The sequence below is a fragment of the Streptomyces sp. NPDC044704 genome (genome assembly GCF_056433525.1).
The window spans coordinates 1-56,937 of record NZ_JBWKGY010000010.1 but is presented as its reverse complement, the minus strand read 5'-3'; the positions used below and the strand labels follow the sequence as shown (position 1 = coordinate 56,937).

At 73.5% G+C, this 56,937-nt stretch carries 51 protein-coding genes and 2 tRNA genes (1 of these 53 only partly in view); 26 read left to right on the top strand and 27 right to left on the bottom strand.

What is annotated here, in order from left to right:
- Positions 1-814, bottom strand: the 5' portion of a protein-coding gene (locus AC07B0_RS23940; RefSeq protein ID WP_478863889.1) for an oxidoreductase. It extends 1,211 nt beyond the left edge of the window; only the first 814 of its 2,025 coding nucleotides appear in the window; it begins with the start codon at positions 812-814; the stop codon falls past the left edge of the window.
- Positions 815-984: 170 nt separating this feature from the next.
- Between AC07B0_RS23940 and AC07B0_RS23935 the strand changes: the two genes are divergently transcribed.
- Together AC07B0_RS23935 and AC07B0_RS23930 are read left to right on the top strand one after the other, a co-directional pair.
- Entirely contained in the window at positions 985-1,530 is a 546-nt protein-coding gene (locus tag AC07B0_RS23935) for an alpha/beta fold hydrolase (RefSeq protein WP_478898894.1), read from the top strand.
- Positions 1,527-2,054 (top strand): hypothetical protein, encoded by a 528-nt coding sequence (locus tag AC07B0_RS23930; RefSeq protein ID WP_478898893.1) that lies wholly within the window; start codon positions 1,527-1,529, stop codon positions 2,052-2,054. Before AC07B0_RS23935 ends, AC07B0_RS23930 begins: the two co-directional genes overlap by 4 nt.
- 24 nt (positions 2,055-2,078) lie before the next feature.
- Here the strand turns inward: AC07B0_RS23930 and AC07B0_RS23925 are convergent, their stop codons facing one another.
- The 4 genes from AC07B0_RS23925 to AC07B0_RS23910 form a co-directional block, all read right to left on the bottom strand.
- Positions 2,079-5,102, bottom strand: a complete 3,024-nt coding sequence (locus AC07B0_RS23925; RefSeq protein WP_478898892.1) for an alpha-mannosidase — start codon at positions 5,100-5,102, stop codon at positions 2,079-2,081.
- Positions 5,103-5,211: 109 nt separating this feature from the next.
- Positions 5,212-6,060 carry a carbohydrate ABC transporter permease gene (locus tag AC07B0_RS23920; protein ID WP_356879084.1) on the bottom strand — a complete coding sequence of 283 codons (849 nt, stop codon included), beginning with the start codon at positions 6,058-6,060 and terminating at the stop codon, positions 5,212-5,214.
- Positions 6,061-6,161: 101 nt separating this feature from the next.
- A complete protein-coding gene (locus tag AC07B0_RS23915) occupies positions 6,162-6,983 on the bottom strand; it encodes a carbohydrate ABC transporter permease (protein ID WP_356879140.1) in 822 nt (273 codons plus the stop codon).
- A 110-nt stretch (positions 6,984-7,093) separates the two neighbouring features.
- The gene (locus AC07B0_RS23910) at positions 7,094-8,437 is read right to left on the bottom strand and encodes an ABC transporter substrate-binding protein (protein ID WP_478898891.1); all 1,344 of its coding nucleotides are present in this window, start codon (positions 8,435-8,437) and stop codon (positions 7,094-7,096) included.
- A gap of 418 nt (positions 8,438-8,855) precedes the next feature.
- On the opposite strand from AC07B0_RS23910, the gene AC07B0_RS23905 reads away from it, so the two are divergent.
- The 8 genes from AC07B0_RS23905 (at position 8,856) to AC07B0_RS23870 (ending at position 19,462) form a co-directional block, all read left to right on the top strand.
- A tRNA-Pro gene (locus AC07B0_RS23905) sits at positions 8,856-8,930 on the top strand.
- Positions 8,930-11,254 carry a hypothetical protein gene (locus tag AC07B0_RS23900; RefSeq protein ID WP_478898890.1) on the top strand — a complete coding sequence of 775 codons (2,325 nt, stop codon included), beginning with the start codon at positions 8,930-8,932 and terminating at the stop codon, positions 11,252-11,254. The genes AC07B0_RS23905 and AC07B0_RS23900 overlap by 1 nt, the downstream gene beginning before the upstream one ends.
- 166 nt (positions 11,255-11,420) lie before the next feature.
- Positions 11,421-13,028, top strand: a complete 1,608-nt coding sequence (gene mdlC / locus AC07B0_RS23895; RefSeq protein ID WP_478898889.1) for a benzoylformate decarboxylase — start codon at positions 11,421-11,423, stop codon at positions 13,026-13,028.
- A 71-nt stretch (positions 13,029-13,099) separates the two neighbouring features.
- A complete protein-coding gene (locus AC07B0_RS23890; protein WP_478863883.1) occupies positions 13,100-14,509 on the top strand; it encodes an FAD-binding oxidoreductase in 1,410 nt (469 codons plus the stop codon).
- Positions 14,506-15,855 (top strand): cytochrome P450, encoded by a 1,350-nt coding sequence (locus AC07B0_RS23885; RefSeq protein WP_478898888.1) that lies wholly within the window; start codon positions 14,506-14,508, stop codon positions 15,853-15,855. The genes AC07B0_RS23890 and AC07B0_RS23885 overlap by 4 nt, the downstream gene beginning before the upstream one ends.
- Positions 15,856-15,944: 89 nt before the next feature.
- Positions 15,945-17,294, top strand: coding sequence for an alpha/beta fold hydrolase (locus AC07B0_RS23880; RefSeq protein WP_478898887.1), 1,350 nt, complete (start codon positions 15,945-15,947; stop codon positions 17,292-17,294).
- 9 nt (positions 17,295-17,303) lie between these two features.
- A complete protein-coding gene (locus tag AC07B0_RS23875) occupies positions 17,304-19,229 on the top strand; it encodes a peroxidase family protein (RefSeq protein ID WP_469382795.1) in 1,926 nt (641 codons plus the stop codon).
- Positions 19,226-19,462 carry a hypothetical protein gene (locus AC07B0_RS23870; RefSeq protein WP_356879068.1) on the top strand — a complete coding sequence of 79 codons (237 nt, stop codon included), beginning with the start codon at positions 19,226-19,228 and terminating at the stop codon, positions 19,460-19,462. The genes AC07B0_RS23875 and AC07B0_RS23870 overlap by 4 nt, the downstream gene beginning before the upstream one ends.
- 60 nt (positions 19,463-19,522) lie before the next feature.
- Here the strand turns inward: AC07B0_RS23870 and AC07B0_RS23865 are convergent, their stop codons facing one another.
- Entirely contained in the window at positions 19,523-19,882 is a 360-nt protein-coding gene (locus AC07B0_RS23865) for a hypothetical protein (protein ID WP_356879066.1), read from the bottom strand.
- Positions 19,883-20,157: 275 nt separating this feature from the next.
- Here AC07B0_RS23865 and AC07B0_RS23860 point away from each other — a divergent pair, with 275 nt between their 5' ends.
- Positions 20,158-20,601, top strand: a complete 444-nt coding sequence (locus AC07B0_RS23860; RefSeq protein WP_356879064.1) for a universal stress protein — start codon at positions 20,158-20,160, stop codon at positions 20,599-20,601.
- A 36-nt stretch (positions 20,602-20,637) separates the two neighbouring features.
- Here the strand turns inward: AC07B0_RS23860 and AC07B0_RS23855 are convergent, their stop codons facing one another.
- A complete protein-coding gene (locus AC07B0_RS23855; RefSeq protein WP_469382797.1) occupies positions 20,638-21,582 on the bottom strand; it encodes a serine/threonine dehydratase in 945 nt (314 codons plus the stop codon).
- A 55-nt stretch (positions 21,583-21,637) separates the two neighbouring features.
- Positions 21,638-22,279: a TetR/AcrR family transcriptional regulator gene (locus tag AC07B0_RS23850; protein WP_356879060.1), complete on the bottom strand. Its 642-nt coding sequence runs from the start codon at positions 22,277-22,279 to the stop codon at positions 21,638-21,640.
- Between the two features lie 181 nt (positions 22,280-22,460).
- Between AC07B0_RS23850 and AC07B0_RS23845 the strand changes: the two genes are divergently transcribed.
- The 5 genes from AC07B0_RS23845 (at position 22,461) to AC07B0_RS23825 (ending at position 27,760) form a co-directional block, all read left to right on the top strand.
- Positions 22,461-24,182: a ricin-type beta-trefoil lectin domain protein gene (locus tag AC07B0_RS23845; protein WP_478863877.1), complete on the top strand. Its 1,722-nt coding sequence runs from the start codon at positions 22,461-22,463 to the stop codon at positions 24,180-24,182.
- 285 nt (positions 24,183-24,467) lie between these two features.
- Entirely contained in the window at positions 24,468-24,698 is a 231-nt protein-coding gene (locus AC07B0_RS23840) for a hypothetical protein (protein ID WP_356879056.1), read from the top strand.
- A complete protein-coding gene (gene sigK, locus AC07B0_RS23835) occupies positions 24,667-25,266 on the top strand; it encodes an ECF RNA polymerase sigma factor SigK (protein WP_478898886.1) in 600 nt (199 codons plus the stop codon). Before AC07B0_RS23840 ends, sigK (AC07B0_RS23835) begins: the two co-directional genes overlap by 32 nt.
- A complete protein-coding gene (locus tag AC07B0_RS23830) occupies positions 25,263-26,033 on the top strand; it encodes an anti-sigma factor (protein ID WP_478898885.1) in 771 nt (256 codons plus the stop codon). The genes sigK (AC07B0_RS23835) and AC07B0_RS23830 overlap by 4 nt, the downstream gene beginning before the upstream one ends.
- A 95-nt stretch (positions 26,034-26,128) precedes the next feature.
- Positions 26,129-27,760, top strand: coding sequence for a molybdopterin-dependent oxidoreductase (locus tag AC07B0_RS23825; protein ID WP_478898884.1), 1,632 nt, complete (start codon positions 26,129-26,131; stop codon positions 27,758-27,760).
- Here AC07B0_RS23825 and AC07B0_RS23820 read toward each other — a convergent pair.
- Both AC07B0_RS23820 and AC07B0_RS23815 read right to left on the bottom strand, forming a co-directional pair.
- Positions 27,744-29,012 (bottom strand): cytochrome P450 family protein, encoded by a 1,269-nt coding sequence (locus AC07B0_RS23820; RefSeq protein ID WP_478898883.1) that lies wholly within the window; start codon positions 29,010-29,012, stop codon positions 27,744-27,746. The two genes, AC07B0_RS23825 and AC07B0_RS23820, sit on opposite strands and share 17 nt — an antisense overlap.
- 105 nt (positions 29,013-29,117) lie before the next feature.
- A complete protein-coding gene (locus AC07B0_RS23815; protein ID WP_356879046.1) occupies positions 29,118-29,885 on the bottom strand; it encodes a TetR/AcrR family transcriptional regulator in 768 nt (255 codons plus the stop codon).
- Between the two features lie 219 nt (positions 29,886-30,104).
- On the opposite strand from AC07B0_RS23815, the gene AC07B0_RS23810 reads away from it, so the two are divergent.
- Positions 30,105-32,339: an excinuclease ABC subunit UvrA gene (locus AC07B0_RS23810; RefSeq protein ID WP_356879138.1), complete on the top strand. Its 2,235-nt coding sequence runs from the start codon at positions 30,105-30,107 to the stop codon at positions 32,337-32,339.
- Between the two features lie 155 nt (positions 32,340-32,494).
- Here the strand turns inward: AC07B0_RS23810 and AC07B0_RS23805 are convergent, their stop codons facing one another.
- The 6 genes from AC07B0_RS23805 to AC07B0_RS23780 all read right to left on the bottom strand — a co-directional run bounded on the left by AC07B0_RS23805 (position 32,495) and on the right by AC07B0_RS23780 (position 37,135).
- Positions 32,495-33,568, bottom strand: coding sequence for an enoyl-CoA hydratase/isomerase family protein (locus tag AC07B0_RS23805; RefSeq protein WP_478898882.1), 1,074 nt, complete (start codon positions 33,566-33,568; stop codon positions 32,495-32,497).
- Between the two features lie 208 nt (positions 33,569-33,776).
- Positions 33,777-34,235 (bottom strand): ATP-binding protein, encoded by a 459-nt coding sequence (locus AC07B0_RS23800; RefSeq protein ID WP_478863870.1) that lies wholly within the window; start codon positions 34,233-34,235, stop codon positions 33,777-33,779.
- 89 nt (positions 34,236-34,324) lie between these two features.
- Positions 34,325-34,687: an STAS domain-containing protein gene (locus AC07B0_RS23795; protein WP_356879040.1), complete on the bottom strand. Its 363-nt coding sequence runs from the start codon at positions 34,685-34,687 to the stop codon at positions 34,325-34,327.
- Positions 34,688-34,894: 207 nt separating this feature from the next.
- Positions 34,895-35,335, bottom strand: a complete 441-nt coding sequence (locus tag AC07B0_RS23790) for a helix-turn-helix domain-containing protein (RefSeq protein WP_356879038.1) — start codon at positions 35,333-35,335, stop codon at positions 34,895-34,897.
- Between the two features lie 324 nt (positions 35,336-35,659).
- Positions 35,660-36,826: an MAB_1171c family putative transporter gene (locus AC07B0_RS23785; RefSeq protein ID WP_478898881.1), complete on the bottom strand. Its 1,167-nt coding sequence runs from the start codon at positions 36,824-36,826 to the stop codon at positions 35,660-35,662.
- A gap of 235 nt (positions 36,827-37,061) precedes the next feature.
- Positions 37,062-37,135: transfer RNA gene (locus AC07B0_RS23780), tRNA-Pro, on the bottom strand.
- 110 nt (positions 37,136-37,245) lie between these two features.
- Between AC07B0_RS23780 and AC07B0_RS23775 the strand changes: the two genes are divergently transcribed.
- Positions 37,246-37,725, top strand: coding sequence for a DUF309 domain-containing protein (locus AC07B0_RS23775; RefSeq protein ID WP_356879034.1), 480 nt, complete (start codon positions 37,246-37,248; stop codon positions 37,723-37,725).
- Here AC07B0_RS23775 and AC07B0_RS23770 read toward each other — a convergent pair.
- Genes AC07B0_RS23770 through AC07B0_RS23755 form a run of 4 tightly spaced genes read right to left on the bottom strand, consistent with a single transcriptional unit; the run spans position 37,702 to position 41,106 of the window.
- Positions 37,702-38,097, bottom strand: a complete 396-nt coding sequence (locus AC07B0_RS23770) for a VOC family protein (RefSeq protein WP_478898880.1) — start codon at positions 38,095-38,097, stop codon at positions 37,702-37,704. The genes AC07B0_RS23775 and AC07B0_RS23770 overlap by 24 nt on opposite strands.
- A 5-nt stretch (positions 38,098-38,102) precedes the next feature.
- On the bottom strand, positions 38,103-38,747 hold the full coding sequence (locus AC07B0_RS23765; protein WP_478898879.1) for a LutC/YkgG family protein: 645 nt from the start codon (positions 38,745-38,747) through the stop codon (positions 38,103-38,105).
- Positions 38,744-40,354, bottom strand: coding sequence for a lactate utilization protein B (locus AC07B0_RS23760; protein WP_478898878.1), 1,611 nt, complete (start codon positions 40,352-40,354; stop codon positions 38,744-38,746). The genes AC07B0_RS23765 and AC07B0_RS23760 overlap by 4 nt, the downstream gene beginning before the upstream one ends.
- The gene (locus tag AC07B0_RS23755) at positions 40,351-41,106 is read right to left on the bottom strand and encodes a (Fe-S)-binding protein (protein ID WP_356879026.1); all 756 of its coding nucleotides are present in this window, start codon (positions 41,104-41,106) and stop codon (positions 40,351-40,353) included. The genes AC07B0_RS23760 and AC07B0_RS23755 overlap by 4 nt, the downstream gene beginning before the upstream one ends.
- 18 nt (positions 41,107-41,124) lie before the next feature.
- Between AC07B0_RS23755 and cobF the strand changes: the two genes are divergently transcribed.
- The gene (gene cobF / locus AC07B0_RS23750; RefSeq protein WP_478898877.1) at positions 41,125-41,877 is read left to right on the top strand and encodes a precorrin-6A synthase (deacetylating); all 753 of its coding nucleotides are present in this window, start codon (positions 41,125-41,127) and stop codon (positions 41,875-41,877) included.
- Here cobF and AC07B0_RS23745 read toward each other — a convergent pair.
- Positions 41,864-43,012 (bottom strand): aminotransferase class V-fold PLP-dependent enzyme, encoded by a 1,149-nt coding sequence (locus tag AC07B0_RS23745; protein WP_469382808.1) that lies wholly within the window; start codon positions 43,010-43,012, stop codon positions 41,864-41,866. The two genes, cobF and AC07B0_RS23745, sit on opposite strands and share 14 nt — an antisense overlap.
- 240 nt (positions 43,013-43,252) lie before the next feature.
- On the opposite strand from AC07B0_RS23745, the gene AC07B0_RS23740 reads away from it, so the two are divergent.
- Both AC07B0_RS23740 and AC07B0_RS23735 read left to right on the top strand, forming a co-directional pair.
- Positions 43,253-44,155, top strand: coding sequence for a hypothetical protein (locus tag AC07B0_RS23740; RefSeq protein WP_478898876.1), 903 nt, complete (start codon positions 43,253-43,255; stop codon positions 44,153-44,155).
- Complete coding sequence (locus tag AC07B0_RS23735) at positions 44,146-44,334, top strand: hypothetical protein (protein ID WP_478898875.1); 189 nt, start codon at positions 44,146-44,148, stop codon at positions 44,332-44,334. Before AC07B0_RS23740 ends, AC07B0_RS23735 begins: the two co-directional genes overlap by 10 nt.
- Before the next feature lie 16 nt (positions 44,335-44,350).
- Here AC07B0_RS23735 and AC07B0_RS23730 read toward each other — a convergent pair whose 3' ends face one another.
- Positions 44,351-46,078: a glycoside hydrolase family 71 protein gene (locus AC07B0_RS23730; RefSeq protein ID WP_478898874.1), complete on the bottom strand. Its 1,728-nt coding sequence runs from the start codon at positions 46,076-46,078 to the stop codon at positions 44,351-44,353.
- Between the two features lie 496 nt (positions 46,079-46,574).
- Here AC07B0_RS23730 and AC07B0_RS23725 point away from each other — a divergent pair, with 496 nt between their 5' ends.
- The 3 genes from AC07B0_RS23725 to AC07B0_RS23715 all read left to right on the top strand — a co-directional run bounded on the left by AC07B0_RS23725 (position 46,575) and on the right by AC07B0_RS23715 (position 49,722).
- A complete protein-coding gene (locus AC07B0_RS23725; protein ID WP_478863860.1) occupies positions 46,575-47,108 on the top strand; it encodes a hypothetical protein in 534 nt (177 codons plus the stop codon).
- 215 nt (positions 47,109-47,323) lie between these two features.
- Positions 47,324-48,772, top strand: a complete 1,449-nt coding sequence (locus tag AC07B0_RS23720) for a sulfatase family protein (protein WP_478898873.1) — start codon at positions 47,324-47,326, stop codon at positions 48,770-48,772.
- Positions 48,773-48,855: 83 nt separating this feature from the next.
- Positions 48,856-49,722 (top strand): formylglycine-generating enzyme family protein, encoded by an 867-nt coding sequence (locus AC07B0_RS23715; protein WP_478898962.1) that lies wholly within the window; start codon positions 48,856-48,858, stop codon positions 49,720-49,722.
- 99 nt (positions 49,723-49,821) lie between these two features.
- Here AC07B0_RS23715 and AC07B0_RS23710 read toward each other — a convergent pair whose 3' ends face one another.
- The 3 genes from AC07B0_RS23710 to AC07B0_RS23700 form a co-directional block, all read right to left on the bottom strand.
- Entirely contained in the window at positions 49,822-52,041 is a 2,220-nt protein-coding gene (locus tag AC07B0_RS23710; RefSeq protein WP_478898872.1) for an NADP-dependent isocitrate dehydrogenase, read from the bottom strand.
- A 224-nt stretch (positions 52,042-52,265) separates the two neighbouring features.
- Positions 52,266-52,619 (bottom strand): DUF805 domain-containing protein, encoded by a 354-nt coding sequence (locus tag AC07B0_RS23705; RefSeq protein WP_356879008.1) that lies wholly within the window; start codon positions 52,617-52,619, stop codon positions 52,266-52,268.
- Positions 52,620-52,812: 193 nt separating this feature from the next.
- The gene (locus AC07B0_RS23700) at positions 52,813-53,628 is read right to left on the bottom strand and encodes a chitosanase (RefSeq protein WP_356879134.1); all 816 of its coding nucleotides are present in this window, start codon (positions 53,626-53,628) and stop codon (positions 52,813-52,815) included.
- A gap of 162 nt (positions 53,629-53,790) precedes the next feature.
- On the opposite strand from AC07B0_RS23700, the gene sigK (AC07B0_RS23695) reads away from it, so the two are divergent.
- Both sigK (AC07B0_RS23695) and AC07B0_RS23690 read left to right on the top strand, forming a co-directional pair.
- A complete protein-coding gene (gene sigK / locus AC07B0_RS23695) occupies positions 53,791-54,471 on the top strand; it encodes an ECF RNA polymerase sigma factor SigK (RefSeq protein ID WP_469382814.1) in 681 nt (226 codons plus the stop codon).
- Positions 54,468-55,187 carry an anti-sigma factor gene (locus AC07B0_RS23690; RefSeq protein ID WP_478898871.1) on the top strand — a complete coding sequence of 240 codons (720 nt, stop codon included), beginning with the start codon at positions 54,468-54,470 and terminating at the stop codon, positions 55,185-55,187. Before sigK (AC07B0_RS23695) ends, AC07B0_RS23690 begins: the two co-directional genes overlap by 4 nt.
- Before the next feature lie 52 nt (positions 55,188-55,239).
- Here the strand turns inward: AC07B0_RS23690 and corA are convergent, their stop codons facing one another.
- Both corA and AC07B0_RS23680 read right to left on the bottom strand, forming a co-directional pair.
- Positions 55,240-56,322 (bottom strand): magnesium/cobalt transporter CorA, encoded by a 1,083-nt coding sequence (gene corA / locus AC07B0_RS23685; RefSeq protein ID WP_356879004.1) that lies wholly within the window; start codon positions 56,320-56,322, stop codon positions 55,240-55,242.
- Positions 56,323-56,427: 105 nt separating this feature from the next.
- A complete protein-coding gene (locus AC07B0_RS23680; protein WP_356879002.1) occupies positions 56,428-56,820 on the bottom strand; it encodes a TOBE domain-containing protein in 393 nt (130 codons plus the stop codon).
- Positions 56,821-56,937: the final 117 nt, after the last annotated feature.

The following is a 56,937-nucleotide window of genomic DNA, read 5'->3' as shown; positions in this document are numbered from 1 at the left end:
CGCCGCGCGGTACGGAGGTGGCGATGGTGGGGATGCGGGCCTCGTGCCAGCCGATGCCGGTGTTGATGATGGTGGCGCCCGCGGCCTCGACCTCCTTCGCGAGGTGGACGACCTCGTCGAGGGTGGAGCCGCCGGGGATCAGGTCGAGCATGGACAGGCGGTAGACGAGGATGAAGTCCTCGCCGACGGCCTGGCGGGTGCGGCGGACGATCTCCAGCGGGAAGCGCACGCGGTTCTCGTACGCGCCGCCCCAGCGGTCGGTGCGCCGGTTGGTCGCGGCCGCGATGAACTCGTTGATCAGGTAGCCCTCGGAGCCCATGATCTCGACTCCGTCGTAGCCGGCGAGCTTGGCGAGGCGGGCGGCGCGCACGAAGTCCTCGACGGTCCGCTCGATCTCGATGTCGGAGAGCTCGTTCGGGACGAAGGGACTGATGGGGGCCTGGAGGGCGCTGGGGGCGACCAGGTCCTTGTGGTAGGCGTAGCGGCCGAAGTGGAGGATCTGCATGGCGATCTTCCCGCCCTCGGCGTGCACCGCCTCGGTGATCACCCGGTGCTCGGCGGCCTCTTCCTCGGTGGTCAGCCGGGAGCCGCCCTCGAAGGGGCGTCCGGCGTCGTTCGGGGCGATGCCGCCCGTGACGATCAGGCCGGCGCCGCCGCGGGCGCGCTCGGCGTAGAAGGCGGCGAGGCGCTCGAAGCCGCCCTGGTGCTCCTCCAGGCCGGTGTGCATCGAACCCATGATCACGCGGTTCGGCAGGGTGGTGAAACCGAGGTCCAGGGGGCTCAGCAGGTGCGGGTACCGGCTCTGGGAACTCATGGGGGGCGCCTCCTCGCGCGGGGGTGATGAACCTGTTCTAGCGAGGGGCAGCCGGTTTTGCAACTAGGTGCATAAACAGATGGGGGCGGTTCGGACACCGGAACCCGCCACCACGGGCCCGCCCCTCCCCCGCCTGTGGCGCAGTTCACGGCCCCGATAGCCTCGGGATCATGGAAGAGCGGCGCACGGTGACGGTGGACGGGGTGCGGCTGGCGTACGAGGCGGCCGGTCCCGCGGACGGCGACCCGGTGCTCCTGCTGCCCGCACTGGGCGAGACCGCCGCGCACTGGTCCCCCGTACGGGACGAACTCGCCCGGGAGCGCCGGGTCTACGCCCTGGACCTGCGCGGGCACGGCCGCAGCGCGCGGACGGAGCGGTACTCGCTGGAGCTGATGCGGGACGACGTGCTCGGGTTCCTCGACGCCCTGGGCCTGGACGCGGTGGACCTCGTGGGGCATTCCGCGGGCGGGGCCGTGGCCTGCCTCGTCGCGCAGGAACAGCCCTGGCGGGTCGTCCGGCTCGTACTGGAGGACGTACCGGACCTGCGCCCCCGCGAGCCCGTGGCCCCGGTGCGGCCCGAGGGCGACCTGGACTTCGACTGGGCGATGGTCCTCGCGGTACGGGCCCAGCTGGACCGGCCCGATCCCGCCTGGCGGGAGGGGCTCGGACGGATCACGGCCTCGGCCTCGCGGACCTCCTCGACGACTACTGGGTGACCGTGGAGATCGGCTTCGTCCTGCGGGAGGACCCGGACCCGGTGGCGGTCCGGGCCCTGTGGGAGGGCTACCGGAAGCGGCTGGAGGCGCCGGTGGTCGCCGGGGCGATCACCTACTCGCTCTGGGTCGAATGGTTCGAGGACCACACCACCTCGGAGACGGCCTTCGCCGAGGTACTCGGCAACGACCGCGACCGGCTGCTGCCCGGCGCACCGGAAGCCCTGCTGCGCCGGGCCCGCCGCGTACTGGAGTCCTCCGGACCGGTCCCCTGGCCCGCGAAGGCCGCCACCTACCGGGCCGCCGCCCGCGTACCCGCCCTGCACCACGCCCTCTTCCGGGCCGTCCTGCTCTGCTACCACGACGTGTACGGGGACCTCGACCCCGCCGAGGGCCTCGCGCTCCTCGACGGGCTGGACCTCCCCCCGGACACGGAGCACCTGGCCGCGCTGCGCACCGTACTCGCCGCCGGGCACCGGGGGCACCACCGGACGCCGGAGGCGTGGGACGCGGCCCTGGAGCGATGACGGTCCCGGGCCGCGTCCCCGGGGTCAGGCCCGGCGCAGCCGGACCGTGACGATCTGGAAGGGGCGCAGCGTGAGGGGGACGGCGCCGTCCGCGGCGGGGGCCGCGACGGCCGTGCCCGGCAGGGGGCGCTCCAGGAGGTCGCTCTCCACCGCGGCCGTGATCGCGAAGCCGGGGGTGAGGGTGGCGGTGGCCCGGCCGCCGCGGGACTCGTAGAGCCGTACGATCACGTCGCCGCCGCGGTCCTCGGCGAGTTTGACGGCCTCGACGACCACCGCCCCCTCGTCGACGGACAGCAGCGGTGCGACGGGTTCCGCACCGGTCAGGGTGCGTTCGGGCAGGTTCAGGGCGTGGCCCTCGCGCACCGCGTCCCCGATCGTGGCGCCGGGCGCGAGGGAGAAGCGCAGGGTGTGGCGGCCCTGGTCGGTCTCCGGGTCGGGATAGCGGGGCGCGCGCAGCAGGGAGAGCCGGACCGTGGTGGTCTGGCCGCCGTCGGGGCGCACGTCCCGGGTGACGTCGTGCCCGTACGTGGAGTCGTTGAGCAGGGCCGTGCCCCAGCCGGGCTCCTCCACGTGGATCCATCGGTGGGCGCAGATCTCGAACTTGGCCGCCTCCCAGGAGGTGTTGGTGTGGGTCGCGCGGTGGACGTGGCCGAACTGGGTCTCAGAGGCGGACCGTTCGGCCTTCACGTCGAGCGGGAAGGCGGCCTTGAGGAACTTCTCCGTCTCGTGCCACTCCACGTCGGCCCCGAGGTCGACGGTCCGGGCGCCGGCCCGCAGGGTGATCGTCTGCACCGCCCTGGAGGAGCCGAAGGAGCGGGTCACCGTGACGGTCGCCGCGTCCGGACCGCTGGCGGTGACCTCCATGGAGTCCAGGGCGACGAGATCGGTGACCTTGTTGCGGTAGAAGGCGTCGACGTCCCAGGCGTCCCACATGTTCGGGAAGTCGGGGTGGATCTGGAGCAGGTTCGCCGCGGTTCCCGGGGCGAGCGATTCGCGGCGCGCCTCCAGGTCGTAGGCGGAGACGATCAGTCCCCTGCCGTCGACCTCGACCAGCAGCCGGCCGTTCGCCAGGACGTGCCCGCCGCCGTGCCGCTCCTCGACCGTGACGGGCTGCGCGGGCGCCGCGGGGCGTCCGGCGCCGCCGGCCGGGATGCCGCGCCGGGTGTGCGGGGCACAGTTGAAGACGAGTTCCTCCTCGCCGGGCCCCGCCAGCGCGCTCTGCGCGGCCAGGGTGATCGCCTCCAGCTCCTCGCGGACCGCCGCGTAGGTGGCGCGGGCCTCGCGGTGCACCCAGGCGATGGAGGACCCGGGCAGGATGTCGTGGAACTGGTGGAGCAGCACGGTCTTCCAGAGCCGCTCCAGGTCCTCGTACGGGTAGCCGAAGCCGGGGACGCGCACGGCGGCGGTCGCGGCCCACAACTCGGCCTCCCGCAGCAGCGATTCGCTGCGCCGGTTGCCCTGCTTGGTCTTGGCCTGGGAGGTGTAAGTGCCGCGGTGGAGTTCCAGGTAGAGCTCTCCGGCCCAGACGGGCGCGTCCTCGTACTCGGCGTGGGCCTTCTCGAAGAAGGCGTCGGGCCGCTCCACCTCCACCCGCGGGGAGCCTTCGAGGTCGCGCTGGCGGCGGGCGCGGGCCAGGTGTTCGCGGGTGGGTCCGCCGCCGCCGTCGCCCCAGCCGAAGGGGGCCAGCGAGCGTGAACCACGCCCCTTTTCGCGGTAGTTGCGGGCCGCGTGGGCCAGCTGTGCCCCGCCGAGGTCGCTGTTGTAGGTGTCGACGGGCGGGAAGTGCGTGAAGACGCGGGTGCCGTCGATGCCCTCCCACCAGAAGGTGTGGTGGGGGAACGGGTTGACCTGGGACCAGGAGATCTTCTGCGTCAGGAACCAGCGGGAGCCGGAGAGCTTGACGATCTGCGGCATGGCCGCCGTGTAGCCGAAGGAGTCGGGCAGCCAGACGTTCTTCGTCTCGATGCCGAACTCGTCGAGGAAGAACTTCTTGCCGTAGAGGAACTGGCGGGCCATGGCCTCGCCGCCGACCATGTTGGTGTCGGACTCCACCCACATGCCGCCGACGGGCACGAACTGGCCGTCCGCGACCTTCTTCTTGATCCGTTCGAAGAGCTCGGGCCGGTACGTCTTGATCCAGTCGAGCTGCTGTGCCTGGGACATGGCGAAGACGAACTCGGGGTGCCGGTCCATCAGCGCGACCACGTTGGAGGTGGTCCGGGACACCTTGCGGACGGTCTCGCGCAGCGGCCACAGCCACGCGGAGTCGATGTGGGCGTGGCCGACGGCGCTGATGCGGTGCGCCGAGGCGTTGGCCGGGGCGGCGAGGACCGCGGTGAGGCGGTCCCGGGCGGCGGCGGCCGTGCCGGGTACGTCGGTGAGGTCGAGCTCGTCGAGCGCGGAGTCGACGGCGCGCAGGATCTCGTACCGGCGGGCGTCCGCCCCGTCGAGCTGGGTCATCAGGTCGCCCAGCACTTCGAGGTCCTGTACGAGTTCCCAGACCTGCGTCTCGAAGACGGTGAGGTCCATCCGGGCCAGCCGGTAGAGGGGCTGGTCCCCGCTGGTCTGCCGGTCGCCCTCGTAGGTGGCCGCGTGGTCGACCAGGACCGGGTTGGAGGCGGCCTCGACGTACCACTCGACGCTCTCGCCGCCCTCCGCGCGGTCGGTGACGGGCACCCAGTCGTTGTAGGGGTTGAGGGCCTTGACCTCGCTGCCGTCGGGGCGGTGGACCAGGCCCTCGCACTGGAAGCCGGGCATCATCCGGTCGAAGCCGAGGTCGAGCACGGCCTCGACCGTGCGCCCGGCCCAGTCGGCGGGCACGGAGCCGGTGACCTTGAACCAGGTGGTGCCCCAGGCGGGGCCCCAGGCGTCCCCGGCCGCGCAGGGCCCGTACGGGGCGGCCAGGCCCTCGGTGACGGGGACGGGTTCCCCGGGGGCGTCCCAGCGCTCGACGGTGAGCGGCACCGAGCGGGAGCGGACGGCGGGTTTGACGCGCTCCGTGAGGACGCGGCGCAGGCGGTGTTCGGTGATGCTGCGGTCGTCGTGCATGACGGCGGCTCCAGGCGGGAGGGTCGGGTGGGCGTCGGTCAGGCGGTGGACGGGCGATGGGCGGGCGGTGGGCGGGCGGACGGGGCGCTGTACGGGGCGGCCGGGGAGGTCAGATCTTGACGGCGCCTTCGCCCACGCCCTTGAAGAAGTAACGCTGGAGGGCGAAGAAGAGGAGCATCATCGGGATCAGGGCGGCCATGGCGCCGGCGGCGATGACCCGCTGGTCGCTGGTGGTGGTGGCGCCGGCCAGGGTCTTCAGGCCGAGCTGGAGGGTGTAGTGGTCGCTGTTGGTGAGGACGAGCAGGGGCCACAGGAAGTCGTCCCAGGCGCCCATGAAGCTGGTGATGCAGACGACGGCGAGGGCGCCCTTGGCGGCCGGCAGGAAGACCCGGGTGAAGCGGGTCCATTCGTTCGCCCCGTCGAGGACCGCGGCCTCCTCCAGTTCCCTCGGCACGGAGAGGAACGCCGCCCGCATGACCATGATGTTGAGGACGGAGACCGCGCCGGGCAGCCAGACCCCGATGAGGGTGTCGACGAGCCCCATCTCCCGCACCGTCAGGAACATCGAGATCATCACGGACTCGAAGGGGAACATCAGGGTCGCCACCAGGACGGTGAAGACGCTCTTGCGGCCCTTCCAGCCCGCCCGGGAGAGGGCGTAGCCGCCCATCGCGGCGAAGAGCATGTTGGAGGTGACGGCCAGGGCCGCCACTGTCAGCGTGTTGCCGACGTACTGGAGGAGCGGGAAGGACTCGGCGACCAGGACGTAGTTGTCGAGGGTGGGTCGGGAGGGCAGCACCCCGTCGTACACGTTCTCGGTGCGGCCGCGGACCGAGGTCAGGAACTGCCAGACGATCGGGCCGAGCATGACGGCCAGCATCAGCAGCAGCGTGGCGTACCGGGCGGCGAGGCCGAGCCGGCGGCGGCGCAGGCCGGCACGGACCGGAGGGGGTGGCACGGTGCTCGTGCTCGGCCCTGGCGCGGCGCCCGGTTCTCGCGCGGTACTCACTTCCCGTACGGGGCTCACTTCCCGCGCGGTGCCCCGCTCTCGCGCGGTGCTCAACTCTCGTCCCCTTTCGACAGGCGGCGGCCCAGCAGGCTGAAGACCAGCGTCAGCAGGAACAGCAGGAGGGAGATGGCCGAGGCGTAGCCGGTCTCGCCGGAGAAGCCGAGGCCCACCTGCCGGATCAGGAAGGGCAGGGTGCGGGCGCCACCGCCGGGACCGCCGCTCTCGCCGCCGAGGATGTAGATCTCGGTGAAGACGCGCAGCGCCGAGATGGCGGAGAGGGTCCCCACCAGCAGCATCATGGGCTTGACCTGCGGGATGGTGATGCTGAAGAAGCGGCGGACGGCTCCGGCGCCGTCGAGGGCGGCCGCCTCGTGGAGGGAGGCGGGGACGTTTCCGAGGGCCGCCAGGTAGAAGACCATGTAGTAGCCGAGGCCCTTCCACACGGTCACGATCATCGCGGAGACCAGCAGCATGGTGCTGTCCGTCAGGAACGGCACCGGCTCGGAGACGAAACCGAGGGCGCGGAACACGGTGTTGACGAGGCCGTCGCTGCGCAGGACCCATTGCCAGATGAGGCCGACGACGACGGCTGAGGCGATCACCGGCGTGTAGAAGGCCGAGCGGAAGAGCCCGATGCCGGGGACCTTCGTCTGGACGAGGACGGCGAGGGCCAGCGGCAGCAGGACCAGGCAGGGGACGACGACGGCCAGGTAGAGCACGCTGTTGCCGGTGGCGACCCAGAAGTCCGGGTCGCGAAGGGCGCGGGCGTAGTTGGCGAAGCCCACGAAGCCGCCGCCGCGCAGGATCTGGGCGTCGGTGAAGGACAGGACGACGGTGTTGACGAACGGCCAGATGCTGAACAGGGCCACCATGACCAGGCCGGGGGCGAGGAAGAGGTAGGGCGTCCACCAGGTCCGGTGCGGCAGTCCCGGATCGGCCTGGGGGCTCGCCCGGCGGCCTCGGACCGCCCCCGCCTTCGCGGTCACGGCCGGGCCGCGGCGGCGAGGAGCTTGTTGGCCTCCTCCTGGGCCTTGCGCACCGCGGTCTTCGCGTCCTGGTCCCCCTGGATGGCCTTCTGCATCTCGCGCACCACCGCGTCGCCGACCTGACTGGTCCACTCGACGGGGGTGTTGGCGTCGAGCGCGGCGCTCTTCAGCTGCTCGGCCCCGACGGCGCGGGCCACCGTCGCGGCGTCCTTGCCGTCGCCCCGGTCGGAGAAGTACGGGTCGGCGAGGCCCTTCGCGTTGGACGGGTAGATGGTGGCCTTCCGGGAGAACTCCACCTGGTTCGGCCCGTTGGTGACCCACTTGGCGAACTCGGCCGCGGCGTCGGGGTGTGCGGTGTCCTTCCTGATGCCGAGTGCCTGGGCGTAGATGCCGATGTGGCCGAGGCGGCCGGTGACGGCGCCGGCGACCTGGGTGCGCTCGTAGACCTGCGGGGCGTTCTGCCGGACGTCCTTGACGAAGCCCGGTGAGCCGGGGCCGAAGACGAGCTTGCCGGCGCCGTAGAGCTGGTTGATGTCGTCGGACTTGAGCAGGGATTCCCTGGGCATGGCGCCCTTGGAGTACAGGTCCTTCATCCGCCCGACCCATTCGACGGCCTTGTCCGTGTCGAAGGTGAAGCGGTCCCGCTTCTCGTTGAGGATCGGGACGCCCATCTTCTGCCAGTCCCCGGGGAGGCGGCCCTTGGGGTCGGCCATGAAGGCGGAGTACTGGCCGCCGGACCGGGCGGCGATCCGCTCGGCGTAGTCGAAGAACTGCTCCACGCTGGTGGGCGGCTGGGCGGGGTCGAGGCCGGCCTTCTCGAAGAGGTCCTTGTTGAAGGTGAGGATCTCCGGTGTCACGTACCAGGGGTAGGCGTACACCCCGTCTCCCTTGCCGGGGAGTCTGAACTGCTCCCAGGCGCCGGGCACGTAGTCCTTGGCGACGCCGCCGTCCAGCTTGGCGACGTCGGCGAGCATCCCGCGGTCCCCGAGCAGCTGGAAGGAGTCGGTGGAGAGGTTCACGACGTCGGGGAGGGCCCCGGCCTGCGCGTCGGCGACCAGCTTCTCGTTGTAGCCGTCGCCGGGGACGTCCTCCCACTTCACCGTGACGTCCGGGTGGCGCTGCTCGAAGGAGTCGATGACGCCCTGGACGTAGCCGGTGAACTTCGGCTTCAACTGGAGGGTGCGGAAGGTGATCTCACCGGACACGGTGCCGGTCCTCTCCGTGTCCTTCGTGTTCCCGCCGCCCTGGCCGCCGCCGTCCAGGCCGCACGCGGACAGGGAGAGGAGGGTGCCCGCGAGCAGGGTGGTGATGGCCGTACGCGTCGCCTGGGAACGAGTCATCTTCGCCGCCTTCGGGGGAAGTTCCGGCCTCGCTGCCGGAGAGCCGTGCCCACGCTGTCCGGAAACCCGGACCCCGTCAACGTGTCCGAAGTCCCGTTGGCCGACGGTACATACGTCCCGAATCCCGACAGGGGGGTCGACGGGCTCCCGAAGAGCCTCACCTGACCCCGCTCCCACCTGGACTGATGCGCTTTAGTTCAGACCCCTCCGGCGCATATATCGTTTCGATAACGAAGGTGATTTGCGGGGCCGGGTTTGACTTCTTGTCGACGGTCGGGAGCCGGCCGCACTAATGCGGTTTATCGAGTGCGCCGCCGAAGGGCCGCACGGCTGCCCGCCCACGTCCGAGGGGGCGGGCCGCCGTGAAATCCGCTGTACGTCCCGCGGGCCTCGCACTACGTTCGTGGCCGAGAAACGACGGCGTGTAGCTCAGCAGCAGAGCACCGGGCTCGGGACCCGGAGGGCGCAGGGGCGGAACCTGCCACGCCGGCCATGAACGCCAACGCTGACAAGCAGCTCCCCGACCCGTCACCCTCCGTCGACCCCTCCTACGCCGCGGACCGGCTCGCCCGGGCCCGGCGCACCGCCGCGGACCACCCGGACGCCGCCACGCGCGAGCGGGCCGCGACCCGGATCCGCCAGTGGCAGGACGTCCTGTCCGGCATGGCCCGGGGCGTGCTCTCCGTCGGCTCGCGCACCCCCGTCGCCGGGCTGCCCGCCTGGGTCACCCCGGACGTGGTCACCGGCGGCTTCGCCACCGGCGCCGCCTCCGCGGGCGGGCCGCTGCTGCCGTACGAGGAGGAGGCCGCACGGCGGGCCGCGGTACCGGCCACGCGCGCCGCCCTCTTCGCGCACTGCCTGACCGAGGACGGACTGCGCGGCCTGTGGGAGCTGCTGGACAGCGGCCGCTACGAGGTGCGCGTGCCGGAGGAGGCCGCGCTGGCGGCCGTCGCGTGGCTGGTGCGCGCCGGGGACTTCGACGCGGCGGCGGAACTCGTCGGGGTGCTGGAGCCGTTCGCGGACCGGCTGCGGTTCACCCCGCCGCCCGCGGACCGGCCCGCGCCCGGGGTGGACTCCGTGCACCGCCGGACCGTCGGCCAGGCCACCGCCGCACTCGCGCGGCGCGGACCGAACGCCTCCGTGGAGACCCAGCGCGAGGCCCTGGCCGTGTGGCGGCCCTTCGAGGACGAACTCCTCACCCATCGCCTGGAGGCGCGTACGGGTGCGCCCGGCCCGCACTGGCACGCCGACGGGGCGGCCCTGCTGGCGCGCTACGGGGCGCTCGCCGCCGAGCACACCCGCTGCACCAAGCACCTGGACCCGAAGTCGAACGCCGCCATCCTGCGGCGCGCGCTGGAGGAGCAGGTGGCGGGCCGCGCCCTCGCGCCCCGGCTCGCCGGGCTGCTGGAGGTGGCCGTCACCTCGATGGTCGCCAAGCGCGGCCTGCCCGGTTCCGCCGGACACGCCCGACTGCGGCGGATCCAGGCCCGGCAGGCAGGGTTGCCGGCGCACCACGCGCTGGCCGCCCTGGTACTGCGCCGCGTCTCCCGCCTCGACCAGGGCAGCGGAACGCCGGACGTGGCGTCCCCGGTGGCCCCGGTGAGCGCCGAGGAGGCCCGGGAGACCGGTCTGCCCGAGGGGGCGGTGGTCCCGCCCGCGGTCGCGGCCGCCGTCGCCGGCGCGCTCAGCGCCCCGCTGGAGGTGCTGGTGGAGCGGGGGGTGGTCCCCTCGGCCGAGGTGCTGGCCGAGCTCGTGCCGCAGCTCGTCGCCGCGGTGACCGCCGAGCGGTACGCCGACGGGCCGCTGCGTAACCTGATGGCGGCGACGTACCGCGCCTTCCGGAGCCGCCGCTCGCTGCTGCTGCTCGACCTCCGGCACCAGGTGCGGATCGAGGAACTCCCCTGGGTCCGGGCGGTGTCGGGGCACCGGAGCGCCGGCGAGGACGTCCGGGAGCCGGCCCACGAGGCGGTGCGCCGGCTCGGCGAACTGGCCGTACGGGCGTTTCCCGCGACGGTGCTGCCCAACCCCCTGGTGCGCGAACTGGCGCAGCTCGCGGGGCAGGCGGAACTGGGTGCGCCGTTCGTGGAGGAGCTGGCCGCCGACATCTTCACGGGCACCTTCACGCCCAAGTTCCTGGTGGCCGCGCGGGTCGCCGCCGAACTCCTCGACGGCAGCCTGTACGCGCGCTACTACGGCATCGACTACCGGGCGGTGCGCCGTATGGCGGTGGCCCGCGCGGCCGATCGGGCGACCGGCGTCAACCGGGCGCGCAGCGCACCGGACTTCGCACGCATGTGCGCGGACCGGGCGGGGACCGACGGGGCCTGGGGGGTGGCGGCGAACGGGACGGTGATCGAGCAGGCCCAGATCCTCACCACCCACAACCTCGCCACCCTGGTCGCGCGGGCCGGGATCGCGCCGCTGCCCGGGTGGGCGGGCCTGGCCCGTGACTGCTTCGACGCGGTCTGCCGGCTGGTGGCCCGGGTCGAGGGCAACCCGCGCCCGCTGCCCGCGGTCAAGGACGCGGCGTACGCCTGGCGGCAGATGCTCTTCCACCTCTCGCTGTGCGAGGAGACGGACCGGCGCGCCGTACTGGCCTGGATCGACGAGGAGGCCGCCCGGCGGCCGGCCCACGTCCGGGCCCGTCTGGCGCCCGCCCTGGCCGGGCTGCGCCTGGTCGCCGGCGGCGGTGCCTTCGGCCCGGACGGCGCCGCCGACGGGGGCCGGGCCCGGCGGCTGCTGGGCTGGAGCACCGACGGGCACTGGATGTGCCGCATCGAGGCGCACGAGCGGGAACCGGTGCGCGGGAAGCCGTAGCGGACGCCCACGGCGGGCCGTCCACCGGCGCGTTAACACGCCCGGGGGACGGCCGGCCACCCTTCCGCGAGGACCGACACGAACGGATCATGGAATTTGATCCCGGTCGACACAGTGTGATGCATTGATCACGCACCGTTCCCGTCGGTTTCGCGGAGGATCCCCCATGCGCACGGTTCGAGAGTCGGTCCTGGACGTCCTGCGAACACGCGGGATGACCACGGTGTTCGGCAATCCCGGCTCCACCGAACTGCCCATGCTCAAGGAGTTCCCGGACGACTTCCGGTACGTGCTCGGACTCCAGGAGGCGGTCGTCGTCGGGATGGCGGACGGCTTCGCCCTCGCCTCCGGCACCACCGCCCTCGTCAACCTGCACACCGCGCCGGGCACCGGGAACGCGATGGGGGCGATCCTCAACGCCCGGGCCAACCGGACCCCCATGGTGGTGACCGCCGGGCAGCAGGTCCGGGCCATGCTCACCATGGAGGCCCTCCTCACCAACCCCCAGTCCACGCTCCTGCCCCAGCCGGCGGTGAAGTGGGCGTACGAGCCCCCGCGCCCCGCGGACGTCGCGCCGGCCCTGGCCCGTGCCGTGCAGATCGCCGAAGCGCCCCCGCAGGGGCCGGTGTTCCTCTCCTTGCCGATGGACGACTTCGACGTGGCCCTCGACGAGTCCGAGGACCGGGCGGCGCAGCGGACGGCGGCCCGCACCGTGACGCACGCGGCCCTCCCGCCCTCCGACGTGGTGCGGGAGCTGGCGGGACGGCTGGCGGGTGCCCGCAGCGCCGTCCTGGTCGTCGGCAACGACGTGGACGCCGCCGGGGCCTGGGACGCGGTCGTCGCGCTCGCGGAGCGGACCGGGGTGCCCGTGTGGTCGGCGCCGACCGAGGGCCGGATCGCCTTCCCCAAGTCGCATCCGCAGTACCGGGGGATGCTGCCCCCGGCGATCGCCCCGCTCTCCCGCTGCCTGGAGGGCCACGACCTGATCCTCGTGATCGGCGCCCCGGTGTTCTGCTACTACCCCTACGTCCCCGGCGCCTACCTGCCCGCCGGCGCGGAGCTGGTGCAGCTCACCCGCGACGCCGACGAGGCGGCCCGCGCCCCCGTCGGTGACGCGATCGTCGCGGACCTCGCCCTGACCGTGAAGGCGTTGCTCGCCGAGCTGCCCGGCCGGGAGGCCCCCGCCACGACCCGGATCGGCCGGGCGGAGTCCGTCGAGACCGTCGACGGCACCCTCACCCCGCTGGCCGCGATGACGGCCATCGCCCAGGGCGCCCCCGAGAACACCCTGTGGATCAACGAATCCCCCTCCAACCTGGGGCAGTTCCACGACGCCACCCGGATCGCGACCCCGGGCTCCTTCCTGTTCACGGCGGGCGGCGGCCTGGGCTTCGGCCTCGCCGCGGCCGTCGGCGCGCAGCTCGGCGCCCCCGACCGGCCCGTGGTCTGCGTCATCGGCGACGGCTCCACCCACTACGCCGTCCAGGCCCTGTGGACCGCGGCGGCCTACAAGATCCCGGTCACCTTCGTCGTCCTCAGCAACCAGAGCTACGCGATCCTCCAGTGGTTCGCCCAGGTGGAGCACGCCCAGGGCGCCCCGGGCCTCGACATCCCCGGGCTCGACATCACCGCGATCGCCACCGGCTACGGCGTGCGCGCCCACCGGGCCACCGGCGCCGGGGAACTCGCCAAGCTGGTAAGGGAGTCGGCCCTCCAGCAGGACGGCCCGGTGCTCATCGACGTCCCCGTCACCACCGAACTCCCCACGATGTAGCGGCCCGCAGCAGCTCTTCGCAGCCCTCCCGCAGTCGCACGCACCGCACCGCACCGTCCCGGAAGGCCGGCATGCCCCTCACCACCGACACCCCCCTGCTGCGCGCGCTCCGCACCGCGCTCCCCGACGACGTCCTGCTGACCGACCCGGCGTCCCTCGCCGCGCACTCCCGGGACTCCGCCCCCTTCTCCGAGTGCGGCACCCCGGCGGTGGTCGCCGTTCCCCGGACCGCCGAACAGGTCGAGCACGTCATGCGGACCGCGTACGCGCTGGACGTCCCCGTCGTCCCGCAGGGCGCCCGCACCGGACTGGCGGGCGCCGCCAACGCCGTCGACGGCTGCGTCGTGCTGTCCACCACCGCGATGGACCGGATCCTGTCCATCGACCCGGCCAACCGGCTGGTCCGCTGCGAGCCCGGGGTCACCACGCGCCGCCTGGCCGAGTCGGTGGCCGAGTTCGGGCTGACGTACCCGCCGGACCCGGCCTCCTGGGAGCACTGCACCATCGGCGGGAACATCGCCACCGGCGCGGGCGGCATCTGCTGCGTGAAGTACGGGGTCACCGCCGACTACGTCCTCGGCCTGGACCTGGTCCTGCCCGACGGCCGCCGCATGCGGACCGGCCACGACACCGCCAAGGGCGTCGCCGGGTACGACCTGACCCGCCTCGTCGTCGGCTCCGAGGGCACCCTCGCGGTCGTCGTCGGCGCCACCCTCGCCCTGCGGCCCGCGCGGCCCCCGGCGCTGTCGCTCCTCGCCCAGTTCCCCTCGCTCACCGCGGCCGGGGACGCCGTCGCCTCGATCATCGCGGCCGGGCACACGCCGTCCGCGCTGGAACTCCTCGACCGGGCCACCACCGAGGCCGTCGTCGCCCTCGGCCGCCACCCGCTGCTGCGCCCCGGCAGCGCCGCCACCCTGATCGTCGAGAGCGACACCGCGAACCCCTCGGCGGACCTCACGGCGATGGAACTGCTCTGCAAGGAGGCCGGCTCCGACCACATCGCGACCTCCGCGACCGACGAGGAGGCCCGCGAGATCATCGAGGCGCGCCGCCTGGTCAGTCCGGCCCTCGCCGCGTACATGGCCGCCCGCGGCGGCGGCCTGACCGCCTTCATCGAGGACGTCGCGGTGCCCCGCTCCGCGCTGTCCACGCTGGTCGGCCGGATCGAGGAGATCGCCGCCCTGCACCGGCTGAAGATCTTCACCCTGGGGCATGCCGGGGACGGCAACCTGCACCCGACGGTCGTCTTCGACCCCGCCGACCCGGCCGAGGCCGAACGCGCCCGCACCGCGTACGACGACATCATGGCGGCCGGCCTCGAACTGGGCGGCACGACCACCGGGGAGCACGGCATCGGCACCCTCAAGCGGGAGTGGCTGGAGCGCGAGCTGGGCCCCGTCTCCCTGGAACTCCAGCGGGGGCTCAAGCGCCTCTTCGACCCGAAGAACCTCCTCAACCCCGGGAAGGTCGTGACGGCGTGACCCAGTCGGCGGAGGCGCCCGAGGGCGTCCGCGGCGAGGTCTTCGGCCCGCCGCCGGTCCGGGCGGGCCTGGCGGAGACGCTCCGCTTCGTGGCCACCCACACCCTGCCGGTGTTCGTCCGCGGCGTCGCCAACCCCCGCTTCGGGGTCATGTCGATGTACTCGCGGATCGACCAGCCGAGCTGGTCGACCGCGACCCTGCGGGCGCTGAAGGCCCGCCACGGCGGAGCGCCCGTACAGGTCCGGGCGCTGTCCGGCGAGATGCTCGTCCTGTTCGACGAGCAGGACATCCGGCGGTTCTTCGAGGAGCCGGTGGACGTCCTCGCGATGGACGCCCCCGACAAGTACCGCAGCCTGTCGGTCTTCGAACCCACCGGGGTGATCTGCTCGCACGGCGCCGTGCGCGAGGACCGAAGGCGGGTCAACGACCGGGCGCTGGCCTCCGACCAGCCGGTGCACCCTTCGTGCGAGGAGTTCCGGACGGTCGTCGAGGAGGAGTGCCGGCGGCTGACCGCCCGGCCCGTCGTCGACTTCCCGCTGCTCTGGAAGACGATGACCCGCATCTCGCGGCGGGTCGTCCTCGGCGACCAGGCGGCCGACGACCAGGAGCTGACGGACTGGCTGGTCACCCTGCGCGGCCAGGGCAACTGGATGGGCCGCAGCAAGCCGGAGGCCACCAGGGCCCTGTACGGGAGGGTCGAGGCCCGGATCGCGCGGTACGCGGCCGACGCTCCCGCCCACTCCCTGGCCGCCCGGGCCCTGGCCGAGCCCTCCCCCGAGGGCACGGACCCGCTGGGCCAGACCCACCACTGGCTCCTCGGCATCGACCTCGCCGCTCCCGTCGTCGCCCGGACCCTGCTCCTGCTGGCCCATCACCCGGCCGAGCAGGACGCGGCCCGTACGGAGGCCGCGGCCCGGGTTGCGGGCCTGCCCCGGCTGCGGGCCTGCCTGGAGGAGTCGACGCGGCTGTACCCGATCGTCCCGGACCTCGTACGGGTCACCCGTACCGAGACGCAGTGGCGCGGGGTGCGCTACCCGGCCGGAACGGACGTCCTGGTCCCGATGGGCTTCCACCAGCGCGATCCCGACCAGGTGGACGGCGCGCACCTCTTCGCGCCGGGCCGCTGGCTGGTACCGGGCGTGCACGAGGACACCCGGATCGCGCCGTTCAGCCACGGCGGCGCCCGCTGCCCGGGCGAGCACATCGCCCTGCTGCTGACCTCGCTGGTCTGCGCCGAGGTCCTGCGGGGCCACCGCATCACCGGCGCCCGCCCCGTCCTGGACCCCGGCCGCCCGCTCCCCGGGGTCCTGGACACCGCCGCCATCCGCCTGCGCCTCCAGTCCTGACCCCCGGCACACCGGCCGCCTCCACGCGCCGTGAGCCCGGCCGCGAGCGCCCCGGAGGCGAAGGAACCCCCAGAAAGAAGGGCCCCGTCGTGTCCGTCACCGAACCGGACGTCGCTTCCCTGCACCACGTATGCCGTGAGCTGGCCGACGCGGCCGACGCCGTGCGCGAGGCCACGCGTTACGCCTCCCAGGTCGCGCTCGGGCCCCGGCTGCCGTTGGCGGCGGCCGGGCCCCGGCGGGCGCGGCGCGCCCAGCGGTCGCTGCTCGCCACGTTGACGGATCCGAAGGGTTTCGGCTGGGCGGCGCACGGGCGCGGCCCGCTCGCGCGGGCCGTGTGGCTGGCGGGGGTCCTGACGAGCCGGGAGAACCTGGCGGTCAGTCTGGCCGTGGAGGGACTGAAGGCGCGGATCCGGGCCGCTTCGGTGCGGCATCCGGAGCTCTTGGAGAACCCGACCACCTCCCGGGTGCTGCGGGCCATCGACGAGGACCGGCAGGCGGAGGCCGTACGGATCTTCAAGGGGCTGCTGACGGAGAAGGGCGCCGAGTACGCCCTGGCGCTCCTCGCGCCGTCGTTCGCGGACATCATGGCCTGGAACGCGTTGACGGACGAGAACCCCTTCAACGACGGCGCGGGCTGGCAGATCGCCACCAACCGGGCGCTGACCTCGGAGTTCCTGCTCGGTGTCAGTGGCAGCTTCTGGTCGTTCCTCGACCGGGGCCGGGGCCGCGCCGAACCCCACGAGGCCCCGGCGGAGCTGCTCGGCGGTATCGACGCCTCGGGGTCGATCGTGGGGTACGTCCGCAACATCGGCCTGATCGGCACCCGCGGTCTGCTGCTGGTGCAGGAGGTCGACGGGCCGGACGGGACGCGTCGCTTCGTGGTGCAGCTCGCGGGCATGGGGAAGGGGTTCAACGAGGAGAGCCCGCAGGACCTGGTGGGTGCGCTCAACGCGGTGGGCGGTACCGAAACGGCGTACACCCGGGCGGTGGTCCGGGCGCTGCGCCGGCTCGTCCCGTCCGGTGCGGAGGTGGCGCTGGTGGGTCACAGCCAGGGTGGGATCACCGCGATGAACCTGGCGGCGACCGCGGACTTCAACGCCCTGTACACGGTGACGCACGTCGTCGCGATCGGGTCGCCCATCGACCAGAAGCGGGCGGCGGATCCGCGGACCAAGGTGGTCTCGCTGGTCAACGAGCACGACATCGTGCCGAGCCTGGAGGGCCGTTCGACGGTGTCCCCGTACGCGCTGCCGGCCCAGTTCACCGAGTTCACGTGGACCGACGACACCCACGCCTTCCCGCTGTGCCACGCCGCCGAGCGGTACGCGCACAACCTCGAACACGACGTGCCCCACGCGCGCACGCACGTCGATTCCGAACTCGCAGCCTTCCGCGGCCGGGTCACCGGTACGCATCTCTTCACCCTTCACGACCGCTGAGGACCCCGTATGACCGACATCGCCCCATCGACTCCCCCGCAGGCCTCCTCCGAGGCCGAGGCGCCCGGGGGTGAGCGGCTGCTGCCCGGGCAGGCGCGCCGTTCCGTGCCGCCCGCGCCGCCCGTTCCGTACGGCCCTCCGGGCTTGCTGGAGCGGCTGGAGTCGGCGGCCTTCGCCCGGATCAACCGCACACGGGAGTGGTACGAACTGCCGGGTCCGATCGGACTGTTGAACCTGGCGGTGCTCCGGGAGGACCTGCGCCGGCACAATCTGCACGACACGTTCGGGGCGGGCGGCGAGCGCGACCGCCGGCCGACGGTCCGGCCGGCGCCGTTCCGTTCGTACGACGGATCCGGCTACGACCCGGACGACGTGGACATGGGCCGGGTGGGTACCCGGCTGGACCGCAACTCCCCCTTGCACATGGCCTTTCCGGACGACGACGAGTCCCTGATGTCGCCCAGCCCGCGCGAGGTCAGCCGGCAGCTGCTGGCGCGGCGCGGTTTCGTTCCGGCGCCGACCCTCAACCTGCTCGCGGCGGCGTGGATCCAGTTCCAGAACCACGGCTGGGCCAACCACGGGGACAACGAGGAGGCGGAGCCCTTCACCGTCCCGCTGGCCGCCGACGACGACTGGGCCGAGCAGGGCGGCACCTGTCCGATGCGCGTGAACCGCACCCGCCCCGACCCGGTGGCGCACACCTCGCCCGACGCGCCGCCGACGTACGAGAACACGGTCACGCACTGGTGGGACGGTTCGCAGATCTACGGGTCGGACGAGGCCCGCTGCCGTTCCCTGCGCACGGGCGAGCACGGCCGGCTGATCGTGACGGACGGGCGGCTGCCCGCCGATCCGCGGCCGGGGATGGACTGCCTCGACGCCACCGGCATGAACAGCGACTACTGGGCCGGTCTGTCGCTGCTGCACACGCTGTTCGCCAAGGAACACAACGCGATCTGCGACCTGGTCCGTTCGCACCACCCCACCTGGGACGACGAGCGGATCTTCCACACCGCGCGGCTGGTGAACACCGCCCTGATGGCGAAGATCCACACGGTGGAGTGGACTCCGGGCATCCTCGACACCCCGGTGCTCCAGTGGTCGATGGACGCCAACTGGCACGGCCTGCTGCCGCGTTGGGTCACGCGCCGGTTCGGCCGGATCGGCGGCGAGGCCCTCAGCGGGATCCTCGGCTCCCCGACCGACCACCACGCGGCGCCGTTCTCCATGACGGAGGAGTTCGTCTCGGCGTACCGGCTGCACCCGCTGATCCCCGACGAGATCACCGTCCGGGACCACCGGCGGGGCGGCGTCCGCAAGTCCGTCGGGTTCGACGACATGCAGGGCGCGACGACCCGCAGCTCCGTCGACGAGTACGGCACGAGCGACCTGCTGTACACCTTCGGCGTCACGCACCCCGGCGCCCTGGTCCTGCACAACCACCCCGACGCGCTGCGCAGCCTGACCCGGCTGTCCGGCGAGCGGATCGACCTCGGGACCGTGGACATCCTGCGCGACCGCGAGCGCGGCATCCCGCGCTACAACGCCTACCGGCAGATGCTGCGCAAGCGGCCGGTGACCTCCTTCGAGGAGCTGACCGGCGGGCACCCGGGCGACACCCCGCTGCTACGGGAGCTGTACGACGGCCGGCTGGACCGGGTCGACACCCTCGTCGGGAACCTCGCCGAACCCCGCCCGGCGGGCTTCGGGTTCAGCGACACACTCTTCCGGATCTTCATCCTGATGGCCAGCCGGCGCCTGAAGAGCGACCGCTTCTTCACCACCGACTACCGGCCGGAGGTGTACACGGCCGAGGGGCTGCGCTGGATCGACCGCAACTCGATGGTCACGGTGCTGCTGCGGCACCACCCCGAGCTGGCCCCGGCCCTCGACGGCGTGACCAACGCCTTCGCCCCCTGGAAGGAGCGGTCTTGAGCGGCGTACCGGCCGCCCGGCGGCGTCCGTCCGGCCCGGCGGACGGGCTGCGCGGCCACGCCGAGGCGCTGCGCGAACGCGCGGACCGGCTGCGCGGGGCCTGTGACGGCCTCGACTGGAAGGGTCCGCAGGCGGACGCGTTCCGCGCCCGCGTCGAGGAGCTCGCCCAGCGGTGCGCCACGGCCGCCGAGGGGCTGAGCCGCTCGGCGGCCCGGTTCGAGGACGGCGCCTGAGCCCGGTGTCCGGTGTCTGGTGTCAGGTGCGCGAAGTGGGCCGCCACCCCGGGTGGTGGCCTACTTCATGCGGTAGGCGGCCTTGTCGGCGAGCTTGCCGTCCTTGAAGCACAGGCGCAGCACGTCGGAGCTGCTGTCGTCGGTGCTGGAGAGGTACCAGGCGCAGGTGCTGCCCTCGGGCTCGGCCGGTCCGCCGTCCTTCAGGGCGCCGGTGACGAAGCTGTCGCCCGACGGGAGCTTGCCGCGGACCTCCGCCTCGGGGTCGCCGATGTGGAGGGCCTCGTAGACCTTCGGGTCGAGCAGGGTCTTGTCGGCGATGTCGAGGAGTTTCCCGGCGCCGAAGACGAGCGCCACGGCGAGGCCGATGCCCACCACCAACGCCACGCCGCAACCGATGAGACAGCCCTTGCGCTGAGCCACGCCCGTTCCTCCGAGTCCGCCGTGTCCGGTGCCTTTCACCGGGACGTACGGACCTTCGCAGGGGGCGGGGCGGCGGGGCAGTCCCCGAAAGTCTCGGACCGCCGCGACGATCGTCGCCCGTGGCCGCCCGTGACCGCAGGCGGCCGCCCGTGGCCGCCGCCGTTCGTTGCCGCCCGTCGTCAGTCGGGGGCGCTCGTGGTCATTCGTGGTCGTGCACCCGGTGCCGTGTATACAGGGAGCGAAGGACGATCCGGACGAAACGAGAGGAACCCACTGTGAGTGAGCCCGTCGAGCCCCTGATCGTCGTCGGTGTGGACGGTTCGAACCATTCGAAGGAGGCGCTGCGCTGGGGCGTCGCCCAGGCCAAGGCCACCGGCGGTCGCGTACACGCCGTCATGAGCTGGGAGTGGAACACCAATCCCTTCGCGGTGGGTACGGCCGAGCAGGCGGATCTGGTGCACGCCGAGGACGCGGCGCGGCAGAAGCTGTCCGACACGGTCGCCGAGGCGGTCGGCACCTCGCCCGGCGTCCCGGTGTTCCGCCGGGTCGAGAAGGGGGCGCCGGGCCAGGTACTGGTGGACGCGTCGCGGGAGGCCGAGCTGACGGTGGTCGGCACACGCGGGTACGGCGGCATCAAGGGCGCCCTGCTGGGGTCGGTGAGCCAGCAGGTGGTCCAGTACGCCGCCAGTACGGTCGTCGTGGTCCGCCACGACGCCTGACCGGCGGCGTGCGCGACCCCGCCGGCCCGACGGCTCCTACGCCGCCCCGGGGGCGGGGGCCGTCAGGTCGGCGGGGTCGGTGTTCGCCCCGCACAGGACGACGGCGACCCGCTTGCCCGGCGGCGTGGGCGCGGCGCGCAGGGCGGCGAGGGCGGTGGCGGCGCCCGCCTCGACCACGATGCGGTGTTCCTCCCACAGCGCCCGGCGGGCGGCGGTGATGTCCGCGTCGGCGACGAGCACCGACTCGACGTGGTCGTGGCGGGCGGCGGCCAGCGCGTCGGCCGAAACCCGGGTGGCGCCGAGGGAGTCGGCGGCGACGGAGGCGACGGGGACGTCGACGGGGCGGCCCGCCTCCAGGGCGGCGTTCAGGGCCCGGCAGTGTTCGGGTTCGGCGGCGATGACGCGGACTCCGTGTTCGCGTGCGGCGGTGGCGACGCCCGCGAAGAGTCCGCCGCCGCCGACCGCGACGACGACGGCGTCCAGGCCGGGCAGGGCGTCGCGCATCTCGTCGAGCAGTGTTCCGGCGCCCGCGGCGATGAGCGGGTGGTCGTAGGCGTGGCTGGCCAGGGCTCCGGAGGCGGCCGCGAACTCCTGGCAGGCGGCGAGGGCTTCGGCGTACCGGTCGCCTACGAGGCGTACGTCGGCGCCGTAGCCGCGCAGCCGTTCCACCTTCACGCGGGGCGCGTTGGCGGGCAGGAACACGGTGGCGGGCACGTCCTGGGCGCGGGCCGCCCAGGCACAGGCGAGACCGGCGTTCCCGCCGGAGGCGATGGTGACCCCGGCGGGGGGCAGGGTGCCGGCGGCGCGGTGCGCGGCGAGGAAGTTGTGGGCGCCGCGCGCCTTGAAGGAGCCGGTGTGCTGGAGGTACTCCAGTGCGTACCAGACGCCCTCGGCGGCGGGCACCACGGCGGCCGGCCGGACGGCCCCGGCGGTCCGGTCGGCGGCGGCGCGGACGGCGGCGTAGTCGAGCTGCGTTTCCATGGCGGACTGCCTTTCGGGCGAGGGGCGTTGGGAGCGGCTGAGGGGTGACGAGCCGTCAGGGGGCGGGCCGGGCGGCCTCGATGAGCTGGCGCAGGGCGCCGTAGTACACCTCGTGGTCGGTCAGCGGGGGCAGTACCTCGGCCAGGGCTCCCGCCAGCACCGGGAACCCGGCCGGATCGAGGGCGGCGAGGGCGGCCCGGGAGGCCTCGGTGGCGGCGGCCGGGTCGCGGTGGTCCACGAACGCCGCGCTGCCCAGGGTGAGCAGGTACATGCGGCGGTACACGGTCATCGCCTCGGCGGGGGTCATCCCGGCGGCGACGCTGTCGGCGAGCGCGGGTTCCACGAGCCGGGCCAGGAGCTGCCGGCCGAGCCAGGGGCGGCCGCCGCGCAGGACGAGCAGCCCGGGGTGGGCGGTGAGCAGCCGGTACAGGGCGCCGAAGCGCAGTTCGCACGCCTCGGCCCAGCCGGTGCCGGCGGGGACGTCGGGGAGCCGGGCGGCGAGGTGTTCGGTGCAGAGGTCCAGCAGTCCGGCGAGGTCGGTGCAGCGGCGCTGGACGGTGGCGTGGGAGACGTCGAGCCGGTCGGCCAGGGTGCGGAAGCTCAGCTGCGCGGGGCCTTCCTCGTCGAGGATCCGCAGGGCGGCCACGGCGATGGCTTCGGGGGTGGCGCGGTCCAGTGCGGCTGATCTCCTCGGCATGAGATACAGCGTATCAGCCATCGGAACATACGGCGTATCACCACTTCCGTGTGACACCGACTACGGCCATATTGCTGGTCATCGAGCCATATCCACAGACTTGTGTTGACAGAGGGTAGTCACATCGCTGCACTGGGCGCACGACTGCCCGTCGGTCCCGCCCCCACGTCAAGGAGACCCCGTGCCGCCTCGCCTGCGTGCGTCGCTCCCCTGTCTGACCGCGGCCGCCCTGCTCGCCCTGTGCCTGTGCCCCGCGCCCGCCTACGCCGCGCTGTCCGCGCCGGTCCCGGCCGCCGCGCCCGCCGATCCGGGCGCGACCTCGGACACCCCGCTCGCGCTCACCCCTCCCATGGGGTGGAACAACTGGGCGCACTACATGTGCGACATCGACGAGGCCAAGGTCGTCGCCAACGCCGACGCGCTCGTGTCGAGCGGTCTCGCCGCCAAGGGGTACGACACCGTCACCGTCGACGACTGCTGGATGCGCAAGAGCCGCGACGCGCAGGGAAATCTGGTCGTCGACACCGACAGGTTCCCGCACGGCATGGCCTGGCTCGGCGAGTACCTCCACGCCAAGGGCCTGAAGTTCGGGATCTACGAGGACGCCGGGTACCTCACCTGCGAGAAGTACCCGGGAAGCGGCGCTCCCGACGGCGGCGGCGAGGACAACTACGCCCGGGACGCCCGGCTGTTCGCGTCCTGGAACGTGGACTACGTCAAGATGGACGGCTGCAACCTGTGGGTGCCGCCCGGCAAGACCAAGGAACAGGCCTACCGGGACGCGTACAACGCGGTCGCGCGGGCGCTGCGCGACAGCGGTCGGCCGATGGTGCTGTCGGCCTCCGCGCCCGCCTATTTCCAGCAGGGCGAATGGGGCGGATCCGACTGGCACAAGGTCCTCGACTGGGTCGGCGAGACGGGCCAGTTGTGGCGCGAGGGCCGGGACATCAAGGTCTACCAGCCGGCCGCGCCCGCCACCTCGCGGTGGAGTTCGGTCCTCGGCAACTACGGCTACAACCGCTGGCTCGGCCGGTACGCGGGCCCCGGCAACTGGAACGACCCCGACTTCCTGATCGCGGGCGCCCCCGGGCTGACGGAGGCGGAGAGCCGCAGCCAGGTGGGGCTGTGGGCCATGATGGCGGCCCCCTTCATCCTGTCCTCCGAGGTCTCGAAGATCACCCCGGCCGGACTGGCCGCGCTCGGCAACACCGATCTGATCGCCCTGGACCAGGACCCGATGGGCACGCAGGGCGCGGTGGTCTCCTCGAACGCCACCTTCGAGGTACTGGCCCGGCCGCTCGCGAACGGCGACCGCGCCGTGGCGGTGCTCAACCGGTCCGGGTCCGCGCGGAACGTCTCCGTACCCCTGGCCGACATCGGGCTGCACTCCTGCACGGTGGACGCGAAGAACCTGTGGAACGGGGACAGCGCCGCGGTCTCGGACTCGCTGACCGGCCGGCTCGGCGCGCACGACACGGTCGTGTGGCGGCTCACCCCGCGCGGCGGCTGCGCGCCCGCCGTGCCCACCGGTCAGATCGTCGGGACCGGATCCGCGTGCGCCGACGGGGCAAGCACCTCCGGTGTCGGCGCGGTCGTACTGGCCGGCTGCACCGCAGGAGCCGACCAGCGCTGGACCCTCGGGGACCGCGGGCGGCTGCTGCTGGCCGGCGAATGCCTGACGGCGGGCGAGGACGGCCTGGTGGAACTGGACGGCTGCGCGCCCGGGCGGCAGCAGGCGCAGAGCTGGAGCCACCGGCGCGACGGGGCCCTGGTCGCGAACGCGAGCGGGCTGTGCCTGACCGCGCCGGCCGCGGCCGCGACCCCCGACGCCCCGGCGGAGCGCCTGCGGCTGACCGACTGCGGCGACCACCGGCCCGACCAGGCGTGGGCGCTGCCCGTCTGACGGAGCGGCGGCCGGAAGGTTCGCCTTCCGCGTCGACGGCGGCCGGGACCGCCGAATTACACCACCCCCCTTCGCCACGCCCGCGACACGCGGGCGTGGTCACCCTCCCGGGGGAATCCCCTTACCCGTGAGGGGGAGCCGTCACCCAACGGCTCCCCGCACGGCGCGGGCACTGGGTTCACTGGCCCGGCCATGGTCAGGGGCGGTCACCGGAGCGGTCCGGTGACCGCCCCTTTCCGCCGTCAACGGGCCGCGAGGCCGACCGGCCGACAGGAGTGCACCGACGTGTCCGAGACCGAGCCGGGGCAGCCCGGGACCAGCGCGCCCGCGACCGTGCCCGGCGACCCGTGGGAGCGGCTCACGGACGGCGTGGTGGAATTGCGCAAGCGGCGGCCGACCGGCCCCGGGGACGGTCCCGAAGACGGCGGTCCGGCGGGCCGGCGGCTCCGGATCCCCGTCGAGACCTGCGGATGCGAGGCAATGCGTGCGGACCCCGGAGAACCGGTCCCCGACTGAGGCGGCACGGGCCGGCGACGAGGCCCTGCCCGTCCTCCTCGCCCGCGTCGCCGAGGGTGACGAGGCCGCCTTCGTCACCGTGTACGACGCGGTGTGCGGGCGCGTGCTGGGCGTGACGCTCGCGGTCCTGCGCGACCGGGCCCAGGCCGAGGAGGTGACCCAGGAGGTGTTCCTCGAGGTGTGGCGCACCGCCGGGCGCTACCGGAGCGACCGGGGCGGTGTCCGGACGTGGGTCCTGACGATCGCCCACCGCCGCGCGGTGGACCGGGTGCGTTCGGCGCAGGCCTCGGCCGACCGGGAACGGCGGGCCGGCCGGCTGGAGGCGGCGCTGCCGGAGTTCGACCAGGTGAGCGAAACCGCGCTGGAGCACGACGAACGGGAACGGGTGCGCCGCTGCCTGGGCTCGCTGACCGCGCTCCAGCGCCAGTCGGTGACCCTGGCCTACTACCAGGGCCTGACGTACCGGGAGGTGTCCGAGGAGCTGTCGCTGCCGCTGGGTACCGTGAAGACGCGCCTGCGGGACGGCCTGCTGCGGCTGCGCGACTGTCTCGGGGTGAGGGGCGCATGAGTACGGACGATCCGCACGGGGCGACGGGCGCGTACGTCCTGGACGCGCTGCCGGCGGCGGAGCGCGCCGCGTTCGAGGCGCACCTGGAGACGTGCGCGGACTGTGCGCGGGAGGTACGGGAACTCGCGGCGACGGCGGCCCTGCTCGGCTCGGCCGTGGCGGTGGAGCCGCCGCCCGGGTTCCGGGACGAGGTGCTGCGCCGGATCCGGGAGGCCCCGGCCGGACCGCCGCCCCTCCCGGCGCCGAAGGCCCCGGCCCGGCACGCGGCGCGGGGCGGGCGGCCCCGGGCGCACTGGGCCCTCGCGGCCTGCGTGGCGGCGGCGGCCGGGCTCGGCGGGGTCGCGCTGTGGCAGTTCCGGGAGGCGGACGGCGCCCGGCAGGAGGCGCGGCGGGCCGAGGCCCGGGCGGCGGCGCTGACGCAGGTGCTGTCGGCCCCCGACGCCCGGCTGGCGAGCGGCCGGCTGGCGGACGGCGGGACGGGCACGGTGGTGGTCTCCCGGGACCGGGACCGGGCGGTGTTCGTGTCCTCCGGGATGGCGGCTCCCCCGCCGGGCCGGGTGTACCAGCTGTGGTTCGCCGATCCCGGTGCGGGCATGCGCCCGGCAGGACTGATGGACCCGGCGCGCCCCGACGCCCCGGCCCTGCTGGCGGGCCCGGTGGGCGCGGCCACGGGCATCGGTGTCACGGTGGAACCGGCGGGCGGCTCGCCCGCCCCGACGTCGGACCCGCTCGTGGTACTGGCCTTCCCCCCGCCGAAGGCCACGTAGTTCGGTCGGGCAGCGGCGGGCGCCCGGCCCGGTCGGGCACGGCTGGCGGTCGGGCACGGCGGGCGCCCGGCCGGCCGCGCGGAGGTGACGTACGGATGGCGAGTGACAGGAGGGCGGACCCGGGGCGCCGGGCCCCGCACTGGCCGGGCGCCGTGAGCGGGCTGGTCGCGGCCGTCGCCGGACTGGCCCTGGCCGAGCCGGTCGCGGCCGCCGTCCGGCCCGAGGCGGCTCCGCTCGCCGCCGTCGGCGCGGCCGTGGTCGACCGTACGCCCGCGGCCGTCAAGGAGTGGGCGGTGCGTACGTTCGGCACCGCCGACAAGCCGGTGCTGATCCTGGGGGTCGTCCTCGTCCTCGCCGCGCTCGCGGCCGCCGCCGGGGTGCTGGCCGTACGCCGGCTCCCCGCGGGGATCGCGCTCGCCTGCGCGACGGGCGCACTGGGGGCGGCGGCCGCGGTGAGCCGGCCGGAGGCGACGTGGCGGGACGCACTGCCGTCACTGGTGGGCGCAGCCGCCTCCGCGGTCGTGCTGTACCTGCTGGTCCGGACGGTGAACCGGCGCCGCCCGGCGGGCGGCCCCGGCACCGGCGGCGGCCCGGGGCTGGACCGGCGGAGCTTCGGGCGGCTGGTCGCGGGAGCGCTCGCCGTGTCGGCGGCGGCCGGGTTCGCCGGGCGGCGGCTCGGATCGCACGGCGCGGCGGGGGCGACGGCCTCCCGGGCGGACCTGGTCCTGCCGGCCGCCACCGTACGGGCGCCCGCGGTGCCCGCCGGGGCCGACCTGCGGGTGCCGGGCGTGGGCCCGTTCCTCACCCCGGTCCGGGACTTCTACCGGGTGGACACCGCCCTGGTCGTCCCGCGCGTGGACGCGGACTCCTGGCGGCTGCGCATCCACGGCGACGGGGTCACCGAGCCCCTCGAACTCGGTCTGCGGGAGCTCCTCGCGCGGCCCCTGGTCGAGCACGACATCACCCTCGCCTGCGTGTCGAACGAGGTCGGCGGCCCCTACGTCGGCAACGCCCGCTGGCTCGGCGTGCGCCTCGCGGACCTGCTGCGCGAGGCGGGGGTACGGCCGCCCTCACGGGGCGGCCCGGCCGACCAGCTGGTGGCCCGGTCGGTGGACGGGATGACCCTCGGCACACCCGTCGAGACCGTCATGGACGGCCGCGAGGCGCTGCTGGCCGTCGGAATGAACGGCGGGCCGCTGCCCTTCGCGCACGGCTTCCCGGTCCGGATGGTCGTGCCGGGCCTGTACGGCTACGTATCCGCCTGCAAGTGGCTGCGCGAGCTGCGCCTGACGACCTTCGCCGCCTACGACGCGTACTGGGTGCGGCGGTCGTGGGCGGCCCGGGCCCCCGTCAAGACGCAGTCGCGGATCGACACGCCGCGGCCGCACTCGGCGCCGGCGCCGGGCCGGGTCGCGGTGGCCGGCGTGGCCTGGGCGCAGCACCGGGGCATCGCGCGGGTGGAGGTGCGGGCCGACGGCGGGCCGTGGCGGGACGCACGGCTCGGGGCGGCGGACGGCGACGACACGTGGCGGCAGTGGGTGTGGACGTGGGAGGCGGAGCCGGGCGGGCACACCCTGGAGGTCCGCGCGACGGACGGCACCGGCGCCGTCCAGCCGGAGCGGCGCCGTGGCACCCTTCCCGACGGCGCCACCGGCCTGCACTCCGTGACGGTCCGGGTCCGGCCCTTCCCCGCCGGCTCCGGTCACGGCACTAGACCCGCCGGGTGAGGCGGACCGGGAGGGCTTCGACGCTGTTGCCGATGAAGCTCCGCTGGCGCGGGAGCTCGTCCTCGGGTACGGCGAGGTCGAGGCCGGGGAAGCGGGCGAAGAGACGTTCCAGGGCGATGGTGGCCTCCAGTCGGGCGAGGGGGGCGCCGACGCAGTAGTGCGCGCCGTGTCCGAAGGAGAGGTTGCGGGCGGCGCCGGGCCGGGTCACGTCGAAGCGGGCGGCGTCCGGACCGTGGACGGAGCCGTCCCGTCCGGCGGCGGAGTACCCGGCGAGCACGGGGGTGCCCCGCGGGATCACGGTGCCGTCGACGGTCAGGTCGCGGGTGGGGTAGCGGAAGGGGAACCAGCTGACCGGTGCGTCCCAGCGGAGGGTCTCGTCCACGACGTCCGTCCAGGTCGCCTTGCCCTCCAGGACGAGGGCGAGCTGGTCGCGGTGGGTGCACAGGGCGCGGACGGCGTTGCTGATCAGGTTGAGCGTGGTCTCGTGCCCGGCGACCAGCATCAGCCGTAGGGTGCCGATGAGTTCGGCCTCGCTGAGCCGGTCGCCGTCGCCGTCGCGCGCGGCGATCAGGGCGCTGGTGAGGTCCTCGCCGGGGTGCTCGCGCCGGGTGGCGGCGATGGTCCCCATCAGTTCGACGAGTTCGCCCACGGCGGCCGTCACCTCGGCGGGGGTGCTGTCCGTCGAGACGATCACGGTGTTGGACAACCGGTGCAGGCGGCCCCGGTGTTCGGGGTCCACGCCCAGCAGTTCGCAGATGACGGCCATCGGGAGCGGCAGGGCGAAGTGGGTACGCAGGTCGGCGGTGGCGTCGGGCGAGGCGTCGGCGGCCCGGGCGAGGTCGTCGAGGAGGGCGTCGGTCAGCTCCTCGACGCGGGGGCGCAGGCGTTCCACCTGGCGGGCGGTGAAGGCGTTCCCGACGAGGGAGCGCAGGCGGCGGTGGTCGGCGTCGTCGGCGGTGTGCATGCCCCGGGCGTTGGCGAAGACCCGCAGGGGCCAGTCCGCGGGGACGGTGCCGTCGTGCAGGCCGGCGAAGTGCCGGGGGTCCTTGGCCGCGTCGGGGTGGGCGAGGAACTCCCTGAGCGCGTCGTGGCCCAGGACGACGGCCCCGGGTACGCCGCCGGGCAGGACGACCTCGGCGACGGCCCCCCGGGCGCGCAGCCGGGCGTTGAGGGCGTGCGGGCAGCCTCCGGCCGGGTCGATGACGTGCGGGGAGTCCGGGAGTGGCGGGACGGACGGGACGGGGGTCGACAAGCCGGCTCTCCTGACCTGAGGGACGGAACGCGGTCAACACTGCGGCTTCCGGGGCGGGTTGTACAAGCCCCCGTGCGCCGCGCGCCGGCGGGCGGGCGGGCCGCGTCAGGCGGCCCCGGTGGGTCTGGTCTCGATCAGGCGGGCCAGGCCGTCCAGTACGCAGTTCAGGCCGAAGGCCCAGACGGTCTCCGGGTCGTAGGCGCCGACCGTGCCGCCGACGCGGCCGGCGATCGGGTAGCGCTCCGGGTCCATGGCACGTTCCAGCAGGGGCGCGCTGATCGCCCACCACTCCTCGTCGCTCTGACGGCTGTTGTGCTCGACGACGTCGGCGGCGGCCAGGGCGTTGGCGTGGACGAAGCCCAGCAGGTGGGTCAGGGCGGCGTCCATCTCCACGTCGGTGAGGCCGATGCCGTCGAAGGCCGTGAGCTCGTGTTCGTACTTGCCGATCACTCCGGGGCCCAGTGGCACGCGGGTCACGGACAGGTCGGCGATCCACGGGTGGCGCACGAGCAGGTCCCGGTTGTCGTCGGCGATCCGGGTGACCTTCAGCCGCCAGGGCTCCGGGCCGGCCGGTGCGCGGCGGTCCATGTGCCGGTAGGCCTCGTCCAGCATCAGGTCGAGCAGCTCGGCCTTGCCCGGTACGTACGTGTACACGCTCATCGGGGTGACGCCCAGGCGCTGGGCGAGGGCGCGCATGGTCAGCGCGGCCAGCCCCTGCTCGTCGGCGAGTGCGATCGCGGCTCCGACGACGGCGTCCACGGTGAGGCCCTGGCGCGGGCCGCGCCGCCCGGCGGCGGGCTCCTGTCCGGGCTCGCGCCACAGGAGTTCCAGCGTGCGGACGGGATCGCCCGCCCCGGTCCGGTCCTTCGCCATGTCCGGTCCTTCCTTCCCGCCCATTAATTCACTACGGCGTATAGAGTACAGTGTATAAAGTTAGCTCGAAACATCCGCCCCCGCGAGGAGTTCCGTGCACATCACCAGCACCGCCATATCCTTGGACGTCGACGGCGTCCCCGCCTCCGCGGCCTTCCTGACCGGCCACGACCGGGAGGAGCAGGCGTGAATCAGCCCTACGCCGCGGACGGCCATCAGGTGATCCAGGTCCGCGGAGCGCGGGAGAACAACCTCGCGGACATCTCCCTGGACATCCCCAAGCGCCGGCTGACCGTCTTCACCGGCGTGTCCGGGTCCGGCAAGTCCTCGCTCGTCTTCGGCACCATCGCCGCCGAGTCGCAGCGCATGATCAACGAGACGTACACCGCCTTCATCCAGTCCTTCATGGCCAGTCCGGCCCGCCCCGACGTGGACGGCCTGCACAACCTGAGCGCGGCCATCGTGGTCGACCAGGAGCGGATGGGAACGGGATCCCGCTCCACCGTGGGCACCGCCACCGACGCGTCCACGATGCTGCGGATCGTCTTCTCACGCCTGGGCGTACCGCACGTCGGCACCTCGTCCGCCTTCAGCTTCAACACCCCGGACGGCATGTGCCCGCGCTGCGAGGGGATCGGCCAGGTCTCCGACGTCGACGTGGACCAGCTCGTCGACCGCGAACTCTCCCTCAACGAGGGCGCGATCACCGTCCCCGGCTTCGCGGTCGACTCCTGGTACTGGCAGATCATGGCCAACTCGGGCTTCTACTCCCCCGACACCAAGCTCAAGGACTTCACCGAGCAGGAGTGGGCGGACTTCCTGCACAAGCCGGCGGTGAAGGTGAAGGTCGGGTCGAACAACTTCACCTACGAGGGGCTGATCACGAAGCTCGGCCGGACCGTCCTGGCCAAGGACCGCGAGTCGATGCAGGCCCACATCCGGGCCTTCGTGGACCGCGCGGTGGTCTTCACGGACTGCCCCGACTGCGGCGGCACCCGGCTGTCGGCGGCCGCGCTGTCCTCGCGCATCGACGGGCTGAACATCGCGGAGTGCTCCGCGATGCAGATCAGCGACCTCGCCGGGGTCATCGCCCGCATTGACGACCCGGGCGTGGCCCCGATGCTGGCGAGCCTGCGCGAACTGCTGCACTCCCTCATCGAGATCGGCCTGGGCTACCTGAGCCTGGACCGGCCGTCCGGCACGCTGTCGGGCGGCGAGGCGCAGCGGGTCAAGATGGTGCGCCACCTCGGTTCCTCGCTGACGGACATCACGTACGTCTTCGACGAGCCGAGCACCGGCCTGCACCCGCACGACATCCGGCGGATGAACGACCTGCTGCTGCGGCTGCGCGACAAGGGCAACACGGTGCTGGTCGTCGAGCACAAGCCGGAGGTCATCGCGATCGCCGACCACGTCGTGGACCTCGGTCCGGGCGCGGGCACCGCGGGCGGCCGGCTCTGCTACAGCGGGGACGTCGCCGGGCTGCGCACCTCGGACACCCTCACCGGCCGCCACCTGGGCCACCGGGCCCGGCTGCGCGAGACGGTGCGCACTCCGCGCGGGCACCTGTCGGTGAAGGACGCGAACCTGCACAACCTGAAGGACGTCAGCGTGGACGTGCCCCTCGGGGTGCTGGCCGTGGTGACGGGGGTGGCGGGCTCCGGGAAGAGTTCGCTGATCCACGGGTACCTGGCGGGGCGGGACGGGGTGGTGGTGGCCGACCAGTCGCCGATCCGCGGCTCGCGGCGCTCCAACCCGGCCACGTACACGGGGCTGCTGGGTCCGGTCCGGACGGCCTTCGCCAAGGCCAACGGGGTCAAGGCCGCGCTGTTCAGCGCCAATTCGGAGGGTGCCTGCCCGAAGTGCAACGGCCTGGGGCTGGTCTACACGGACCTGGCGATGATGGCCGCGGTGGCCTCGGTCTGCGAGGAGTGCGAGGGGCGCCGGTTCACGCCGGAGGTGCTCACGTACCGGTTGAACGGGAAGAACATCAGCGAGGTCCTCGACATGCCGGTGGCGGAGGCGCACGGGTTCTTCACCACCGGGCAGGCGCGGGCGATCCTGGGCCGGCTGGTGGACGTGGGGCTGGGGTACGTACGGCTCGGGCAGCCGCTCAGCACCCTCTCGGGCGGTGAGCGCCAGCGGCTCAAGCTGGCCATCAGCATGGCGGAGAAGTCCTCGACGTACATCCTCGACGAGCCGACGACGGGGCTGCACCTGGCCGACGTGGACAAGCTGCTCGCCCTGCTCGACCGGCTCGTGGACCAGGGGAACTCGGTGATCGTCATCGAGCACCACCAGGCGGTGATGGCCCACGCCGACTGGCTGATCGACATCGGCCCGGGCGGGGGGCACGACGGGGGCCGGGTGGTCTTCGAGGGCACCCCGGCGCGACTGGCCGCCGAGGGCGACACTTTGACGGCCCGTCACCTGCGGGAGTACGTCGGCGCGTAGCGTCCGAGCGTCCGTGTGTGCGGGCCGTCAGCCGGTTCGGGGGCGGCCCGCATGCCGATGCACACGCAGGGGGCGGCGTCGGCGAGGGTGGCGAAGACGACCGGCATCCACGCCTCGCCGAAGGAGGCCCCGGCTGAACGGCCTCGCGACCCGGATCACCCGGGGCTGACGCCGCCCCGCGGGAAGGTCAGGGCTCCGGCGCGGTCGCGGGGCGGGGCGAAGAAGCGCTCCACCTCCGCGTCCCGGACCTGCGCGAGCGCGGCCGGGGACCAGCGGGGCAGCCGGTCCTTGTCGATGACCTGGGCGCGGATGCCCTCGACCAGGTCCGGGGTGGACAGCGCGGCGGCGGACACCCGGTACTCCTGTTCCAGCACCTCCTCCAGCGAGCCCAGCTCGCGGGCCCGGCGCAGCGCGGCCAGGGTGACCTTGAGGGCGGTGGGGGACTTGGTGCGCAGCACCGAGGAGGCCTCGCGGGCGGCGGCGAGGCCGTTGCCCAGCAGCCGGGAGTGGATCTCCTCGACGGTGCCGGCGGCGTAACATCGGTCGATCCACTCCCGCTCGGCGGCCAGTTCGCCGCCGGGAACGGAAGCACCCGCGTACGGGGCCAGGACCTCCTCCGCCGGGGAGCAGGCGAGCGCGTGGGTGAGCTCGGCGAGGTGGTCGGAGGGGACGTAGAGGTCGGCGAGCCCGCACAGCAGGGCGTCGGCGGCGCCGACGGCCAGGCCGGTGAGGGCGAGGTGGGTGCCGAGTTCGCCGGGAGCCCGCGACAGGAGGTGGGTGCCGCCGACGTCGGGGACGAAGCCGATGCCGGTTTCGGGCATCGCGACGCGGGAGCGTTCGGTGACGACGCGGACGCTGCCGTGGGCCGAGATGCCGACGCCGCCGCCCATGACGATGCCGTCCATGAGCGCCACGTACGGTTTGGGGTAGCGGGCGATGCGGGCGTTGAGCCGGTACTCGTCGCGCCAGAAGTCCAGCGAGGCGGTGCCGCCGCTCTTCGCGTCGGCGTGGATCGCCCGGATGTCGCCGCCCGCGCACAGACCCCGCTCGCCCGCGCCGCGGACCAGCACCTGCCGCACGGCGGGGTCGCGCTCCCAGGCCGCGAGGGCCGCCGTCACGGTCAGCACCATGGCGTGCGTGAGGGCGTTGAGGGCCTCCGGGCGGTTGAGGGTGATCACCCCCGTGTGGCCGTGGATCTCGATCAGAACGGAGTCGTGTTCGGTCTTCACACCGGTCAGTATGGAGCTTCTGTCCCCATGCGCAAGATCGTTAAGACGCGGTCGTCAGGTCTGCCCCCGCGCCCTGGTACGGACCTACCGAACCTCCACCGTCACCCCAGGAACCGGCCCGGAAACCACCCCCGGACTGGCCGGGGAACGCCCCTTGACGACACTCTCCGAGACACCCGGCGACGACACTCTCTAGGACACCCGGCCTCTAAGACACCCGGCGCGGTGCGCCGAGGACTCCCGGGGGACTGGGCACCTCCAGCCAGACGCACTTGCCGGACGCCCCCGGGCGCGAGCCCCAGGCGCGGGCGAGCCGCTCCACTATGAACAGCCCGTGCCCGCCGGGGCGGCCCGGCTCGGCCGGACCGCCGGCGGCGGTCGCCGGAGGGCGCGGGTTCGCGTCCGTCACCTCGATCCGCAGCCGGTCGTCCGTGCAGTCCAGGACCAGGGCGCCGGGGCCGCCGCCGTGCAGACAGGCGTTGGCCACCACCTCCGAGACCAGCAGCAGGACGTCGTCGGCGGCGTCCCGCACGGCCTCCCGGTCGGCGGGCAGCCAGTGCCAGGCGGTGAGGGCGCGACGGGTGAAATCGCGGCTGCGGGAGACCGGGTCGGGGAGCCCGTCGAGGACCAGGAGCCAGTTCCGGTCCGTCGGCGCTCGCTGCTCCATGGTTCTCCGACCCCTTCCCTCTTCCGTGCCCGCCCGCTCGTACCGTCCGTACCGTCCGTGGACCGGTGCCGCCCGCGGCGGCCGCACCGTCATACCGAGGGCCGGCGCAGCGCCTGTTCCACGTCGGCGTGGACCGGGAAGACCCCGTCCGCGCCGGTGATGCGGAACATCCGCGCGACCGGTCCGGTCAGTCCGGCCAGCTCCAGGGTGCCGCCGGCCTCCTGGACGGTGATCCGGCTGTGCAGCAGGGCGTTCAGTCCGGTGGAGTCGCAGAAGTCCAGCCCCGACATGTCGACCAGGAGCCGCCCGCCCCGGGCGGCCGCGGTGTCGAGGGCGTCACGCAGGGGCGGGGCCGTGTCGTGGTCCAGCTCCCCGGCGAGTGTGAGGAGGACCGCTCCCTCCACCGCCCCTACCGCGACGGTGAAGCGTTCCTTGTCCGTTCCCAGCACCATCCGGCATCACCCTTTTCGTCCTGCTGTTGCTGCGCATGCCCGCGTCACGGCGGGATATGCGCGCGGTGGCAGCGCTCCGTGCGGCCCGGAAACCCCCTGCGCGGGTGATCCGGAAGCCACCGCTCCTCACCGCGACCGTACCGGTCCGCCCGGCCCGATGGCGCACCCGCACCCGCAGGCCCGGCCGGGCGGCTCCGCGCACACCCCTCATTCGGAGCCGGACGGCTCCGTCACCGGGGGCAGGCCCTGCATCAGCCGGTACTGGTCCATGAGGGCCGTGATGGCCTTGAGGTTGTCCTTGCGCATACCCGCCGCCCGCATCGCCACGGCCCGCACCCCCGACTGCCTGAGGGCCTCGACGACGGCGAGCTCGCCGCGCACCGACTCGGCGACCTCGTCGTCGAAGAAGTAGGCGACCGAGACGCCGAAGAAGCGGGCCAGGGCCGCCAGCAGGTCGGGCGAGGGGTTGGCCCGCTTGCCCGTCCGCAGCTGGGACAGGTACACGCCCCCCACCTTGAGGCCGGGATCGGCCCGTTTCAGTTCCTCCGCCACCTCGGCGTTGGTCCAGTGCCTGCCCTTGGGCCGGACGGTCCGGAACAGGTCGTCGAGGCGCACTGCGAGCAGGGGCCGGTCGTCGGTCGCGGTCATGGTGAAGCTCCCCCCACTCCACGGGATAGCCGTTGGCTATCCCGGAGTTTCACAGATTAGCGGTCAGTTGACAATTGTCGTGAACTCCGTCAACGTTGGCCTCGCCGATAGCTGTCAGCTAACTGGATGCACGGGGGTCATCTGGTTGGTCGTCCGGTCGCGTTCCGAGGGCACCCAAGCCCTCGGGGGGGCGCGGTACCGGAAGGCACGGGACGGGAGCCACCCGTCCGGCCCGACAGGACATCGGCGGGGGGAACGGGGGAAGCGGGGGGAACGGGAGATGCCCGCCCGGTTTGACGGGGGATGCAAACCGGGCGGGAGTTCTCAACTCGCCTTGCGGAGCTTACTGTAGGCGGCCGCGACTTGCGTGAGCCAGGCTACTTCCGCACTGAAGTTGTTCGTGTCGCGGTCGTCGAAGTCCCCGGCGTCCTTGTTGTCACGGGGGATGGTCCCCGCGCGTTTGGCGCGCAGGGCCTGTTTGATCTGCGCCGCCTCGGTGAACGCCTGCCGGAACTCCTCGCCCGCCGGCCCACCGCCGTCGCCGGCCACGGCCGGCGCCCCGCCCGTGCCGCGTTCGATGTAGGGGCGCAAGTCCCGCCACCCGTCCCGTATTTCGACGACCCGCCGGTGGAGCCGGTAGTCGAGGTCACGGACCGAGGTCCCGGGCGGCTCCAGGGCGATGTCCGGGGAGGACTCGTACAGGTCCCGCCACAGCGGGTACAGGGCCCGGTAGGACCGGTAGGACCGGGTCCACTCGACGCACCTCGTCGTCCACGGGCTCCAGCAGGACATGGTCAGGCTCAGGGAGAGGGCGACGATGCCCAGCGTGTTGATGACGGAGGCGACGGCCTCCCGCCACGCCCCGGTGTCGGCTCCGGCCGCGAGGGTGAGGACGTTGACCGTCCGGACCGCGCCGTAGACCAGCAGGATCACCGCCGCGACGGACAGCATGCGCAGACCGTGCCGCAGCGAAGCGTTGTCGGTCATCCGGGCGTAGGGGCCGAACTGACGGACCATGGTGACGCACGGAACCGCCTGGGAGGCGATGAAGGCCAGGAGGTACACGAGGAGCAGCGGGTCACCGCTGCCGTCGAACTCCGTCGCGCACCGGCGCGGACCGTCGGCGAGGAAGAAAAGGGCCGTCAGCAGCGCGTCGAGGCCGAAGCCGGTGAGCACCCAGAAGCGCGTCTTGCGGGCCGCCTCCGCGCCGACGGCCGCCCAGCGCAGGAAGATGACCTGCGCGCTGACGCAGAGGGCGACCCCCGACAGGTGCATGAGCAGGATGGCGAGGTTGTGCACGCCCAGGAGGCTTTCGCTCCGCATGGCGACGGCGCCCATGGTGAAGGTGAGGCACTGGAACACCAGCGTCGCGATCAGGGTGCGGTACTCGCCGTCCCGCCGGCTCCGCCGCCCCTGGCAGAGCCGGTAGACGAGCGCGGCGTACGACGAGAGCGCGGCTATGACGAAGCAGACGGTTCTGATGGTGTTCACGGTGATGCTTTCCTGGGTGCCGCGGGGGCCGCGAACGGTCCAACCGGCCTTATCGGCCAGTGGCCGACGCGCCGCGTTCAAGCGGAACCGTACCCGCCGACTCTGAACGCCCCGCCACCGGGCGCCCACCCCGGACACGCGACCGGCACACCGCCCCGGCGCACCGACCCCTGAAACGACCGAAGGCCCGTTTCAGATTTCTCTGAAACGGACCCTGATCTGCGACTCTTTCGAGTCGGGACGACAGGATTTGAACCTGCGACCCCTTGACCCCCAGTCAAGTGCGCTACCAAGCTGCGCCACGTCCCGTTCATGCCTTCCACCTGGGGTTTTCCCCCTCGCGGCGGGCACATGCAGAACATTACCCCACGCTGAGGGGTGAGTGTGCACGGGTAATCGGCGAGGGAGAGGATGGCCGGGTGAACGTACGGGACCGGGACGGCGAGGGCCGGGCGCGCAGTGCGCGGCCGAGGGACGGACTGGGGCGGCCGCTGCCCTACGGAGCGGCCGGGGTGGAGCGGCAGCCGGAGGGCGTGGTCCGCTCCCCCGCCGGGACGGTGACCGAGGCGCAGCGGCTGCTGGACGCCGGGATGCCCTTCCACGCGCACGAGGTGTTCGAGGACGCCTGGAAGTCGGGCCCCGAGGCGGCGGCCCCGCTGTGGCGGGCGATGGCGCAGCTGGCGGTGGGTCTGACGCACGCGGCCCGGGGGAACGCGGTCGGCGGGGCCCGGCTGCTGCGGCGGGGCGCGGCTTCGCTCGACGGGGTGCGGGAGGCGTACGGGATGGACCTGCCGGGGCTGGTCCGGTGGGCCGGGGAACTGGCCCACCGGGTGGACGGCGGGGCCGTCGTGGACGCCTCCCGGGAGGCTCCGCGGCTACGCGGCGGCGGGCTGCAGTAGGTCCCAGCGGTTGCCGTAGAGGTCCTCGAACACGGCGACGGAGCCGTACGCCTCGTGCCGCGGCTCCTCCAGGAAGCGGACGCCCTCGGCGGTCATCCGGGCGTGGTCGCGCGCGAAGTCGTCGGTGTGGAGGAAGAAGCCGACGCGGCCGCCGGTCTGGTCACCGACGCGGGAGCGCTGTGCGTCGTCCTTGGCGCGAGCGAGCAGGAGGGCGCTCTCGACGGCGCCGGGCGGGCGGACCACGACCCAGCGGGAGCCGTCGGGGCGGGCGGTGTCCTCGGCCAGGTCGAAGCCGAGGGCGCGGGTGTAGAAGTCGATGGCCTCGTCGTAGTCGTGGACCACGAGGGCGGTGAGGGCGATGTGGGAGGGCATGGGCCCTATTGTGCGCCGAGGAGGACGACGTCCAGGGTGCGGGGGCCGTGGACGCCCTCGACCCGGTCGAGTTCGATGTCGCTGGTGGCGGAGGGTCCGGAGATCCAGGTCAGCGGGCGGGCGGGGTCGAGGAGTTCCAGGGCCTGCGGGACGGAGTCCACGACCTGGCCGGGGACGCGGACCACGCAGACGTGGTGGTCGGGGATCAGGGTGATGCGGCGCCGGCCCTGGTCGGGTCCGCCGTCGAGGACGATGGTGCCCGTCTCGGCGATGGCGAGGGCGCAGCCTGTGACCACGCCCCCGGCGCGGTCCAGTTCGCGCGGGGTGGACGCGGCGCGGTCGGGGATCCGGGTGGGACCGGCGGCGGAGAGCCAGTGCGGGGGCAGGGCGGGCGGTACGAGGACGCTCTCGTGCCGGGACAGCAGCCGCGCCAGGAGCAGGGGGAGGCCGTCCTCGTCGGTGCGGTGGACCTTCGCCCGGTACTCGGTGAGGTGGGCGGCCAGCAGGTCGACGTTCTCGGCGGGGGTGCGGGCCCCGTGGACGCGGAGGTAGTCCCGCGGGATGCCCGGGCCGTCCGGTCCGTCCGGTCCGCCGGCCGGTGGGGCGGTGGCCCGGCGGATGCGGGCGAGGATGCGGTCCTTGCTGCTCACGGCTGCGGGTTCTCCCGTTCTCGGGTCCACCAGTCGCGGAAGGACTCCGCCGGTACGTCGGGCAGGTCACGGGTGTCGGTCCAGGCCCGGCCGGGTCCGGGCAGGCGGCGCGGGCGCAGCCGGCGGGCCCGGGACAGCAGCCGCTCCCCCGCGCGCAGGGCGCCGGGGCGGTCGAGGAGCAGCCGGGCGGCGCGCAGGGCGGCCCGTTCGGCGGTGTGGCCGCGTACGGGCCGGATCCGTACGCGGACGCCGTCGCGGGTGACCGGGCCGCCCTGGGCGACGCGTTCGCGGAGGTGGACGAGGACCTCGGGGATGTCGATGGCGACGGGGCAGACCTCGTAGCAGGCGCCGCACAGGGTGGAGGCGTAGGGCAGGCTGGCGTCGATCTCGCTGCCGGTGCCGCGCAGTTGGGGGCTGAGGATGGCGCCGATCGGGCCGGGGTAGACGGAGCCGTAGGCGTGGCCGCCGGCGCGTTCGTAGACCGGGCAGACGTTGAGGCAGGCGGAGCAGCGGATGCAGCGCAGGGCCTGGCGGCCGGTCTCGTCGGCGAGGGTGTCGGTGCGGCCGTTGTCGAGGAGGACGAGGTGGAAGGCGGAGGGGCCGTCACCGTCGGCCCCCTTCGACGGCCCCAGTCCGGTCCACATGGTCGTGTACGGGTTCATGCGTTCGGCGGTGGAGGAGCGCGGCAGGGTCTGGAGGAAGATCTCCAGGTCGCGGAAGGTGGGGACGACCTTCTCGATGCCGGCGACGGTGATCAGGGTCTCGGGGAGGGTCAGGCACATGCGGCCGTTGCCCTCGGATTCGAGGACGACCATCGTCCCGGTCTCGGCGACCATGAAGTTGGCGCCGGAGACGGCGACCTTGGCGCGCAGGAACTTCTCGCGCAGGTGCAGTCGGGCGGCTTCCGCGAGCTCGCGCGGGTCGTCGCCGAGGTCCTGCGGCGCCGGGCGGCCCCAACGGCCCATCTCGGTGCGGAAGATGTCGCGGATCTCGCCCCGGTTGCGGTGGATGGCGGGGACCAGGATGTGCGAGGGCCGGTCGTGGCCGAGCTGGACGATGAGTTCGGCGAGGTCGGTCTCGTAGGCGGCGATCCCGGCGGCCTCCAGGGCCTCGTTGAGGCCGATCTCCTGGGTGGCCATGGACTTGACCTTGACGACCTCGCGCCTTCCCGTGGCGTCGCCGCCGGGGTCGTCGTCTCCGTCGTCGCCGCCGGCGGCGAGGACGAGGCCGGTCACGATGCGGTTCGCCTCGTCGGCGTCCACCGCCCAGTGGACGGTGCCGCCGGCGGCGGTGACGGCGGCCTCCAATTGCAGCAGGTAGTGGTCGAGGTGGCGCAGGGTGTGGTCCTTGACCGCCTTGCCGGCGGCGCGCAGCCGGTCCCAGTCGGGGAGTTCGGCGACGGCGCGGGCACGTTTGTCGCGGATCGTGTGGGTGGCGTGCCGGAGGTTGCCGCGCAGCACCTCGTCCCGTACGGCCTCGCGGGCCGCGTCGGGGAAGGAGGGGAAGTCGGGGACGGACGGGGAGGCAGGGCCGGCGGGCGTGTCCGGGGAGGCGGAACGGGCCGGGAAGGCGGGCATGCCGAGGTCGGTGGCCGGGGGGCGGGTCATCGCAGCGGTTCCTCCTCGGTCGAGGCCAGGATCTCGGCCAGGTGCAGGGTGCGCAGCGGGGCTCCGGCACGGCGCAGGGTGCCGTCGAGGTGGGCGAGGCAGGAGTTGTCGGCGCCGCAGAGCACCTCGGCGCCCGTGGCCCGGGCGTTGCGGATCTTGTCGGCGGCGATGGCGGCCGAGACGTCCGCGTTCTTGAGGGCGAAGGTCCCGCCGAAGCCGCAGCACTCCTGCGCGCCGGGCAGTTCGACGAGTTCCAGGCCCTTGACGGCGGCCAGCAGCCGTCGGGGGCGGTCGCCGAGGCCGAGGGCCCGCAGGCCATGGCAGGAGGGGTGGTAGGTGACGGTGTGCGGGAAGCAGGCGCCGACGTCGGTGACGCCGAGGACGTCGACCAGGAATTCGGTGAGCTCGTACACGCGCGGTACGAGGTCCGCGGCGAGTTCCTCCAGCCGGCCCCCGCGCCCTTCCCGGGCCGCCTCGCGGCCGATGCGCGGGTAGTGCGCGCGGATCATCGCGGCGCAGGATCCGGAGGGGGTGACCACGTACTCGTGGCCGGCGAAGGCCTCGGCGGTGCGGCGCACGAGCGGTTCGCTCTCGCGCCGGTAGCCGGTGTTGTACTGCGGCTGGCCGCAGCAGCTCTGGGCCGCGGGGAAGTCCACCTCGACGCCGAGGCGCTCCAGGAGACGGACGACGGCGATGCCGGTCCGGGGGTACAGCGCGTCGTTGACGCAGGTGACGAACAGGGCGGCACGCATGACGGGCAGAATAGCCCGGTGAAGAAGTTCTCTGTGATCGGTATCGGCGCGGGCGACCCGGACCACCTGACCCTCCAGGCGGTACGGGCGATCGGCGCGGCGGACGCGTTCCTCATCCTGGAGAAGGGGGAGGAGAAGTCGGACCTGACGGGGCTGCGGCGGGCGATGCTCGACGCGCACGCCCGGCCGGGACACCGGCTGGTGGAGGGCCGCGATCCGGACCGCGACCGCACCCCCGCCGCATACACCCCCACCGTGGACGGCTGGCGCAGTGCGCGGGCCGAGATCTTCGAGCGGTTCATCGCCGAGGACCTGGCGGAGGGCGAGACGGGCGCGTTCCTCGTGTGGGGCGACCCCTCGCTGTACGACTCGACCCTCGCGATCCTCGACGAGGTGCTGGAGCACGGGCGGGTGGCCTTCGAGCACGAGGTGGTGCCCGGCATCAGCAGCGTGTCCGCGCTCCTGGCCCGGCACCGGACCAACCTGAACCGGGTCGGCCGGCCGGTGCAGATCACCACGGGGCGCCGGCTCGCAGAGGGCTGGCCGCAGGACGTGGACGACGTGGTGGTGATGCTGGACGCCCGGCACGCCTTCACGGCCCACCTCGACCAGGACCTCTACATCTACTGGGGTGCCTACGTGGGCACCCCGGACGAGATCCTGGTCTCGGGGAAGCTGGCCGAGGTGGCCGGCCGGGTCGAGGAGCTGCGGACCGAGGCGCGGGCCCGCAAGGGCTGGATCATGGACACCTACCTGCTCAGGCGCCCCTGAGGAAGGCGGGCAGGGCCGCGGCGAGGCGCTCGTACTCCTCGGCGCGGTTGTAGACCTGCCCGCAGACACGGAGGCCTCCGCCGCCGGCCCGGGGCCAGACCAGGACCCGGGTACGGAGCTTCGCGGCGAGTTCCTCGCGCATCGCCCGGGCCGCGTCCTGGGTCTCGGCGGTCCCGGGCGGCAGCAGCAGGGCGCGCAGCGGGAGGCCCTCGGTGTACGGGAGCGGGGTGAGTCCGGGGACCTCGGCGAGGAGGGCGGCTCCGTAGGCGGCCAGGGCCTGGTTGTGGGCGCGGACCCGCGCCGCGCCGAGGCGTTCGATGAGGTCGAGGCCCTCGGGGGCGGCGAGCCAGCCGGTGTAGTCGGCGGTGGCCCGGTACTCCACGGAGAGCGGGAAGCCGCGGTGGTCCTCCCAGGACGGGGTGTGGGCGCGGATCCGGGCCCGGTGGGCGGGGGCGACGGCGAGGATCGCGCTGCCGGAGGGGGCGTAGCCCCATTTGTGGAGGTTCCCGAACCAGAAGTCGGCGCCGGCGGCGATCGGCCGGGCCAGCGTGCCCGGGGTGTGGGCGCCGTCGACGACGGTGGTGATCCCGCGGGCCGCGAGGTCGGCGAGGAGCCGGGGGCCGGCGATGAGGCGGGCGGTCGGTGAGCTGACGTGGTCGAGCAGGGCCACCTTCGTGCGGGGCGTGACGGCGGCCAGTACGGCTTCGCGGACGGCGTCCTCGTCGGGGAGGAACGGGTCCAGGGCGACGGTGGTGACGGGGGCGCGGCGGGCGGCGGCCGCGACGACGGTGCCGTAGCCGTGATCGGTCACCAGGATCTCGTCGCCGTCGGCGAGGGGGACGGCGTCGAGCGCGAGGTTGGCGCCCTCGGTGGCGTTGGAGACGAAGGCGATGCCGTCGGGGTCCGCCCCGAGGTGTGCCGCGATCCGGGCCCGGGCGGCGTCGAGGCGGTCCGGGACGGAGGCGAAGAAGGCGTCGGGGTCGGCGTGCGCCTCGGCCCGCAGGGCCTCCTGGGCTTCCTGCACGGGGACCGGGACCGCCCCGTACGAGCCGTGGTTGAGGTGGGCGACGGCGGGGTCCAGCCGGAAGAGTTCCGGGCCACCGGGGAAGGCGGGCGGGGCGGACGGCTCGGTCACGGGTACCTCCGGTCGGGGTGCGGGGCGCACGGCGTGCGCGGCATCCGGATCATGCAGTCCGCCGCCCCGCCCGCGAAAGGCCAATCCCGCCGAAGTGGCCTGCGCGGACCTCCCCCACCCGCCGGGCGACACGGGACTACGTGACCCGGATCACACGAATCATGCGCGGGCGTTCTGCCGTTTCCCCCTCCTGCCGGGCCTGGAAGGTAAGAGCGAACCTCCGCCCGTGAAGGAGCACGCATGATCACGCTGCAGTCGGCCGCCCGCTCCCTCCAGTGCCTCCCCGTCCCCGTCCGCCCCGTACCCGCCGGCCGTCCGACGAGCGCCCACACCTTCGCCCTCTTCCACTTCTGGCACCAGACGCAGGGGGAGGCGTTCGGCCGGGCGATGGCCGAGGCCCTCGGGGAGATCGAGGCGGTGGCCGCCCTGCTGGACGGGAACCCGGAGGCCGCCGCGTGCGCGCACTGCCGGCGGACCGTCGCGCACTGCGTCGCCGGAATCCTGCTGGAGCTGGCCGAGCGGATCCGGACCCTGCCGACCTGGCCGGACCGTTCCGCCCTCGCGGCGGCGCTGACGGCCCGCAACGCCGCCATCGAGGGCGACCCGCTGACGGTGGACGCGTTCAGCGGAGCCTGGCTGCGCCTGCACCGGCCCACGGACTGGCGGGAAGCCGTGGAGATGGCCCTGCTCGGCGAGTGGGTCCACGTACTGGGCGACGGCACGGCCGACTCCCCCGCACTGCTCGGCCTGCTGCGCCGGCACGTCGCGACCGAGCACGTGCACCTGCGGCCCCTGTGGGAGCGCAAGAGCCGCGGCCGGCGCACGGCCCTGCTGAGCACTCCCGTCGGCGAAGGCCTCGTTCTCGCCGATCTCCTCGTCGCTCCCGGCCTGCCGGAAGAGCTCGCCCTGGCGGACGAGTTCGGCGATCCCCGGATCGCCCCCGTGCTGCGGCGGCTGCGGGAACCGGAGGAGCGCCTCGCCCGGTCATGGGCGCGCGACGGGGAGCCCTGGGCCCTTACCGCGACCGCGGCCGGGCTTCCCGAGGCGTACGGGGAACGGGTCCGGCGCAAGCTGAAGCGGCTGGGCCTGCGGTACTCCGCTGCGGCCGCCTCCGCTCCGGAGGCGCGGCGGCCGTGCCCGTGAGGCTCCTGCCCCTCCTCGTGGCGCTGCTCCTCGTCGTCGCCACGGCCGCGGTGGGGGCCGCCGCGCTGACCCTGCTGCTGCGCCGGCCGGCCTGGTGCGCGCCGCTCGCCGGGGCCGTCGGCGCGATGACCTTCCTGCTCGCCGTCGTCGCGCTGCTGGTGACCGTGGCCCGCGACTGACCACGGGAGCCGTGCCCTACGCGCCGCGCCCGCTGGTCGCCGCGTAGTACTGGAGGTCCTGGACCTGCACGTCGTGTTCCACCGGGTACGGCAGTTCCACCTCCGTGACGGCCTTGCCGCCGCGGGTCACCTCCGCCGAGCTGGTGCCCGGCTTCAGCGGGAGCAGCTCGGCGTGGAGGCCGGCCGGTGCCCGGTGCTCGCCCTTGGCGGGGCCCACGGCCGTACGGACCGTCGCCGCCTCCTTCAGGAAGCTGAGGACCTCCACCGTGTCCCGGGGGGCGGCGCTGCCCTTGCGCAGGTTCATCACCAGCGACTGGTCGCCGGCCGGGTCGGCGGAGGCGAACTGGGTGCGGGAGGTCAGGTACAGGGTGTCCCGGACGATCTTCGGCCAGTCGCCGGTCTTGAACCGGGTCAGGTAGTACGAGGTCAGGTCCAGGTAGGTGTGCCCGTTGTGCAGGGAGGGCGCGAACTGGCTGCCCTCCGAGTAGTCGTTCCAGGTGGTCAGCTGCACCCAGTCGGCGCCGTCGTCGATGGCGTGCGTCCAGGTGGAGCGGAGCGTCGCGGTGTTGCCGGCCTCGTCGTAGACGCCCTGGTTGGGGCGGGCGTCCTGCACCGAGACCGGCTGCATCCAGATCTTGCCCATGTCGTGGGCCCGCGCGACGTCGCGGGTGGAGCTCTCCTGGCCGACGTACGAGCGGCTGCCCCACTCGGAGAAGCCGTAGCTGATCGGGGCGAACTCGCCGTTGTGCGCGCCGAAGTCGAGGAAGAGGGGGACGAAGGCGGTGCGGATGCCGTGCTTCGAGCGGAGGGTGTCGATGACCCGGGTCCACCAGGCCGCGTCCTTGGCCTCGGCCTTGAAGGGGGAGACGACCAGCCGGCCGTCGGCGAGGCGGTGCGCGGCGGGGGCCTTGCCGAGGGCGGCGACGGCGTCGGCGAGGACGGCGGGGTCGTCGGTCTTCAGCGAGGTCATGTCCGGCATCAGCATGATCTTGAAGCCGGGGTCGACCGAACGGGCCGCCTCCATCAGGAGGTTGGACCGTTCCCAGTTCTTTCCGGTGAGGGAGAGCATGTCAAGGGTGAAACCGTCGATGCCGGCGTCGCGGGCGGTGCGCACCTCCTGGCGGAGGTTGGCCAGCTCCCAGTTGCCCTCCTTGGGCTGGACGGGCAGCGGGCGGTCGCGCAGCAGGCCGCCGTAGCGCTCGTGCTTGCCGCTCTCGCCGTCCGGGTTCAGGTAGTTGCGCGTGTAGTAGTCGCCGTCGGCGCTCGCGTTGTCCAGGGACAGCGGGTACGGGGTGAAGTAGTGGGCGAACACCAGCTTGCGGCCCGCGTCGCCCGAGCGCAGGGCCGCGGGCTGCGGCAGGTCGAAGGGGAGGGCGCCGGCGGGGCGCGCTTCGCCCCTGCCGGCCTGTCCCCCGCCGGTACCGGAGGCCTCGGGCCCGTCGCCGCCGTCCCCCGGGGTCGCGCTCGGTCCGGGCGCCGGCGTGGCGGAGGCGTCGGGGGTGGCGGGGCCGCCGGGCCCGGTGGACCAGGGCACGTTGATGTCGGGCGCCGAGCGCTGCCGCGCGGCGCCGGCCGCGAAGGGGTCCCAGGCGATGCCGGTGGCGGCGCAGACGCCGACGAGGAAGAAGGCGGACAGCAGGAGGGCCAGCAGGGCCTTGAGCCCGCGCCGGCCGCGGCGCCGCCGGTGCCCTAAGGGCCGCGCCCGCCCGTCCGTGCGCCGGTCCGCTCGCCGGTCCGCTCTCATCGTGGGGCCCCTCCCTGGAATATGCCCCGCCGACGGGGCTGCACAGCAGTAGAGCCGATTCCCGGCGCCCGGACAACCGTTCGCCGCGAGCCCGGGCCCGGCACGTACGTCACCGGGACCACGGGAACTACGCCGACCGCTTTGCCGGGGCTCACGCCTCCCCGGCCGCCGCGGCCTTGGCGCACCGGAGCGGCGGCGCGTGCCCGGGGTCGCGCGCACGCATCCGCAACGCTTTGCACCGCGGTCCGGCGTGCGGCTTCGCGGAGGTCCGGCCCCCGCCGGGGCCGCCCCCGCGCGGCGCCCGGCACCGCCGCGTCCGTCGTCTACGCGCACTCCGCCATCCGGCCGACCGGGGGCACGTACGGACCGGGCCCGTCAGCGCGGCCCGCCCGCCCCGAGGCGCCCTCGGCGGGGCGGCGGGTACCGGTCCGCACGGGCCTGTACGGAATGCGACATTCCCCTGGTCATGCGTTGGAATTGGCGCATAATCGTCGTCATGCGGCTCGAAGCATCCCTGTGGCCGCACCTGGTCACGCATGCAATGGGGGGCATCGTGCCGATGGGGGAATCCACACCGTCCGGCCGGGCCGGATCCGCCGGAACACTGCCGGCCACGTCCACCGAGCTGTCCGTCCTGCTCACCGCCGTACGACGGGGCCGGGTGCTCACCGTCACCGGCCGGTTCCGCGAACCGCGGAGCCTGCTGGTCCGGGACGTCGCACGCCGGCTCTCGTCGAACTTCTGCGACGGAACCGCCGTCGTCACCGCCGGGCCCGACGGAAGCGTCCGCGAACTGGTGGACGCGCTCGGCTGCCTGCCCGGCATGCCCTTCCTGCCCTGCGGGACGGCGAACGCCGCCTCGTGGCTCGCGGAACGGGACATGCTCCTCGTGCTCGACGACTGCGACCGGCTGGGCCCGCGGGCCCTGGAGTGGCTGCGCGGGCTCCTCGCCGTCGCGCCCGGACTACGGGTCCTGGCCGCCGGACGCCACCCCCTGGCCGTCGGCCAGGGCCGGGTGCACCGGCTCTGACTGCCGCGCGCACCCACCCGCCCGGCACACGCGTCACATGCCCGGCACACGCGCGGCACACGGCCGCCACAGCACTGCCACGGCACTGACATACCGGGTCCATTGAGTGGAGCGGCCCCGGATCCTAGGGTCTGACCTGCGGGTTTCGGCGGCCACGGCCGGCCGTGAGCCCCCGTACGTACGTCACCTTGCCCCGCACGTACAGGAGACCCTTCGTGAGCGAGCACCCCAGCACGCCCCGGTCCGGCACGCCCCGCGTCAGCCCGCCCCGCGCCCGCGCGGTCGGACGGCGCGGCTTCCTCGCCGGGGCGGCCGCCGTGGCCGCCTCCGCCGCCGGCCCGGCCGCCCTCGCGCAGGCGGCCCCGGCCGGCTCCGGGACGGCCGCCGCCCGGCCCAACGTCCTGCTGATCGTCACCGACGACCACCCCAAGCACACCGAGTGGGCCCTCCCCCAGACCATCGCCTGGCTCGGCGGCCAGGGCGTCACCTTCACCCACGGGCACTCCGCGACCCCGCTGTGCGCGCCCTCGCGTTCGTCCGTGTTCTCCGGGAAGCACGCCCACCACCACGGCGTCCGCAACAACGCCGCCTCGCACAGCCTCGACCAGTCCACGACCGTGCAGCGCCACCTCGCACAGGCCGGCTACCGCACCGGCCTGTTCGGCAAGTACCTCAACTCCTGGGCGCTGGAAGACAATCCGCCGCACTTCGAGGAGTGGGCGCTGCTCCAGCCCGGTTACAACGACGCCCGCTGGAACGTCGACGGCACCGTGCGGCGGATCGACGGCTACACCACCAACATCATCAGGAAGAAGACCCTCGCCTTCCTCGACAAGGCGGCCACCGACACCCGCCCGTGGTTCGCGTACGTGACCCCGTACGCCTCCCACGCGCCGAACGTCCCGGCCCCCAAGTACGCCGAGACCCCCGTGCCCGCCTGGAACGGCCGCCCCTCCGTCCCGGAGGCCGACCGCTCCGACAAGCCCCCGTACATCCGTGACGCCACGGCCACCCTCGACGACGCGCGGGAGCTGCGCACCCGCCAGCTGCGCAGCCTGCTGTCGGTGGACGACACCGTGCAGGCGATCCGCGACCGGCTGGCGGCGACCGGGCAGCTGGAGAACACGCTGGTCATCTTCACCGGGGACAACGGCTACACCTGGGCCGACCACGGCTGGCTGAAGAAGTCCGTGCCCTACTCCCCCGCCCACGAGGTGCCCTTCTACCTGTCCTGGCCGGCCGGCGGCCTCGGTTCGGGAACCACCGACGGCCGGATCGTCGCCAACATCGACATCGCGCCCACCATCCTCGACGCGGCCGGGATCGCCCGGCCCGCCGGACAGGACGGCCGGTCCCTGCTGGGCACGGCCTCCCGCGACCACCTCCTGGTCCAGTGGTGGAAGCAGGGCGCGGGCGGCACCGGGCCGCACACCTGGGCCTCGTACGTGGCCAAGGACAAGCAGTACACGGAGTACTACGACCTGCACACCGACGCGACGGGGGCGGTCTCCGGCACCGGACAGGTCACCTTCCGCGAGTACTACGACCTGGCAGCCGACCCCCACCAGCTGCGGAACCTGCTCCACCAGGCCACCCCGCAGCAGGAACGGGCCCTCGGCATACCGGCGCTCGCGGCCCGGCTGGCCGCCGACCGCGCCGGCTGATCCCCGTACCGACCCCCACCCAGGAGACAACCGTGCCACCGAAGCCCTGCTGCACCCCCGCCCGCGAACCCGCCGCCCTCACCCTGGCGCCGCCACGGCGGGAGCCGGCGGCGCACCCGGCGGCGGGCCGGGCCGCGCGCGGTCTCCTCGAACTCCCGGGCGGCCGCTTCCTGATGGGGACCGAGGACCCGGACGGGTTCCCGGCGGACGGCGAGGGGCCGGTCCGGGAGGCGGTGGTCGCGGCGTTCCGCATCGCCCCGACCACCGTCACCAACGCGCAGTTCGCCTCGTTCGTGAAGGCCACCGGTCACGTCACCGAGGCGGAGTCCTTCGGCTTCAGCTTCGTCTTCGCCGGCTTCCTGGACGCCGAACTCGCGGCGCTCTCACCGGCCGTGGCGGGAACGCCCTGGTGGCGGGCGGTCTCCGGCGCCGACTGGCGCCGGCCCGAAGGGCCCGGCTCCTCGTTCGCGGCCCGCCAGAACCATCCCGTGGTCCACGTGTCCTGGAACGACGCCCAGGCGTACTGCGCCTGGTCCGGGACCCGGCTGCCCACGGAGACCGAGTGGGAGTACGCGGCGCGCGGCGGCCTGGAGCAGCGCCGGTACCCGTGGGGGGACGAACTCCGCCCGGACGGGCGGTACATGTGCAACATCTGGAACGGTGACTTCCCCCGGCACAACACCCGCGCCGACGGGTACGCGGGCACGGCTCCCGCCACCTCGTTCCGGCCCAACGGGTACGGGCTCTACAACACGGTGGGCAACGTCTGGGAGTGGTGCGCCGACCGGTTCGCGCCGGCGGGCCCGGAGCGGGCGATGCGGGGCGGCTCGCACATGTGCCACGACTCGTACTGCAACCGCTACCGCGTCGCGGCCCGCACCCGCAACACCCCGGACAGCTCCGCGGGCAACATCGGCTTCAGGGTGGCCGGGGAGGCCGCCCCGTCCTGATCCGGAGCGGGTGCGGGTACGGGTCCGCCCCGGCCGGGCGTGGTGCCGGCCGGGGCGGATCCGCGTTCACGCGTCCCTGGGTGACCCGGGATCCGGGGTTCAGCCCAGGATCGCGAGCGCCTGGTTCAGGGTCTCGGACGGGCGCATGACCGCCGAGGCCTTGGCCGCGTCGGGCTGGAAGTACCCGCCGATGTCGGCCGGGGAGCCCTGGACGGCGATGAGCTCGGAGACGATGGTCTGCTCCTGCTCGGCCAGCGTCTTGGCGAGGGCGCCGAAGGCGGCGGCCAGCTCGGCGTCGTCGGTCTGCTTGGCCAGCTCCTGCGCCCAGTACAGGGCGAGGTAGAAGTGGCTGCCGCGGTTGTCGATGCCGCCCAGCTTGCGGCTCGGCGACTTGTCCTCGTTGAGGAAGGTGCCGGTGGCGCGGTCCAGGGTGTCGGCCAGCACCTGGGCGCGGGCGTTGCCGGTGGTGGTCGCGAGGTGCTCGAAGGAGACGGCCAGCGCGAGGAACTCGCCGAGCGAGTCCCAGCGCAGGTAGTTCTCCTTGACGAGCTGCTGCACGTGCTTCGGGGCGGAGCCGCCGGCGCCGGTCTCGAAGAGGCCGCCGCCGTTCATCAGCGGGACGACCGACAGCATCTTGGCGCTGGTGCCCAGCTCCAGGATCGGGAAGAGGTCGGTCAGGTAGTCGCGCAGCACGTTGCCGGTCACCGAGATGGTGTCCTCGCCGCGGCGGATGCGCTCCAGGGAGTACGCGGTGGCCTCTACCGGGGACAGGATCTCGATGGTGAGACCGTCGGTGTCGTGGTCGGCGAGGTACGTCTTGACCTTGGCGATCAGCTGCGCGTCGTGCGCGCGGCCCTCGTCCAGCCAGAAGACGGCCGGGACGCCGGTGGCGCGGGCGCGGGTGACGGCGAGCTTGACCCAGTCCTGGATCGGCGCGTCCTTGGTCTGGCAGGCGCGGAAGATGTCGCCCTTGGCGACCTCCTGCTCCAGGACCGTGGTGCCCGCGGCGTCGACGAGGCGGACGGTGCCCGCGTCGGCGATCTCGAAGGTCTTGTCGTGGCTGCCGTACTCCTCGGCCTTCTGGGCCATGAGGCCGACGTTCGGCACCGAGCCCATCGTGGACGGGTCGTACGCGCCGTGCGCGCGGCAGTCGTCGACGACGACCTGGTAGACGCCGGCGTAGCTGCTGTCCGGGAGGACCGCGAGGGTGTCGGCCTCGGCGCCGTCCGGGCCCCACATGTGGCCGGAGGTGCGGATCATGGCCGGCATCGAGGCGTCGACGATGACGTCGGACGGGACGTGCAGGTTGGTGATGCCCTTGTCGGAGTCGACCATGGCGAGGGCGGGGCCCTCGGCGATCTCGGCGTCGAAGGAGGCCTTGATCGCGTCGCCCTCGGGCAGCGCGGCCAGGCCGTTGAGGATGGTGCCGAGGCCGTCGTTCGGGGACAGGCCGGCGGCGGCGAGGGTCTCGCCGTAGCGCGCGAAGGTCTTCGGGAAGAAGGCGCGGACCACGTGACCGAAGATGATCGGGTCGGAGACCTTCATCATCGTGGCCTTGAGGTGCACGGAGAACAGGACGCCCTCGGCCTTGGCCCGCTCGATCTGGTCGTTCAGGAAGGTGCGCAGGGCGTCGACGTGCAGGACGGACGCGTCCACGACCTCACCGGCGAGGACCGGTACGGACTCGCGCAGCACGGTGGTGGTGCCGTCGGCGGCGACGTGCTCGATGAGGAGCGTGCCGGCCTCGGAGATCACGGCGGACTTCTCGGTGGAGCGGAAGTCGTTCTCGCCCATGGTGGCGACGTTCGTCTTCGACTCGGAGGTCCAGGCACCCATGCGGTGCGGGTGCGCCTTGGCGTAGTTCTTCACCGAGGCGGGGGCGCGGCGGTCGGAGTTGCCCTCGCGCAGGACCGGGTTGACGGCGCTGCCCTTGACCTTGTCGTAGCGGGCGCGGATCTCCCGCTCCTCGTCGGTCTTCGGGTCGTCCGGGTAGTCCGGGAGCGCGTAGCCCTGGCCCTGGAGCTCGGCGACCGCGGCCTTCAGCTGCGGGATCGAGGCCGAGATGTTGGGAAGCTTGATGATGTTGGCTTCGGGGGTCTTCGCCAGTTCGCCGAGCTCGGCGAGGGCGTCGGCGATCCGCTGGCTCTCCTCGAGGTGCTCGGGGAAGCTGGCGATGATCCGACCGGCCAGGGAGATGTCACGGGTCTCGACATTCACACCGGCCGTCGACGCGTAAGCCTGGATCACAGGCAGGAAGGAATACGTCGCGAGGGCCGGGGCCTCGTCAGTGTGCGTGTAGATGATGGTCGAGTCAGTCACCGGATGCTCCGCTCCACAGTCTGCGTCTCTCGTCTGCAACATTGCTCGACATCAAGATATCTCGTGATCGGGCCGGTCTGGACAGCCCCCTGCCCCAAGTGGGGCGAGACGCGTGTCACCCTCGCGCGCAGGGGGCGGGAAGGACGGGGGAACCGGGGCGGGAACGACGAAGGCGCCGCCGTCGACCGCGGGCGGTCGGCGGCGGCGCCGGGCGGCGCGGCGGTTCAGGCGTGGATCGCCTTGGGGCTCGCGCCGTACTGGTTCGGGCCGGCGTCGCCCTCGGTGGCCATGAGGACGATCATCCAGATCCATCCGACGAACGGGATCAGGCTGATCAGGTACCACCATCCGGACTTGCCGGTGTCGTGGAGGCGCCGGACGCTCAGGCCGAGCGTCGGGAGGAAGACGGCCAGGCTGTAGATCCAGGTGAGGACCGGGTAGCTCCCCAGGAGGAAGTCCACGACCATGAGGACGACGACGACGGGGATGGTGCACAGGACGAACATCCAGTATTCCTGGCGGCGCGATCGGCCGTTGAAGTCCGCGTAGCGCTTGATGACATCGACGTAGTAGTTCACGAGTCCCCCCTAAGGACGGCATCGACGGCCCCGCCCACCGGAAAGGGGGCCGGGCCGGAGTTATGCCCTCACAGCGGCGTTCCCAAGCCATTTCCGAGCATCAGAAATGGCCACCACCCTTGGTTTCAAAGGGAGTTGGGCGGCCCGTCGGCGCCAGGGCGGGGAGGGGGCGCCCCGGGGCGACAGTGGCGGGTCAGCCGATGTGGAAGGAGTCGCCGTAGACCTTCCAGTCGAGGGGCGTGTCGAGGTTCAGGTTGCCCTTCTTCAGGAAGACCCGCTGGGCGGTGTCGACGCGGCTGGTGTCGCTGTGCGCCTCCTCCTGCCTCATCGCCCACACGCGGGCGTCGAGGAAGGCGTTCAGCCAGGCGGTCTCGTTGCCGCCCTGGGCCGGGGGCTTGGCCTTGGCGAGGGCGCGCCCCCGGATGCTGCGGAAGCTCGTGGAGTCGCCACCGTCACCGTGCATGACGATGGCGTCGTAGTAGATGAACTGGCCGAGGGTGCCCACGCCGTCGGCCTTGCCCTGCTTGACGGAGGGGTTGAAGTAGACCCGGTCGCGTTCGCGGTCCTGGGCCTTCTTGAACTCGGCGTCCTGGGCGGCCTTGGCCCAGTCCCCGGTGAAGTCGGGGTCGAGGCCGGCGTGCGAGTCGCTGCCGTCGACCTCGCGCAGGGCGGGCAGGTACCTGGCGAGCACGTTCCCCGGCTTGACCTGCGTGTAGTGCTCGACGAGGTCGAGCATGTCGCCGGTGCCGGAACAGAAGCCGATGATCCCGGCGGTGTAGCCGCGGCCGTCGCCTATGTCCTCGATGTACTTGTACTGCGCCTTCCAGTCCAGCGAGGAGTTCTCCGCGCTGGAGACGATCCGCATGGCGATGTCCTTCTTCGCCGGGTCGTCGAGTCCGGTGGCGGCGGCCGGGGCGGCCGTCACGGGGGCGGGCGCCGGGGCGGCGGTGGCGTGCGCCGCGGCCGGAGCCGCGAGCAGGGCCGCGCCGAGCAGGGCGCCGATCGTCATCGTCTTGCGGTGAGGGGTGAACACAAGGCCTCCGTACGGTGGTTGAGGCTTCCCGATTCCGTTAGGAAACTTTCCTACCAGACATCGGGGGGTGCGGGAACACCCCGGGAAACATCCGCGGAAGAAACCAATCCGCACCCGCCCCCGGCTCCGAACTCCTCCATGACCGCCGCCGCCACCCTCCCGGAGGACCGCCATGACCCGTACGCGACCGCCGCGACCGCGCCCCGCACGGCACGGGCGGAGGGGGTGCGCGTGAGGCAGTCCATCCCCTTCGGCGCCCCGCGGGAACGGTCCGCGCCCGAGCTCCCGGCCCTGATGGAGCGCGTCGCCCGCGGCGACCAGGACGCCTTCGCCACCCTGTACGGCGCGATAGCGGGCCCGGTCCTCGGCATCGTCGTCAAGGTCCTCCGGGACCGGGCGCAGTCCGAGGAGGTGGCCCAGGAGGTCCTGATCGAGGTCTGGCGGCAGGCCCCGCGCTACCGCCCGGACAAGGGCGCGGTGATGACCTGGGTGCTGACGATCGCGCACCGCCGCGCCGTGGACCGGGTCCGCTCGGCCCAGGCCGCGACCGCCCGCGAGCGCAACACGGCGTCGCGCGAGCACGCCCGCCCGTACGACGAGGTGAGCGAGCAGGTGGAAACCCGGCTGGAAGGCGAACAGGTACGCCGCTGCGTGCGCGGCCTGACCGAACTCCAGCGCCAGGCCGTCAGCCTCGCCTACTACGGCGGGCTGACCTACCGTGAGGTCGCCGAGACGCTGAACACCCCGCTGCCCACCGTCAAGACGCGGCTGCGCGACGGGCTGATCCGGCTGCGCGACTGCATGGGGGTCACCGCATGAGCCGGACCGGCACGCACGCCGAACAGCTGCACGCGCTCTCCGGCGCCTACGCCCTGGACGCCCTCGACCACGGCGAACGGGACGCCTTCGAGAGGCACTTGGAGCGGTGCGCCCTGTGCACCCAGGACGTACGGGAGTTCGCGGCGACCGCGGCCCGGCTGGGTTCGGCGGTGGCCCTGCCCGTCCCGCCCGGGATGCGGGCGGCGGTCCTCGCCCGGATCGACGGGGTCCGCCAGCTGCCGCCGGCGCGGCGGGGCATCGTGGCCCTGCGCCGCCGGGCGCTGCCGCTGGCCCTCGCGGCCTGCCTGGCGGGGTCGGTGGTCCTCGGCGGTACGGCGCTGCGCGAACACCGGCAGGCGCAGCGGACCGCGAGCGCCCTCCAGCACCTGACGGAGGTGCTGGCCGCGCCGGACGCCCGTACGGTCTCCACCCGCCCGGGATCTGCCATGACGGGGAAGGTGGTGGTGTCCGCGTCGCACGACCGGGCGGCCTTCCTCGGTTCCGGGCTGCCCGCCGCTCCGCCGGGCCGGACCTACCAGCTGTGGTTCGCCGACGGGTCCGTGATGCGCCCGGCCGGGCTGCTCCGCGCGGACGGCGCCGCCGTGCTGACGGGCCCCGTGGGCCGGGCGACGGCGGTCGGCCTCACGCTGGAGCCGGCGGGCGGCTCGGAGCAGCCGACGAGCCCCCCGCTGATGCTGCTGGCCCTGGGCCGCTGAAGACGTCCCGCCCCCGACCGCCGGGCGGGGGCGGGCGGCCGGGCCGGCGGCGTCAGAGCCAGCCGTTGCGGCGGAAGCCGCGGTGGATGGCGAAGCAGGCGATCACCATGACGCCGACGACCAGCGGGTAGCCGTACGTCCAGTGCAGTTCGGGCATGTGGTCGAAGTTCATGCCGTAGACGCCGCAGACCATCGTGGGGACGGCGACGATCGCCGCCCAGGCGGTGATCTTGCGCATGTCCTCGTTCTGGGCGACCGTCACCTGCGCGAGGTGCGCCTGGAGGATGGAGTCCAGGAGGCCGTCGTAGGCGCCGATCTGCTCGGTGGCCCGGGTCAGGTGGTCGGCCACGTCGCGGAAGTACGCGCGGATCTCCGGCGGGATGACCGGTATCGGCTGCGTGGCCAGCTGTTCGAGCGGCCGGCCGAGCGGGGCGACCGCCCGCCGCAGTTCCAGGAGTTCCCGCTTGAGCTGGTAGATGCGGCCCGCGTCGCCGCGGCCGCCGTACTCGCTGAACACGGCCGTCTCCACGGCGTCCATGTCGCTCTGCACGGCGTCCGTCACGGCCACGTAGTCGTCGACGACGTGGTCCGCCATGGCGTGCAGCACCGCGGCCGGCCCCTTCGCCAGCTGCTCCGGCTCGGTTTCGAGGGCCTCGCGGACCGGGCCGAGGGTGCCGCGGCCGCCGTGCCGGATGGTGATGACGAAGTCCACCCCGACGAAGGCCATCATCTCGCCGGTCTCGACGACCTCGCTGGTCGCGGTCAGTTCCTCGTGCTCGACGTAGCGCACGGTCTTGAAGACGGCGAAGAGGGTGTCGTCGTAGCGCTCCACCTTGGGCCGCTGGTGCGCGTTGACGGCGTCCTCGACGGCGAGCGGGTGCAGGCCGAAGAGCGCGGCCAGCCCGGCCAGCTCCTCCTGCGAGGGCTCGTGCAGGCCGATCCAGACGAAGCCCTCGCCGCTCTTGCGGACCCGGCGCAGGGCCTCTTCGGCCTCCGCGCAGCCGTCCTGGCGGATGCCGTCCACGTAGACGACGCAGTTGACCACGGCGCTGCCGAGCGGGGAACGGGCGGGGTGGCTGAGGTCGACGGCCCGCCGGTAGCCGCGGCGCACGGCCCGGCGCAGGTTGCTGAACATGGACAACGGCGTACTCCCCTTCGGCGGATCAGCGGCCAGTCTGCCACCGCCCCGGCGCCGCCCCGGCCACCCCCGCCCGCGCCACCGGTCCCGCCGGCGCGGGAGTCAGCCGCGGTCGACGAAGACGTCGGTCGACTTCACCCGGGCGGTGGCCCGCGCGCCCACCTCCAGGCCGAGTTCCTCGACGGCCTCCCGTGTGAGGAGGGACACGATCCGGTGCGGGCCCGCCTGGATCTCGACCTGGGCCTCCACGTCGCCGAGCCGTACGGCGGTGACGATGCCGGGGAAGGAGTTGCGCACCGAGGTGTACGGGGCCTCCTCGGCCTCCGTGTCCTCTCGTGCGGCCTCCACGCAGAAGGCGGCCAGGTCCGGCCCGTCGACGATGCGCCGGGATCCTTCGCGACGGGTGGGGAAGCGGTCGGCGTCGGCCCACCGCCGGGCGGTGTCGACGCTGACGCCCAGCAGCCGGGCCGCCTGGCCGATCGTGTAGGACTGCATGGCGGAAGCCTAGTGCCGTGGACGGGAAGGTGTGCCGGGTCGCGGCGTCCGGTGCGGTGCATCTCAAGGCGGAGGGCCACGGCTCGTACTGGACGTACCTCCGTGGTCCGACAACGC

Coding starts and splice junctions, on each gene's coding strand:
- AC07B0_RS23830 (WP_478898885.1), top strand. CDS start 25,263: ATGAGTACGGACGATCCGCACGGGGCGACGGGCGCGTACGTCCTGGAC.
- AC07B0_RS23790 (WP_356879038.1), bottom strand. CDS start 35,335: ATGACCGCGACCGACGACCGGCCCCTGCTCGCAGTGCGCCTCGACGAC.
- AC07B0_RS23915 (WP_356879140.1), bottom strand. CDS start 6,983: ATGGTGGCCCTGTTCAGCATCTGGCCGTTCGTCAACACCGTCGTCCTG.
- AC07B0_RS23770 (WP_478898880.1), bottom strand. CDS start 38,097: ATGCCCTCCCACATCGCCCTCACCGCCCTCGTGGTCCACGACTACGAC.
- AC07B0_RS23925 (WP_478898892.1), bottom strand. CDS start 5,102: ATGCACGACGACCGCAGCATCACCGAACACCGCCTGCGCCGCGTCCTC.
- AC07B0_RS23910 (WP_478898891.1), bottom strand. CDS start 8,437: ATGACTCGTTCCCAGGCGACGCGTACGGCCATCACCACCCTGCTCGCG.
- AC07B0_RS23890 (WP_478863883.1), top strand. CDS start 13,100: ATGCCCCTCACCACCGACACCCCCCTGCTGCGCGCGCTCCGCACCGCG.
- AC07B0_RS23815 (WP_356879046.1), bottom strand. CDS start 29,885: ATGGCGAAGGACCGGACCGGGGCGGGCGATCCCGTCCGCACGCTGGAA.
- AC07B0_RS23855 (WP_469382797.1), bottom strand. CDS start 21,582: ATGGAAACGCAGCTCGACTACGCCGCCGTCCGCGCCGCCGCCGACCGG.
- AC07B0_RS23700 (WP_356879134.1), bottom strand. CDS start 53,628: ATGACGATCGGCGCCCTGCTCGGCGCGGCCCTGCTCGCGGCTCCGGCC.
- AC07B0_RS23760 (WP_478898878.1), bottom strand. CDS start 40,354: ATGACCCGCCCCCCGGCCACCGACCTCGGCATGCCCGCCTTCCCGGCC.
- AC07B0_RS23755 (WP_356879026.1), bottom strand. CDS start 41,106: ATGCGTGCCGCCCTGTTCGTCACCTGCGTCAACGACGCGCTGTACCCC.
- AC07B0_RS23935 (WP_478898894.1), top strand. CDS start 985: ATGGAAGAGCGGCGCACGGTGACGGTGGACGGGGTGCGGCTGGCGTAC.
- corA (WP_356879004.1), bottom strand. CDS start 56,322: ATGTTCAGCAACCTGCGCCGGGCCGTGCGCCGCGGCTACCGGCGGGCC.
- AC07B0_RS23875 (WP_469382795.1), top strand. CDS start 17,304: ATGACCGACATCGCCCCATCGACTCCCCCGCAGGCCTCCTCCGAGGCC.
- AC07B0_RS23825 (WP_478898884.1), top strand. CDS start 26,129: ATGGCGAGTGACAGGAGGGCGGACCCGGGGCGCCGGGCCCCGCACTGG.
- AC07B0_RS23900 (WP_478898890.1), top strand. CDS start 8,930: ATGAACGCCAACGCTGACAAGCAGCTCCCCGACCCGTCACCCTCCGTC.
- AC07B0_RS23740 (WP_478898876.1), top strand. CDS start 43,253: ATGATCACGCTGCAGTCGGCCGCCCGCTCCCTCCAGTGCCTCCCCGTC.
- AC07B0_RS23730 (WP_478898874.1), bottom strand. CDS start 46,078: ATGAGAGCGGACCGGCGAGCGGACCGGCGCACGGACGGGCGGGCGCGG.
- AC07B0_RS23680 (WP_356879002.1), bottom strand. CDS start 56,820: ATGCAGTCCTACACGATCGGCCAGGCGGCCCGGCTGCTGGGCGTCAGC.
- AC07B0_RS23690 (WP_478898871.1), top strand. CDS start 54,468: ATGAGCCGGACCGGCACGCACGCCGAACAGCTGCACGCGCTCTCCGGC.
- AC07B0_RS23800 (WP_478863870.1), bottom strand. CDS start 34,235: ATGGAGCAGCGAGCGCCGACGGACCGGAACTGGCTCCTGGTCCTCGAC.
- sigK (WP_469382814.1), top strand. CDS start 53,791: ATGACCGCCGCCGCCACCCTCCCGGAGGACCGCCATGACCCGTACGCG.
- mdlC (WP_478898889.1), top strand. CDS start 11,421: ATGCGCACGGTTCGAGAGTCGGTCCTGGACGTCCTGCGAACACGCGGG.
- AC07B0_RS23850 (WP_356879060.1), bottom strand. CDS start 22,279: ATGCCGAGGAGATCAGCCGCACTGGACCGCGCCACCCCCGAAGCCATC.
- AC07B0_RS23795 (WP_356879040.1), bottom strand. CDS start 34,687: ATGGTGCTGGGAACGGACAAGGAACGCTTCACCGTCGCGGTAGGGGCG.
- AC07B0_RS23725 (WP_478863860.1), top strand. CDS start 46,575: ATGCGGCTCGAAGCATCCCTGTGGCCGCACCTGGTCACGCATGCAATG.